General features: G+C 60.8%; 56 protein-coding genes, 1 tRNA gene and 1 pseudogene (1 of these 58 only partly in view). 16 read left to right on the top strand and 42 right to left on the bottom strand.

Features of this window, described 5'->3' with window-relative positions:
- Positions 1-125 precede the first annotated feature (125 nt).
- From thrC to ABF757_RS02800, 4 genes are read left to right on the top strand one after another with little or no spacing between them, the layout of a single operon-like run.
- Positions 126-1,529 carry a threonine synthase gene (thrC, locus tag ABF757_RS02815; RefSeq protein WP_415480832.1) on the top strand — a complete coding sequence of 468 codons (1,404 nt, stop codon included), beginning with the start codon at positions 126-128 and terminating at the stop codon, positions 1,527-1,529.
- A 60-nt stretch (positions 1,530-1,589) separates the two neighbouring features.
- Complete coding sequence (locus tag ABF757_RS02810; RefSeq protein WP_415480831.1) at positions 1,590-2,855, top strand: M16 family metallopeptidase; 1,266 nt, start codon at positions 1,590-1,592, stop codon at positions 2,853-2,855.
- Positions 2,852-4,192 (top strand): TldD/PmbA family protein, encoded by a 1,341-nt coding sequence (locus ABF757_RS02805; RefSeq protein WP_415480830.1) that lies wholly within the window; start codon positions 2,852-2,854, stop codon positions 4,190-4,192. Before ABF757_RS02810 ends, ABF757_RS02805 begins: the two co-directional genes overlap by 4 nt.
- Before the next feature lie 28 nt (positions 4,193-4,220).
- Positions 4,221-5,177, top strand: coding sequence for a Tim44 domain-containing protein (locus ABF757_RS02800; RefSeq protein WP_415480829.1), 957 nt, complete (start codon positions 4,221-4,223; stop codon positions 5,175-5,177).
- 170 nt (positions 5,178-5,347) lie between these two features.
- Here the strand turns inward: ABF757_RS02800 and ABF757_RS02795 are convergent, their stop codons facing one another.
- The 8 genes from ABF757_RS02795 to ABF757_RS02760 all read right to left on the bottom strand — a co-directional run bounded on the left by ABF757_RS02795 (position 5,348) and on the right by ABF757_RS02760 (position 13,228).
- Entirely contained in the window at positions 5,348-5,494 is a 147-nt protein-coding gene (locus ABF757_RS02795; RefSeq protein WP_415480828.1) for a hypothetical protein, read from the bottom strand.
- A gap of 11 nt (positions 5,495-5,505) precedes the next feature.
- Positions 5,506-6,471, bottom strand: coding sequence for a heme o synthase (locus tag ABF757_RS02790; RefSeq protein ID WP_025860878.1), 966 nt, complete (start codon positions 6,469-6,471; stop codon positions 5,506-5,508).
- Positions 6,468-7,781 (bottom strand): cbb3-type cytochrome c oxidase subunit I, encoded by a 1,314-nt coding sequence (locus tag ABF757_RS02785; protein ID WP_415480827.1) that lies wholly within the window; start codon positions 7,779-7,781, stop codon positions 6,468-6,470. The genes ABF757_RS02790 and ABF757_RS02785 overlap by 4 nt, the downstream gene beginning before the upstream one ends.
- 214 nt (positions 7,782-7,995) lie before the next feature.
- The gene (locus ABF757_RS02780) at positions 7,996-8,691 is read right to left on the bottom strand and encodes a class I SAM-dependent methyltransferase (protein WP_025860876.1); all 696 of its coding nucleotides are present in this window, start codon (positions 8,689-8,691) and stop codon (positions 7,996-7,998) included.
- A gap of 223 nt (positions 8,692-8,914) precedes the next feature.
- Positions 8,915-9,910 carry a glutathione synthase gene (gene gshB / locus ABF757_RS02775; protein ID WP_415480826.1) on the bottom strand — a complete coding sequence of 332 codons (996 nt, stop codon included), beginning with the start codon at positions 9,908-9,910 and terminating at the stop codon, positions 8,915-8,917.
- Positions 9,911-10,030: 120 nt separating this feature from the next.
- Complete coding sequence (locus tag ABF757_RS02770; protein WP_415480825.1) at positions 10,031-11,509, bottom strand: ArnT family glycosyltransferase; 1,479 nt, start codon at positions 11,507-11,509, stop codon at positions 10,031-10,033.
- Positions 11,510-11,531: 22 nt separating this feature from the next.
- A complete protein-coding gene (locus tag ABF757_RS02765; protein WP_415480838.1) occupies positions 11,532-12,656 on the bottom strand; it encodes a glycosyltransferase family 2 protein in 1,125 nt (374 codons plus the stop codon).
- 35 nt (positions 12,657-12,691) lie between these two features.
- The gene (locus ABF757_RS02760; protein WP_051543145.1) at positions 12,692-13,228 is read right to left on the bottom strand and encodes an Lrp/AsnC family transcriptional regulator; all 537 of its coding nucleotides are present in this window, start codon (positions 13,226-13,228) and stop codon (positions 12,692-12,694) included.
- Between the two features lie 184 nt (positions 13,229-13,412).
- On the opposite strand from ABF757_RS02760, the gene trxB reads away from it, so the two are divergent.
- From trxB to ABF757_RS02740, 4 genes are all read left to right on the top strand, one after another.
- Positions 13,413-14,360: a thioredoxin-disulfide reductase gene (trxB, locus tag ABF757_RS02755; protein WP_415480824.1), complete on the top strand. Its 948-nt coding sequence runs from the start codon at positions 13,413-13,415 to the stop codon at positions 14,358-14,360.
- Positions 14,361-14,478: 118 nt separating this feature from the next.
- Positions 14,479-15,366 (top strand): LysR family transcriptional regulator, encoded by an 888-nt coding sequence (locus ABF757_RS02750; protein WP_025860872.1) that lies wholly within the window; start codon positions 14,479-14,481, stop codon positions 15,364-15,366.
- 325 nt (positions 15,367-15,691) lie between these two features.
- A complete protein-coding gene (locus ABF757_RS02745) occupies positions 15,692-16,162 on the top strand; it encodes a Ros/MucR family transcriptional regulator (protein WP_415480823.1) in 471 nt (156 codons plus the stop codon).
- 157 nt (positions 16,163-16,319) lie between these two features.
- On the top strand, positions 16,320-16,613 hold the full coding sequence (locus ABF757_RS02740; RefSeq protein ID WP_025860869.1) for an integration host factor subunit beta: 294 nt from the start codon (positions 16,320-16,322) through the stop codon (positions 16,611-16,613).
- A gap of 6 nt (positions 16,614-16,619) precedes the next feature.
- Here the strand turns inward: ABF757_RS02740 and ABF757_RS02735 are convergent, their stop codons facing one another.
- Positions 16,620-17,906 carry a UdgX family uracil-DNA binding protein gene (locus ABF757_RS02735; RefSeq protein ID WP_415480822.1) on the bottom strand — a complete coding sequence of 429 codons (1,287 nt, stop codon included), beginning with the start codon at positions 17,904-17,906 and terminating at the stop codon, positions 16,620-16,622.
- Positions 17,903-19,465, bottom strand: coding sequence for a murein biosynthesis integral membrane protein MurJ (murJ, locus tag ABF757_RS02730; RefSeq protein ID WP_415480821.1), 1,563 nt, complete (start codon positions 19,463-19,465; stop codon positions 17,903-17,905). Before murJ ends, ABF757_RS02735 begins: the two co-directional genes overlap by 4 nt.
- A 199-nt stretch (positions 19,466-19,664) precedes the next feature.
- Here murJ and ABF757_RS02725 point away from each other — a divergent pair, with 199 nt between their 5' ends.
- Positions 19,665-20,783, top strand: a complete 1,119-nt coding sequence (locus tag ABF757_RS02725; protein ID WP_415480820.1) for an AI-2E family transporter — start codon at positions 19,665-19,667, stop codon at positions 20,781-20,783.
- A 38-nt stretch (positions 20,784-20,821) separates the two neighbouring features.
- Here the strand turns inward: ABF757_RS02725 and ABF757_RS02720 are convergent.
- The 7 genes and pseudogenes from ABF757_RS02720 to ABF757_RS02690 all read right to left on the bottom strand — a co-directional run bounded on the left by ABF757_RS02720 (position 20,822) and on the right by ABF757_RS02690 (position 25,115).
- Positions 20,822-20,895 (bottom strand) — tRNA-Pro (locus ABF757_RS02720).
- A gap of 321 nt (positions 20,896-21,216) precedes the next feature.
- A pseudogene (locus ABF757_RS02715) lies at positions 21,217-21,445 on the bottom strand (MerR family transcriptional regulator); the annotation flags it as partial.
- Positions 21,446-21,536: 91 nt separating this feature from the next.
- Positions 21,537-21,857 (bottom strand): integration host factor subunit alpha, encoded by a 321-nt coding sequence (locus ABF757_RS02710; RefSeq protein WP_025860864.1) that lies wholly within the window; start codon positions 21,855-21,857, stop codon positions 21,537-21,539.
- 90 nt (positions 21,858-21,947) lie between these two features.
- Entirely contained in the window at positions 21,948-22,913 is a 966-nt protein-coding gene (locus ABF757_RS02705) for a beta-ketoacyl-ACP synthase III (protein WP_415480819.1), read from the bottom strand.
- 82 nt (positions 22,914-22,995) lie between these two features.
- The gene (gene plsX / locus ABF757_RS02700; protein ID WP_415480818.1) at positions 22,996-24,102 is read right to left on the bottom strand and encodes a phosphate acyltransferase PlsX; all 1,107 of its coding nucleotides are present in this window, start codon (positions 24,100-24,102) and stop codon (positions 22,996-22,998) included.
- A gap of 80 nt (positions 24,103-24,182) precedes the next feature.
- Positions 24,183-24,386 (bottom strand): 50S ribosomal protein L32, encoded by a 204-nt coding sequence (gene rpmF, locus ABF757_RS02695; RefSeq protein ID WP_081773538.1) that lies wholly within the window; start codon positions 24,384-24,386, stop codon positions 24,183-24,185.
- A 174-nt stretch (positions 24,387-24,560) separates the two neighbouring features.
- Complete coding sequence (locus ABF757_RS02690; RefSeq protein ID WP_025860862.1) at positions 24,561-25,115, bottom strand: DUF177 domain-containing protein; 555 nt, start codon at positions 25,113-25,115, stop codon at positions 24,561-24,563.
- 272 nt (positions 25,116-25,387) lie between these two features.
- Between ABF757_RS02690 and ABF757_RS02685 the strand changes: the two genes are divergently transcribed.
- Positions 25,388-25,945, top strand: a complete 558-nt coding sequence (locus ABF757_RS02685) for an outer membrane protein assembly factor BamE (protein ID WP_025860859.1) — start codon at positions 25,388-25,390, stop codon at positions 25,943-25,945.
- 5 nt (positions 25,946-25,950) lie between these two features.
- Here ABF757_RS02685 and ABF757_RS02680 read toward each other — a convergent pair whose 3' ends face one another.
- Genes ABF757_RS02680 through def form a run of 5 tightly spaced genes read right to left on the bottom strand, consistent with a single transcriptional unit; the run spans position 25,951 to position 29,810 of the window.
- Complete coding sequence (locus ABF757_RS02680; protein WP_415480817.1) at positions 25,951-27,333, bottom strand: ATP-binding protein; 1,383 nt, start codon at positions 27,331-27,333, stop codon at positions 25,951-25,953.
- Positions 27,334-27,339: 6 nt separating this feature from the next.
- Entirely contained in the window at positions 27,340-28,071 is a 732-nt protein-coding gene (locus tag ABF757_RS02675) for a response regulator (RefSeq protein ID WP_051543138.1), read from the bottom strand.
- Positions 28,061-28,588: a MarR family winged helix-turn-helix transcriptional regulator gene (locus ABF757_RS02670; protein WP_415480816.1), complete on the bottom strand. Its 528-nt coding sequence runs from the start codon at positions 28,586-28,588 to the stop codon at positions 28,061-28,063. Before ABF757_RS02670 ends, ABF757_RS02675 begins: the two co-directional genes overlap by 11 nt.
- A gap of 14 nt (positions 28,589-28,602) precedes the next feature.
- Complete coding sequence (locus ABF757_RS02665; protein ID WP_415480815.1) at positions 28,603-29,283, bottom strand: rpsU-divergently transcribed protein; 681 nt, start codon at positions 29,281-29,283, stop codon at positions 28,603-28,605.
- Positions 29,280-29,810 (bottom strand): peptide deformylase, encoded by a 531-nt coding sequence (gene def, locus ABF757_RS02660; protein WP_415480814.1) that lies wholly within the window; start codon positions 29,808-29,810, stop codon positions 29,280-29,282. The genes ABF757_RS02665 and def overlap by 4 nt, the downstream gene beginning before the upstream one ends.
- A 224-nt stretch (positions 29,811-30,034) precedes the next feature.
- Here def and rpsU point away from each other — a divergent pair, with 224 nt between their 5' ends.
- Together rpsU and ABF757_RS02650 are read left to right on the top strand one after the other, a co-directional pair.
- On the top strand, positions 30,035-30,238 hold the full coding sequence (gene rpsU, locus ABF757_RS02655; protein WP_081773585.1) for a 30S ribosomal protein S21: 204 nt from the start codon (positions 30,035-30,037) through the stop codon (positions 30,236-30,238).
- 525 nt (positions 30,239-30,763) lie between these two features.
- Positions 30,764-31,699, top strand: coding sequence for an MBL fold metallo-hydrolase (locus ABF757_RS02650; RefSeq protein WP_415480813.1), 936 nt, complete (start codon positions 30,764-30,766; stop codon positions 31,697-31,699).
- A gap of 121 nt (positions 31,700-31,820) precedes the next feature.
- Here the strand turns inward: ABF757_RS02650 and leuB are convergent, their stop codons facing one another.
- From leuB to ubiA, 14 genes are all read right to left on the bottom strand, one after another.
- Complete coding sequence (gene leuB / locus ABF757_RS02645) at positions 31,821-32,942, bottom strand: 3-isopropylmalate dehydrogenase (protein WP_415480812.1); 1,122 nt, start codon at positions 32,940-32,942, stop codon at positions 31,821-31,823.
- 24 nt (positions 32,943-32,966) lie between these two features.
- On the bottom strand, positions 32,967-33,590 hold the full coding sequence (gene leuD / locus ABF757_RS02640; protein WP_415480811.1) for a 3-isopropylmalate dehydratase small subunit: 624 nt from the start codon (positions 33,588-33,590) through the stop codon (positions 32,967-32,969).
- Positions 33,590-34,993 (bottom strand): 3-isopropylmalate dehydratase large subunit, encoded by a 1,404-nt coding sequence (gene leuC, locus ABF757_RS02635; RefSeq protein WP_415480810.1) that lies wholly within the window; start codon positions 34,991-34,993, stop codon positions 33,590-33,592. The genes leuD and leuC overlap by 1 nt, the downstream gene beginning before the upstream one ends.
- A gap of 253 nt (positions 34,994-35,246) precedes the next feature.
- A complete protein-coding gene (gene rplS, locus ABF757_RS02630) occupies positions 35,247-35,630 on the bottom strand; it encodes a 50S ribosomal protein L19 (RefSeq protein WP_025861518.1) in 384 nt (127 codons plus the stop codon).
- Positions 35,631-35,652: 22 nt separating this feature from the next.
- Positions 35,653-36,396, bottom strand: a complete 744-nt coding sequence (trmD, locus tag ABF757_RS02625) for a tRNA (guanosine(37)-N1)-methyltransferase TrmD (RefSeq protein WP_415480809.1) — start codon at positions 36,394-36,396, stop codon at positions 35,653-35,655.
- Complete coding sequence (gene rimM / locus ABF757_RS02620) at positions 36,393-36,935, bottom strand: ribosome maturation factor RimM (protein WP_025861516.1); 543 nt, start codon at positions 36,933-36,935, stop codon at positions 36,393-36,395. The genes trmD and rimM overlap by 4 nt, the downstream gene beginning before the upstream one ends.
- 17 nt (positions 36,936-36,952) lie before the next feature.
- On the bottom strand, positions 36,953-37,303 hold the full coding sequence (gene rpsP / locus ABF757_RS02615) for a 30S ribosomal protein S16 (RefSeq protein ID WP_415480808.1): 351 nt from the start codon (positions 37,301-37,303) through the stop codon (positions 36,953-36,955).
- A gap of 62 nt (positions 37,304-37,365) precedes the next feature.
- On the bottom strand, positions 37,366-38,766 hold the full coding sequence (ffh, locus tag ABF757_RS02610) for a signal recognition particle protein (protein WP_415480837.1): 1,401 nt from the start codon (positions 38,764-38,766) through the stop codon (positions 37,366-37,368).
- 139 nt (positions 38,767-38,905) lie between these two features.
- Positions 38,906-39,643, bottom strand: a complete 738-nt coding sequence (locus tag ABF757_RS02605) for an ATP12 family chaperone protein (RefSeq protein WP_415480807.1) — start codon at positions 39,641-39,643, stop codon at positions 38,906-38,908.
- Positions 39,640-41,799 carry an AsmA family protein gene (locus ABF757_RS02600; protein ID WP_415480806.1) on the bottom strand — a complete coding sequence of 720 codons (2,160 nt, stop codon included), beginning with the start codon at positions 41,797-41,799 and terminating at the stop codon, positions 39,640-39,642. The genes ABF757_RS02605 and ABF757_RS02600 overlap by 4 nt, the downstream gene beginning before the upstream one ends.
- A 33-nt stretch (positions 41,800-41,832) precedes the next feature.
- Positions 41,833-42,813, bottom strand: coding sequence for an RluA family pseudouridine synthase (locus ABF757_RS02595; RefSeq protein WP_415480805.1), 981 nt, complete (start codon positions 42,811-42,813; stop codon positions 41,833-41,835).
- A gap of 10 nt (positions 42,814-42,823) precedes the next feature.
- Positions 42,824-44,194, bottom strand: a complete 1,371-nt coding sequence (locus ABF757_RS02590) for a replication-associated recombination protein A (protein ID WP_415480804.1) — start codon at positions 44,192-44,194, stop codon at positions 42,824-42,826.
- A gap of 128 nt (positions 44,195-44,322) precedes the next feature.
- On the bottom strand, positions 44,323-44,973 hold the full coding sequence (locus ABF757_RS02585; protein ID WP_415480836.1) for a LolA family protein: 651 nt from the start codon (positions 44,971-44,973) through the stop codon (positions 44,323-44,325).
- Positions 44,974-45,109: 136 nt separating this feature from the next.
- Positions 45,110-46,024, bottom strand: a complete 915-nt coding sequence (ubiA, locus tag ABF757_RS02580) for a 4-hydroxybenzoate octaprenyltransferase (RefSeq protein ID WP_415480803.1) — start codon at positions 46,022-46,024, stop codon at positions 45,110-45,112.
- 40 nt (positions 46,025-46,064) lie between these two features.
- Here ubiA and ABF757_RS02575 point away from each other — a divergent pair, with 40 nt between their 5' ends.
- Both ABF757_RS02575 and ABF757_RS02570 read left to right on the top strand, forming a co-directional pair.
- Complete coding sequence (locus ABF757_RS02575) at positions 46,065-46,874, top strand: 16S rRNA (uracil(1498)-N(3))-methyltransferase (protein ID WP_415480802.1); 810 nt, start codon at positions 46,065-46,067, stop codon at positions 46,872-46,874.
- A 69-nt stretch (positions 46,875-46,943) separates the two neighbouring features.
- Positions 46,944-48,374 carry a glutamate--cysteine ligase gene (locus ABF757_RS02570; RefSeq protein WP_415480801.1) on the top strand — a complete coding sequence of 477 codons (1,431 nt, stop codon included), beginning with the start codon at positions 46,944-46,946 and terminating at the stop codon, positions 48,372-48,374.
- A 79-nt stretch (positions 48,375-48,453) separates the two neighbouring features.
- Here the strand turns inward: ABF757_RS02570 and ABF757_RS02565 are convergent, their stop codons facing one another.
- The 6 genes from ABF757_RS02565 to ABF757_RS02540 form a co-directional block, all read right to left on the bottom strand.
- The gene (locus tag ABF757_RS02565) at positions 48,454-48,795 is read right to left on the bottom strand and encodes a zinc ribbon domain-containing protein YjdM (protein ID WP_415480835.1); all 342 of its coding nucleotides are present in this window, start codon (positions 48,793-48,795) and stop codon (positions 48,454-48,456) included.
- A 108-nt stretch (positions 48,796-48,903) separates the two neighbouring features.
- On the bottom strand, positions 48,904-50,304 hold the full coding sequence (locus ABF757_RS02560; RefSeq protein WP_415480800.1) for an MFS transporter: 1,401 nt from the start codon (positions 50,302-50,304) through the stop codon (positions 48,904-48,906).
- 133 nt (positions 50,305-50,437) lie between these two features.
- Complete coding sequence (gene der / locus ABF757_RS02555) at positions 50,438-51,844, bottom strand: ribosome biogenesis GTPase Der (RefSeq protein ID WP_025861259.1); 1,407 nt, start codon at positions 51,842-51,844, stop codon at positions 50,438-50,440.
- 13 nt (positions 51,845-51,857) lie between these two features.
- Positions 51,858-53,249: a PQQ-like beta-propeller repeat protein gene (locus ABF757_RS02550; protein WP_415480799.1), complete on the bottom strand. Its 1,392-nt coding sequence runs from the start codon at positions 53,247-53,249 to the stop codon at positions 51,858-51,860.
- Positions 53,250-53,253: 4 nt separating this feature from the next.
- Positions 53,254-53,955, bottom strand: coding sequence for a tetratricopeptide repeat protein (locus tag ABF757_RS02545; RefSeq protein WP_025861257.1), 702 nt, complete (start codon positions 53,953-53,955; stop codon positions 53,254-53,256).
- 240 nt (positions 53,956-54,195) lie between these two features.
- Positions 54,196-54,582 carry a hypothetical protein gene (locus ABF757_RS02540; protein ID WP_415480798.1) on the bottom strand — a complete coding sequence of 129 codons (387 nt, stop codon included), beginning with the start codon at positions 54,580-54,582 and terminating at the stop codon, positions 54,196-54,198.
- 180 nt (positions 54,583-54,762) lie between these two features.
- On the opposite strand from ABF757_RS02540, the gene ABF757_RS02535 reads away from it, so the two are divergent.
- Together ABF757_RS02535 and ABF757_RS02530 are read left to right on the top strand one after the other, a co-directional pair.
- Positions 54,763-55,668 carry a glycosyltransferase family 9 protein gene (locus ABF757_RS02535; RefSeq protein ID WP_415480797.1) on the top strand — a complete coding sequence of 302 codons (906 nt, stop codon included), beginning with the start codon at positions 54,763-54,765 and terminating at the stop codon, positions 55,666-55,668.
- Positions 55,665-56,465 carry the 5' portion of a glycosyltransferase gene (locus ABF757_RS02530; protein ID WP_415480796.1) on the top strand. 240 nt of this gene lie beyond the right edge of the window, so 801 of the gene's 1,041 nt are visible here — the first part of the coding sequence; the start codon lies at positions 55,665-55,667; its stop codon lies beyond the right edge, outside the window. Before ABF757_RS02535 ends, ABF757_RS02530 begins: the two co-directional genes overlap by 4 nt.

Below are 56,465 nucleotides of genomic sequence, written 5' to 3'. Positions count from 1 at the left end.
CCACAACGCCCCCCACCCACTAACCCCTGTCCATTTACCCCGCACCGCTCCACCCGGCGGCGGGCGGGACAAATGTTCCACAAGGCCACTTCGCGGCACACGCCATTCAGGATATACTCTCGTCCATGCGTTACATTTCGACCCGCGGGAATGCCCCCGCCCTTTCCTTCTCCGATGTGCTGCTCACCGGCCTGGCCGAGGATGGCGGGCTTTACCTGCCCGAGACATGGCCGGAATTTTCCCTTTCCGACTGGCAGGCCCTGCGCGGGCTGCCCTACCCTGAACTGGCCGCCCGTGTCATGGCGCCATTCACGGGGCCTGATATCAGCTTCGAAACCCTCAAGACCCTGTGCGAACGGGCCTATGCCGGTTTCAGCCACCCCGCCACCGTACCGCTCACACAGGTTGATGATGGCCTGTTTGTGCAGGAACTGTTCCACGGCCCCACGCTGGCTTTCAAGGACATGGCCATGCAGGTGCTCGGCCACCTGTTTGAACATGTTCTGACCCAGCGCAACGAGCGCGTGACCATTGTGGCCGCGACTTCGGGCGATACGGGCTCCGCCGCCATCGAGGCGTGCCGCGGGCGCGAACGCCTGTCCGTTGTCATCCTGCACCCCAAAGGCCGCACCTCGGAGGTGCAGCGCCGGCAGATGACCACCGTGCTGGAACCCAACGTGGCCAACCTCGCGGTGGAAGGCACGTTTGACGACTGTCAGGATCTGGTAAAGGCGCTGTTCGCGGACATGCCCTTCCGCCGGGAGATGAACCTTTCGGCCGTCAACTCCATCAACTGGGCGCGTATTGCCGCCCAGATTCCCTATTATGTCCATGCAGCCCTCGCCCTTGGCGCGCCGGAGCGCGAAGTCTCTTTTGCCGTGCCCACCGGCAATTTCGGTAACATTCTGGCCGCATGGGCGGCGCGCCGTATGGGCCTGCCCATCCGCCATCTGTGCGTGGGCTCAAACCGCAACGATATCCTGACGCGCTTCCTCAACGCCAACGACATGACCATCAAAGGCGTGGTGCCCAGCCTTTCGCCCTCAATGGATATTCAGGTCTCTTCCAACTTCGAGCGTCTTCTGTTCGAACTGCTTGGACGCGACGCAAAACACTGCGCTGAACTCATGACCGGTTTCCGCACCAGCGGGCATATGGATATTCCGGCCGAGGCATGGGAGCGCGCACGCACCCTGTTTTCCGGTCTGGCTCTGGATGACGCCCAGACCGAAGCGGCTATCCGTTCCGTGCACCAGCGCTCGGGCTATCTGGCGGACCCGCACAGCGTTATCGGTATCGAGGCTGGCAGGCGGTTCCGCCAGCCGGGTATTCCCATGGTGGCGGAAGCCACGGCCCATCCGGCCAAGTTCCCGGATGCCATGGTGGCTGCAACCGGTATCCACCCGGCCCTGCCGCCCCACATGGCCGACCTGTTCGAACGCCGCGAACGCTACCGCACCGTGCCCGCGACCCAAGATGCCATCAAGGATGCTGTCCGCGCCGCCCTTGCTGGCGGCAACACGGACTGACAGGCCGCTCCACCCCATCAGGCTGCCTGCCCGGCAGCCTTTCCTTTTTTCAGGACGAGAATGACAGACCCCATCAGACAGACCCGCTTGCCCTCCGGCCTGACCGTTATCACCGAGCGCATGGAGCACGTGGAAACGGTATCTTTCGGTGCGTATGTTTCTGCTGGCACACGCAACGAAACAGCCGAAGAGAACGGTGTCTCCCATTTTCTCGAGCATATGGCTTTCAAGGGCACGCATAGTCGCTCCGCCCTGCGCATTGCCGAGGAAATTGAAAATGTGGGGGGCCATATCAATGCCTATACCGCCCGCGAGCAGACGGTTTTCTATGTCAAACTACTCCGGGAAAACCTTAATCTGGGCATCGACATCATCGGCGATATTCTGACCCATTCCACGTTCGATGCCGCCGAACTCGAGCGCGAGCGCGGCGTGATCTTGCAGGAAATCGGTCAGGCCAACGATACGCCCGACGATATCGTGTTCGACCATTTTCAGGAAACGGCCTTCCCCGGCCAGCCCATGGGCCGCCCCACGCTCGGCACGGAAGAGCTGATCCGCTCCATGAGCCGCGAAACGCTCATGTCCTATATGGCCACGCATTACACGCCCGATAATATGGTGATTGCGGCAGCAGGCAATCTGGAACACGAGGCCGTGCTGGAGCAGGTGCAGCGCCACTTTGCAGACCTGCCCAATGCCACCCGCCCCGCCATGACCGCCGCCCGCTACCTTGGCGGCGAATACCGCGAAAGCCGTGAGCTGGATCAGGCCCATGTGCTGCTGGGTTTTCCGTGCTCGGGCTATCAGGGGGCCGATTACTACGCCACCATGCTGCTTTCCACCGTGCTGGGCGGCGGCATGTCCTCCAGACTGTTTCAGGAAATCCGCGAAAAACGCGGGCTGGTCTATTCGGTCTATTCCTTCAGCGCACCTTTTATCGATGGCGGGCTGTTCGGCATTTATGCCGGTACCGGCGAAAAGGAATGTGCAGAGCTGATTCCTGTCACCCTTGAAGAACTGCGCAAGGTGCAGTTCAGCGTGCAGGAAGAGGAACTGGCCCGCGCGCGCGCTCAGCTTAAGGCATCGCTGCTCATGTCGTTGGAAAGCACCGGTAGCCGCTGCGAGCAGATTGCCCGCCAGCTCCAGATTTTCGGCCGGATCATTCCCACGCAGGAAACCGTAAGCCGCATCGAAGCGGTCACCACGGATGATATCCGTGCGACAGCAGCGCGGATTTTTGCCGGAACACCTACGCTTGCAGCCCTTGGCCCCATTGGCCACATCCCCTCCCTCCAGAGCATTACGGAGAACCTGGCAGCATGACGGCCCAGACCCTGTCCCTGCTTTCCGGCCTGCTCCGCCATGCCAAACAGGCTGGAGCGGACGCGGCCGAAGCCATACATGTCAGCAGCATTTCTGTAGGCGCTGGCGTGCGCAATGGCGTGACCGAGGAACTGGAGCGCTCCGAAACCACGGATATGGGGCTCAGGGTCTTTATCGGCTGCAAGAGCGCCATTGTTTCCACCTCCACGGTGGAGCCCGCCCGGTTTGAGCAACTGGCGGCACAGGCTATGGCCATGGCCCGCGTCCTGCCCGATGACCGCTATGCCGGTCTGGCCCCGCAGGCCATGACCACGCCCTGCATAGACAACGCCCTTCAGCTTAACGACCCCTCGGAACCTGATACGGCCACCCTGCTGGCCCGCGCCCGGCTGGGCGAGGATGCGGCACTGGCCATAACAGGCGTTACGAACAGTGCCGGAGCCAGTGCTTCATGCGGCCGCACACAGGTTAGCTTTGCGACCACGGGGGGATTTTCAGGCCAGTATGCCCGCAGCAGCCATTCCAACTCTGTCTGTGTACTCGCAGGCAGTGGCGAAGGCATGCAGCGCGATTACGATCACCACGGCACGCTATGGCTACGCGACCTGACAGACGCCGCCGAACTAGGCCGCAACGCAGGTCAGAAGGCCGTCGCGCGCCTCAACCCCATCCGCCCGCGCACGGGCCGCATGCCGGTTGTTTTTCACCCACGGGTGGCGGGCAGCTTTCTGAACCACTTTGCAGGAGCCATCAACGGCACGGCCATTGCGCGTGGCACGTCCTTTCTCAAGGACAAGATGGATCAGGCCCTGTTCTCCAGCGAGATCAGCATTACCGACGACCCGACCCGCATCAAGGGCCTGCGCTCGCGCCCCTTCGATGGGGAAGGCCTGCGCATGGCACCACTCAGCCTCGTGCGCGATGGTGTCCTGTCCTCATGGCTGCTGGACAGCCGCAGTGCCCGCCAGCTTGGCCTTGAAACCAACGCCCGTGCAGGGCGCGGCACCTCTGGCCCGCCCTCACCGGGGGCAACCAACCTGTTTTTCGAACCCGGCACTCTTAGCCCGGCTGAACTCATGGCCGATATCAAGGAAGGCCTGTACATTACCGAGATGATGGGCTCGTCCATCAACGGGCTGACCGGCGATTACAGCCGGGGAGCATCGGGCTTCATGATCCGCGACGGGCAGATTGCCGAAGCCGTGGCCGAGTTCACTTTGGCCGGAAATCTGCTCGAAATCTTTGCCTCCATGACACTAGCGAACGATCTGGCCTTTCGTTTTGGCACCGACGCCCCCACATTAAGGGTGGAGACCCTGAATACCGCAGGGGCCTGACCTTATTTCGTCTGAGAGTATCCGATCCGTGAGCGTTCGTTTTTTTTCCTCCGCACTGGCTATGGTAATGACCGCGAGCCTTGCCATAGGCCCCCTTGCCTCCCATGCCGATGCACGGGCTGGCAGCGGCGGCTCCATGGGAAGCCGAGGCAGCCGGACATGGAGCGCACCGCCCAGGACCAGCACATCCCCTTATGAATCGGCACCGATGGAGCGTTCCATTACGCCGCGTATGGCACCGACCGCCCCCGGATACGGCGCCATGGGGGCTGCACCGTTTGCCCGCCAAGGCATGCCCTATCAGAACCGCCACCCGTTCCTGACCGGTTTTGCGGGCGGGTTCCTTGGAGCGGGGCTTTTCGGGCTGCTTTCGGGCCATGGTTTCATGGGGGGCGTGGGCGGCATGTTCAGCTTCCTTGGGATGCTGTTGCAGATCGGTCTGGTTGTCATGGTGGTTATGTGGCTCGTGCGCCGCTTTTCCGGTGCTGGTGGCAATGCTGGCCGCGGCATGGGCGCACAGGGGCCTGCCCGTCCGGTATCGCCGCCTTTTGGCGTGCAGCAGCAGGCTAACTCCTCTCCGGTGCAGATCACCCCTGCGGATTATCAGGCCTTCCAGCAGACCCTGCTGGATATCCAGACCGCATGGAACCAGCAGAACATCCCGGCCATGCAACAGATGGCCACGCCGGAGATGGTCTCTTACTTCAACGAGCAACTTGCTGCACTCGCCAGTCAGGGTGCGCGCAATGTCGTCTCGGACGTGCGCTTTCTGCAAGGTGATCTGGCCGAGGCATGGTCTGAAAACGGCATGAACTATGCCACGGTCGCCATGCGCTACAGCCTGATCGATCTGACCACCAACGCCATGGGGCAGGTTATCGACGGAAGCTCGACCGAGACTGTCACCATTACGGAACTATGGACCTTTATCCGCCCCGCACGTGGCGGGCGCTGGCTGCTTTCCGCCATACAGCAGACACGCTGAAACAGCATAGAGCGGGCCCATAAAACAAAAGGCCGGTGAAGCGGAAACGCTCACCGGCCTTTTTTTATTGCCTGTCGTTACCAGAGCCATGCGCTGGATACCCTGCTCTTATGAGAGGGTTATGGCTGGCGCGTTATGGATAGCTACCCCGCAAGAGGCAAAACAGTCTTTCAGGCCCGCAGCAGCCCAAGCCCGAACATCATGCCCACCAGAACAAGCATGAATGCCAGCATGCTTCTAACGCGCTGTGTCTGCCGACGCCTTGTTTCTATCTGCTCAGCCTGTGTGCTGATAACCGCTTGATCCATCTGGCTCATGAGAATGTCCTTTACCCAATCCAGTTCCAGCCGCGCAGGATATGATCCGCCAGCAGGCCACAGAACAGGAAGAAAAGATAAGCCAGAGAAAACCGGAACGAAATCCGGGCGGCCCTGTCACCTACAAGGCTGACACCCGTTGCATCCTGCTGTTCAAGCAGAACTCGCACGGCACAGCCAATAAAACCCAGCCCCAGCACAAGAGCCGTGGCCGTATAAAGCCAGCCGCTCAAACCCAACACCGATGGCACAAGCGAGACCGCCAGCAGCACCAGCGTATAGCCAAAAATCTGCCAGCGCGTATGCCGCCCACCGCGCACAACCGGCAGCATGGGAATACCCGCGCGCCCGTAATCCTTGCAGGCATAAAGCGAGAGCGACCAGAAATGTGGCGGTGTCCAGAAAAACACGATCCCGAACATGACCACCGGCATAACCGCCATATGACCCGTGGCCGCAGCCCAGCCGATCATGGGCGGGAACGCCCCCGCAGCCCCACCGATCACGATGTTCTGCGGTGTCGAGCGCTTGAGCCACATGGTGTAGATAACGGCATAGAAAAAGATCGAAAATGCCAGAATGGCAGCCGCCAGCGTGTTGGTAGCAATCCACATCAGACAAACGGACAGGCAGGACAGCCCAACGCCATAGGCCAGCGCCTCGTCCTGCGGAATACGTCCACCGGGAATGGGCCGGGTAATGGTGCGCTGCATAATGGCGTCAATATCGCGGTCGAACCACATATTGATGGCACCGGCCGCACCAGATGCCAGGCAGATGCAAAAAATGCTGATAGCCGCCACGAAAGGATTGAGGTGGCCCGGCGCCATGATCATTCCGGCGGCACCCGTAAACACCACCAAGGAGATAACGCGGGGTTTGAGCAGCATCAGCCAGTCGCGCGCCTGCGTGCCAACGCGCGCAGTATCAAAACGGACGCGGCGTGTCGTCCCCTCCGGCAGTGCTGCTTCGCTCATGCCCGCTCTCCCTTGCCCATACGGCTCTGAACAGGAACCAGTGCAGTCTCGCCCGTCTGCGTCAGTGCGCCGTAGCGCAGGCCAAGACCTGCCGCCAGAATGAAGCACAGAGCCGACAGACCAAACAGCGCACTACCAAGCACCTGCTGGCCGGGCACGAACACAAGGGCTGTGGCCACCACTGTCAGCACAAAATGCAGGCGTGCGAGCCGCCGGGGATACCAGAACCCGCCTGTCTGCCCCCGCCACAGGTAAAAGCCACCGCAGACGGCATAGAGCGCACCAAGTTGCAGGGCTGAGTGCAGGCCCGCACCATGCACAAGCTGGGCAACCCAGCCTACGGATACAACAACCAGAAACCCCATGCCCCACAGCAGCGGCACGCGGGGTGATACCCGGCTGCGCCACGTACCGGCCAGCCAAAGCCCGGCAAGGCTGACAGCCGAAAACGTGCACACAGCCAGCAGAATGGTGCCAACGCGCAGGGCGCTGGCCTGCTCCACGCCAGAGGCCAGATCAGCCTTGGCCCAGGCAACAATGCCGGTGCCTGCCGTCGCCGCCATGACAAGAGCAACAGGTTTTTCAGAAAAGCGGCCGATACGCGCGCTCATTTCGAAAACAACGCCAAAACCGGCCAGCAGAACCACCAGCCCGATCGGCCCGGCAAAGGATTCCACCCCTACGGTTGTGGAGGCAGACAGCAGGTGCAGTGAACCCAGCCCCTGCCGCACCAGATGAGCGGCAAAAACCGGCACAGCCAGCAACAACACGGAGGCAGACAGCATTTCCCCCCACACGAAGGGAGAGAAGGCGCTGCGCGTAACACTATCCGCACGGCTGTCAAAAATCGTAACCAGAAGCGCCATGCACGCCAGCAATGTGCCAGCACACCACAGCAGCGTGGCTGCGGTAGCCCCCCAGCCATGGGAGCCTGAACCCGACAGAGCGGCCCAGACCGTCAACACCATTCCTGCGGTAACCAGCCCCAGACCGGAGAGGTTCAGCCCATTAGCCAGCATACCGTCCCGCTGCAGGGCACCGGGTAGCCACAAAGTGCCGAATCCGCACACCATGGCAGGCACGACCACATAAAGCAGCATCAGAACAGGATGGGCCTGCTGTAGCGCCGCCCAGACAGAACCAGAAGGCAGCGCCCCCATGCCTGCGAAAGCGGAAATTCCACCACCCACCAGCGCCGCAATGATAGCCAGAGCCAGCCACCCGGCTCCAAGCCCAGCATCAACCCCCGAAAGAGAACGGGCTGTGCCGAGGTTTCCGGCATGCGGGTTCTGGTCATGGATAACGGTCATGGTCTTCCTGTTTCCATCATTTCATACGCGCATGGCAGGCTGGCGCGTTACGGTTTCAAAAACGAGAAACCTTCAATCGGGCTCTTTCTAGCGTGTTCCGCCGTGTGGAACGAGCCATTCAGCCCCGCGCACATCACGCCCCTGCCACGTCACAAACGCACATATGCGTGTACATCCGTGGCAGAACAGCGCGACAACTCGGAGCGTGCCGACATCAACCCGGCAGGTTTTCGAGCGTGACCAGCGTAAACAGACCCATGGGCGGGACAGGCTGGATGTAAGCGCGCGCCAGATCATCAGGCGGAAGCAGCGATTCCATAGCGAAATCAGGATGCCAGCCCAGCGAGCGCGAGGCCCGTGCCATGGCGTGTTCAACCGCGCCACGCACGCCGCCCGGCGCCAGAAAATGATTTACGAACAGGATATAGCCACCGGGGCGAACAACCCTTTTGAGTTCGCACAGCAGCTTGCGCGGATGCGGCACAACGGAGGCCACAAACATGGCGACGGCAATATCGAAGGAATTATCAGCAAAGCGCGTGGCTTCGGCATCCATTTCCAGCAGGTCGCGCACGGTGCCCAGATTGTCGCGCTGCACGCGCTCACGGGCCTTGGCCAGCATGTCGCTTGAAAGGTCGATACCGGTAATGGCTTTGTCCGCATTATAATGCGGCAGGGCAAGCCCGGTGCCAACACCAACTTCCAGCACATCCGTGCCGGGCAGACCATTCACCGCCTCGACCGCACGCAGGCGACCAAAGCGCGAAATTCCGCCAAAAGCCACGTCATAGACATTGGCCCAGCGACGATAGGCGAGTTTGACCGCTTCAGCATCAAGTGCTGAACGCGAAGGAGGAGGAACAGGCGCGCCTTCCCCGTCAGAGGGATACCCGTTCAGCATGTCGTGCATTTCCCCTGCCTGCCTGTTCGCCACTATTTCTTCAAGAGCCACTCTGCCTCTTCCTTCCCCGTTGCGGTTCGCGGCCTCTGGCCTGCGCCCGCACTGCTGCCCGCACCATGTTTCGGCTCAAGGCGTGGGCCTTTGTATCATTACCTATGCCGGACTATCGCCGGTTTTCGACATTCCGCCAAATATTTTGCCCGCAGAACGGACAAAATATCCACGCATACCCTCAGTGAGAGCCCAGACGCGCCTCAATGGCTTTCCATACGAGGGCTGCACCATTCACGCCATCAAAACGTTCGAGTTCCTGCAGTCCGGTGGGAGATGTCACGTTGATTTCGGTCAGATACTGCCCGATGACATCAATCCCCACAAAAATCAGGCCATGTTCTTTAAGGAACGGCCCGATTGCCTTGCAGATTTCCTGATCGCGCTCCGTCAGCCCCACCTGACGCGCCACGCCACCCACATGCATGTTCGAGCGATGGTCATCGCCTGAAGGCACGCGGTTGATCGCCCCGATGGGCTCTCCATCAACCAGAATGATACGCTTGTCCCCTGCCGTAACGGCGGGTTCGTAGCGCTGGATCATCAGCGGTTCCCGTGAGCGGGCAAAGTGCATTTCCAGCAGGGCATTCAGGTTTCCGTCATCTTCACGAATACGGAACACGCCGCTGCCACCATTGCCAAACAGGGGTTTGACGATGATATCGCGCCATTTGGCGCGGAAAGCCCGAATCTCCGCCACATCCCACGTAACCAGTGTAGGGGGCATCAGATCAGGGAAATGCGTGACCAGAATTTTTTCCGGGCAATCACGCACCCAGCGCGGATCATTGACCACCAGCGCCTGATCCGGGCCTGTGCCGTGCACATGGTCCAGCATATGGGTGGCGGTAATATAGGCCATGTCAAACGGCGGGTCCTGACGCATCAGCACCACGTCCATTTCGGACAACGAACGCCGCGCGGCTTCGCCAAAAGTCGCGTGATTGCCCTTTTCCCGCCGAACCGAGACAGGGCGCATGAGCGCACTAACCCGCGCAGGCCTGTGCTGGCCCGGCTGGGGCACGCCCTCGCCCAGAGCAAGGCTGCCGACTTCGTAAACAAACAGGGAGTACCCCCGTGCCTGGGCCTCCAGCATCAGGGCGAATGTAGAATCGCCCTCAATATTGATATGCTCCAGCGGGTCCATCTGAACCGCTACAAGCCGATGCGAGCCCATATCCTTACACTTCCTGTTACTTCTGACGCCGTGAAATATGGCAACATTCTGCCCGGTTTACCATCAACACGCAAACGCCCCCAAGACCTGAACGCACGCACCGCCCCAGATACACGCCATTCAATGACGCACGGGCAGGCTTGCGGCATCGCGCACAAAGGCCTGACCGGGGGCGCAACGCAGGCGCACGGGCAGCATGACATACCATTCAGCCACCATGCCCCTACGTGCACGGGCAACCGGCGCACTGGCCTCTCCCAGAACTTCGAACGCATGTGGGTCTGGCGCTTCTTTTTCCTGAGCCGGGCGGAGCAGCATACCCTGTAGGCCACAAACCGGTCGCGGGATGTCAAACACCGCCCAGCGCGGCTCGACCGCAACGGTTTCTGACCCGCGCGCATAAAACGCCACTTCGCCCGCAAGGTCGTAATTTTCCGTCATCAGCACCGGTGCGGGGCCGGAATGCCCCTCCGCGGCACGTATTTGTACCGTATGGATAAAGTCGCTCCATCCGCCCATCTGCCGTAAGGTTACATCCAACCGCACAGGCAGGCGCAGCGGAGCAAACACGGCCTGCACCATCACCACAAGGGTTAGAACGCCTCCAAGCCAGACAGCACTTTTCCACCAGCGAGGGCACCATACACCCGCAGCCAACGCACAGGCAGGATAGACCAGAACGGGCCAGTTTGCCTGAACGCGGGCCCCCAGTGCATGCTGAACAAACACAGCCAGCGGACACAAGATGGTACACAGCAGTAGGGCGGAAAAAGCATCGCTCCTGCGCCACAGCCGCGCACAGCCACCTACGAACAGGATAAACACAAGACCGGAGGCGAGCCCTACCTGCCCGCCCAGCAATTCGGACAGAAAAGTCAGCGCACGGACAGGCTGCCAGTCCAGCACACGCCCGCCCTGCCGCATAAAGCTGGCCCATGCGTGGTGCGCGTTCCACCAGACAACTGGCAGGGTGCAGGGCAACGCCACGCACGCCGCCAGCCAGGGCCACGGCGTGCGAAGCCATGCGCGCCCCGCATAGCTCCCAACCAGCCACAGCCCCACCCCGGCAACAGGCAAAACCATGGTGTATTTACTGGCAAAACCAAGCCCGGCAGCCAGCCCCGCGACCAGCCATAGCCACGCAGGCCCTCCCGCGCACAGCCAGCACAGACTCCAGAGCAGCAGCGTCACGAAAAAAATCAGAGGGGTGTCGGGCGTCATGATAATGGAGCCCAGCCCGATCGCCAGTGTGGCGTTCAGCAGCACGGCTACACGTGCTCCGACAGTCCAGTCGGGCCGTCCATCAGGACGGTGAAGCCACAGGGCTCCCGCATGAGCCAGCAGGAGCGAACCAAACGCCGTGAATAATGGCCCGAGCGCACGCAGGCCAAGCGGCGTATCCCCCGCCACCGCCATACCAAGCCTGATCCACAGCGCCACCATGGGCGGGTGATCAAAGTAGCTGGCAGCGGGGGCTAACGCCCAAAGTCTGTAATAAGCCTCGTCAGGGGTAAGCGGCACACAGGCCGCCACCATCAGCCGGAAGAGTGTGAGGGCCGCCAATGCTGCCAGCGCAGTCAGCCACCAGCGACGCTCCATACACGCCTCCGCGCTCAACCGGTTACGGTCTCCAGACGATTGTGGAAGACATGGCGTAATTCCAGACAGCCGCCATGATGGCACCTGCCACACTGGCCTCGGTAATCATACGCCCCTGATCATACAGCATCTGCGCAATACCGATATTGGCAATAGCACCTACAGAGCACACCAGCAGGAACAACAGCAGCCCCCGTACGGCGCGCGCGCCCTTGAGGCGCCTGTCCCGATAGGTAATGGTATTATCAAGGAAGAAATTAACAATCATGGCTACGACCGTGCCGACGCCCTGCGCCACCGAAAAGCCAGCCCCGGCCAGTAACGCCAACTGCATAATAACCAGATTGGTCAGCACACCGGCCAAGCCCACGCCGCAAAATGCAATAAAACGCAGCGGCAACAGACCATGGCACAATTTGTCCACCAGCAATGCGCCAAACTGGAGCATGACCACCACGTCCAGCTTGCTCTCGCCAGCAACACGCGCCCTGAAACCACAGGGAATTTCCTGCACCTTCAAAGGTTTGGGTGACGACAGGACCAGATCAAGCAGGATTTTGAAGCCCGTCGCGGCCAAAAACGGCGCAATTTGCACGAACCTGTCCTGCCTGATGGCAAAAAAACCGCTCATGGGGTCTGTCAGCCTTACAGGCAGAAAGCGCTGTGCAAGCCATATGCCACCATCGGACAAGGCATGCCGCCACGCATTGGCCAGCCCCTGATTACTGCCGCCTTCAACATGGCGACTGCCAACGGCCAGATCGCACCCGCCACCCGCCACGGCATCGATCAACGCGGGCAGACGGCTTTCATCGTGTTGGAGATCACCATCCATGACCGCCACAACCTGCGCGGAGGACGATAGTGCCCCCTCGATCACGGCCGAGGAAAGACCGCGCCGCCCTATCCGGCACAGCCCCCGCACCCGGCTGTCTTCCTGTGCGAGAGCGCGCACGACATCGCTTGTGCCATCGGGGGAGTTGTCATCGACAAAAATGACCTCCCAGCGCCGTCCCTCAAGAACCCTGCGCAGCATGTCCACCAGCGGCCGGACATTTGCACTTTCATTATAACAGGGCACGACGATGCTGACATCAGGCCCTTCATTCACTTCCGCCACTCCGGCTCCATGCGTCTCGTTATTCATCACGATAGGAGAAAGCATCGTGTCCGTGCTCTCATTCATGAGGACTGCTCCTCACTGTCATTTTTCAAAGGCACCCCCCACCGCTCCAGACTGGTGCGAATGGTCTGCAGGGTCTGCACCCGTATGACATGGGTGGCCTCGGTTAGCTGACGTGTCAGCAGGTTTTCATGGGCGGCATCGCGCGCGATCAGGCGCACCAGAAAATCGCCCCCACCGCGGATCATGTGGCATTCACGCACTTCCGGCCACTGGGCAAGATAGTCTTCAAACCCGCGTAGCACCGTTTCTTTCTGACTTTCCAAACCAATCAGCGCAAAAAACGTGATCGGCCAGCCAAGGGCCGCGGCATCCGGGTCTGCATGATAGCCGCGCACCACGCCGTCATCCTCCAGACGCCGGACACGGCGCAGGCAGGGCGGGGCTGATATGCCCACACGCCGCGCCAGCTCGACATTGGTGATACGCCCATCGTCCTGCAACTCGGCCACGATGCGAAGATCAACTGCGTCCAGATCCACCACCTTCAAACTCCGATCCCTCTTGCAGGACAAAATACCCGCAGAGCACGCCATACCGGCAACAGGCACCGTATATGACACGCTCGCCTTCCCTCGGCAAACCGCATCCTTGCACAGCTACAACCCCCTTGCTCTCCCGAGGCCGTGCGGTCATATCTGGGCCCATATCGCCCGGAACGCGCCGACAGCAACGGCACAGCCGGGCTTGGCCTTACCCGCTGGGGACGATGTAAATACCATGACCGAAACAATCACGACCGACCTGCTTGTCATCGGCGCTGGCCCCGCGGGCTATACAGCCGCCATTTACGCCGCCCGCGCCAACCTCTCTCCCGTGCTGGTAGCAGGCTTGCAGCCAGGCGGGCAGCTGACCATCACCACCGAGGTGGAAAACTACCCCGGCTTTGCCACGGCCATTCAGGGCCCTTGGCTGATGGAACAGATGGCCGAGCAGGCTCTCAATGTCGGCACGCGTATTGAATACGACATTATTACCGACGTGAAGCTGGATGGGGGCTCGCCTTTCCGTCTGGTGGGCGATTCCGGCACGGTCTATGTGGCGCGCTCCGTTATTGTCGCAACCGGCGCACAGGCCCGCTGGCTTGGCCTGCCGAATGAAAAACGCCTGCAGGGTGCTGGCGTTTCCGCCTGCGCCACATGCGATGGCTTTTTCTACCGGGGCCGCAGGGTTGTGGTTGTCGGTGGTGGCAACACCGCTGTGGAAGAGGCACTCTACCTCACCCACCATGCCGATCACGTAACCCTGATCCACCGCCGCGACACATTGCGGGCTGAAAAAATCCTGCAGGATCGGCTGTTCGCCAACCCGAAGGTGAGCGTTGTATGGAACAGCACGGTTGAAGACATTCTGGCCGAAGGCACACCGCCGACAGTCAACGCCATTGTTCTGCGCAATACACAGGACAATACGCAGACCACACTGCCGACCGATGGTGTGTTCATCGCCATTGGGCATTCTCCCACCACCGATATTTTCAAAGGCCAGCTCGAGCTAGATTCCGAAGGCTATATTGTAACGGTAGCCGGTGGCACCCGCACATCGGTCGATGGCGTATTCGCCGCAGGCGACGTGCAGGACAAGATATATCGTCAGGCCGTTACAGCAGCCGGCACAGGCTGCATGGCCGCACTGGATGCGGAACGTTTTCTTGGCGGACTAAATTAATAATTACTTCCCCATGGTCTCTTGACCATGGGGGGCAATTACTGCACGTAGGTATAAACCATAAAGCATAATTTCATGCTTTACATGAGTATCATTCAATATTGAGCAGGAGGCGTGCGTGGACTGGGACAAACTCAGGGTTTTCCATGCTGTGGCGGAAGCCGGTTCCTTTACCCACGCAGGAGACGTTCTCAACCTCAGCCAGTCCGCTGTATCCCGGCAGATTTCCGCGCTCGAAGATGTTCTTCAGGTTCCTCTTTTCCACCGTCATGCCAGAGGGCTGATCCTGACTGAACAGGGTGAGACCCTGCACAAGACGGTGCGGGAAGTATTTTCCAAACTGGAAATGACACAGACCCTGCTGACCGAAAGCAAGGAAAAAGCCGCCGGACGGCTGCGTGTCACCACCACAACCGGTTTTGGCAACTGCTGGCTGATGCCGCGCCTGCACAAGTTCATGCTGGCTAACCCGGAAATCGATATCTGCCTTATTCTGGAAGATAACGATCTGGACTTGGGCATGCGCGAAGCCGATGTGGCTGTACGCATGCATGCGCCGCGCCAGCCCGATCTGATCCAGCGGCATCTGGCAGATTTCCATCTGCCTATTTTCGCCTCCCCACACTATCTGGAAAAGAACGGCACACCCCAGAGCCTTGATGAAATCAAAAACCATCATCTGGTATTATTCGGTGAGCACCACCCCCCCGTCACACATGTGAACTGGCTGGCGCAGGCCTTGCAGAACACCGGCCATGCCGGGCTGCACAACACCCGGCTTGAGGTCAACAGCATGGCGGCTATGGCCTATGCCATTGCCGGAGGACTGGGCATAGGTTCCATTCCCACCTATGCCGCTGCAGCATTCCCTGACCTAGTTCAGATCCTGCCCGAAGTCGCCACCCCGACAGTCGATGCCTATTTTGTTTATCCGGAAGAACTGCGCAGTTCCAAACGCGTATCGGTATTCCGTGATTTCCTTATGAGCGAGCTGGGCATTCGTTAAAAGACGCTCAAAAAAAACAGACTAACGGGCAGAATGTTTCGCACTGGGTTCAGGCGAATCGTTCTGCCTTTTTTATAAAAAAAACTTCACACCAAAACAGAAGAATACTGTGTGTGAATAACACTCTTTCCATGCCTGTTCTTTAAATTTCAGAACTTACTCATTCCAGACACCTTGCGCGCACCATTTCTCTATTGCTCCAAAAGACCAAAGCACAAAGAAAAACGTACAAAGAACTCAAAAAAAGCGTATCTTCTCCATTCACAAACAAGAAATCATTCCCTATATTTGGAAAAGTAAATTCTTACTTTTCATTGGGCCAGCCATGACAGACACTTCAGACTACTCCCCCGTTCTAGAACTTGTATCAGAGATTGTGGCGGCATATGTTTCCAACAATCAGGTGGAAGCCACTGCTATTCCGGTCCTGATCAAAGATGTCTATCAGGCACTGAAAACCGCTGAACTGCCGCAGAGCGAGCCGGAAAAGCTCCAGCCTGCCGTGCCGGTCAAGCGTTCGGTTTTCCCTGACTACATCGTGTGCCTTGAAGACGGCAAAAAGCTTAAAATGCTCAAGCGCCACCTCCAGAGCGCCTACAACATGACGCCTGAGCAGTACCGTGAGCGCTGGGGCCTGCCCGCCGACTACCCGATGGTCGCCCCCAACTATGCCGAACGGCGCTCCACTCTCGCGCGTGAAATCGGCCTTGGCCGCAAGATTCATGCCGCTGGCGATGAAGATGAAGTGGGTGGCCGCGGCCGCCGCTCCAAGAAAAACGCCACGACCAGCGCGTAACAGGTTCCTCAGATCAACGAGGCTTGTAGCCCGGTGAAGCGTCTACCCCGCTTCACCGGGCTTTATTTATGTCTTGACGTAAGAACCCCATACGCAGGAGTGTTGAAAGCAAGTGGCCCTGCTATCTGGCCATATGATCAGATGGAAATGCACTACCATGACCAGATCTGAACTTATTGCTGTTCTTTTGCAGAAACATCCTCACCTGCAGGTCAGGGAGGCAACGCGTCTCGTCAATACGATCTTTGGTGGCATTGCCCGCAGTCTGGCCAATGGCCAGCGTGTGGAACTACGTGGGTTCGGGGCTTTTTCCGTCAAGGAACGAGACCCCCGTCTGGGCCGCAACCCCAAAACAGGGGAGCAGGTTCAGGTCAGCCGTAAATATGTGCCGTTTTTTAAAACCGGCAAGGAATTGCATCAGCGCCTGAACAGCCCGCATAAAAAGGAATAACGCGCCTTACTGCGGCTCCAGCAGCCCCTTATCGTGCAGATAGTCGCGGGCCAGCTTCAGGTCCGCTACAAATCTCTCGTATTCCTTCTGCCGCGTGGAATCGTCAGGCAGACGGAGCAGATAGGATGGATGCACCGTCACCAGCCCCGCAGTTGTTTCATCCAGCGGGATGATACGCGATCTTTCACGCGAAATTGTAACCGGTTTTTTCAGCACGCTTCGGGCTGCCGTAGCCCCCAGCATGACAACCAGAGCCGGGTTTAAAACCCGCCGCTCTGCCTCCAGCCAGACATGACACGCATGGATGGCTGTCTCGTCAGGCTTCTGATGCAGCCGCCTGCCATTGCGCCATGTAAAACCAAAATGCTTGACCGCATTGGTCACATAAATCTGCTCACGCACAAACCCAGCTTCCGCCAGTGCCTTGTCCAGCACCTGCCCCGCAGGCCCCACAAAGGGCATACCCGCCAGGTCTTCCTGATCGCCCGGCTGCTCACCCACCAGCATCAGTCGGAACAATCCTTGCCCACACCCAAACACGGTGCGTGTCGCGTTCTCCCATGACGGACAGGCACGGCAGTCCATGGCCAAAGCACCAAGAGCCGCCAGACTATCCGCCTGCTCAATATCCTTCAGCGCTGGCAGCAGAACCGTTTGCGGGTATCCCTGCCAGCACCCCTGCCCGGCTGGCTGCCAGACACTAGCCTGCACATGGGCAGCCTCATTCTCTCCGGGGCCGAAAAAAAGCCGCTGGCCATTCCACAAGGCGCGCCGGTAGGGAGTGCGTATCTCCCACAGCCGGGGATTACGCGCCTGACAGAAAGCAGCATTAGCCTCGATAATATAATGGGTAGGGCTATCGTGCAGGCAGGCCGTAGAACGGTCAGCCGAAAACGCGGAGAAACGCTCCCGAAAAGCCCGTGTTTCCTCACGCACGCTCTCGGCCAATACACGCAAGGCCGTGAGGTCAGGGTCGTGTTCGTCATTTAGGCCCAGCTCATGTCGGGCCAGCCGGTAGAGAATCCTGTAGCCAAGGGTAAAGCGCGTTTCATCCCGAGCCTGCATGGCTGCTTCCAGCATAGCCAGCAACGCCCGCGAAAGCGTCAACCGTTGGCCGGAAGCAGGCAACGCTGCGGAACTATCTTCTGTCTCTGGAACGGCTTCACCAAAAGCAGCCACACGCCAGTGCAGAGCTTCGGGGGGTGTATCCTGCGCGATATGCTGGCGCACGGCGTTCCGCCATCCCTGAAAATCAACCTGATGTGCGAGAACACTCTCAGCCAACGCGCTCACGCCCCCTTGGCACGCCCGCCACGCTTCTTCAGGCGTCCCGGCACGGAGGCAACCTGCTGCCAGTGCACGATGCCCATCAGGCACAGCAGGAAAAGATAGAGGGCACCGCCCCCTACCACCAGCAACCCCAGCCAGAACAGGCGGGATACGATATGCGCAGGAAACGGCAGCGCCCATGCCGCAGCACCAACACCAAATGCCATGCCCAGCGCAGCAAGCCCGACCAGCCCCATACGCGCCAGAAACGGACGCGGCACATGCAGCACCGCACGAATACGCAAAATAAGGGCCAGACTGGCAACATTGAGCCCTGCGGCCAGACTACTGGCCAAAGGTGGCCCCACATGGGCAAGAGGTTTCATGAAGGCAAGGTTGAGCAGCAGGTTGACCACCAGAATGCCAATACCAATAACCACTGGCGTGCGGGTGTCCCCCCGCGCAAAAAATGCCGGTGCCAGAACCTTGACCAGCACGAAAGCCGGCAGGCCAATGGCATAGGCCCGCAGCGACTGGGCCGACAGCATGGCGTCATGCTCGGTAAAGGAGCCATGACCAAACAGAACCACCATAATGGGGTCAGCCAGCACCAGAATACCGGCCACGGCAGGCAAGGTCAGCAGCAGCACATATTCGATCGAACGATTCTGCGCCGCATGCGCCCCGTCATGATCGCCTGCCGCGACATGGCGGGTCAGCACGGGCAGCAAGGTCGTGCCTGCAGCCGCCCCCAGCACACCCAGAGGCAACTGGTTGATGCGATCCGCAAAATACATGAGCGAAACACTGCCCGCAGGCAGCAACGTGCCAATAATGGTGTCGATTGTCAGGTTGATCTGCCCGACTCCGCTCCCTACCAGCCCCGGCACCATCCGCCGGAGCAGCACACGGATACGCGGTGTCAGACGGGGCCAGAGCGGCATGAGCCCGAAACGCGCCCGCTCGCAGGCCCATAGCAGCAGGCCAAGCTGCACCACTCCTGAAAACGTCACGCCCCATGCCGCAATAATCGCCACATTGGCGCTAAAGCACGCCCCCCCGAGAATGGCGGCAATACCAACAATGTTGAAAGCCAGATACGCAGCAGACGCCATGCCAAAACGATGCAGCCCGTTGAGCACCCCTGCCAGAAGTGCTGCCGCACAGATCATGACCAGATAGGGAAAGGTAATGCGGCTCAGCGTTACGGCCAGCGCGTAACGCTCTCCACTTTGCAGGAAACCCGGTGCGATCACCCGCAGCACGGAGGGCATGAAGCACTCCCCCAGCACGCACAGGAACACCAGCCACGCCAGCATGACCCCCAGCGTACGCCGTGCAAAAAGGCGCGCCTCGTCTGCCCCTTCTTCCACCAGAACGGAAGAGAAAAGCGGCACAAACGCTGCGTTGAACGCCCCTTCGCCGAATAACCGCCGGAACATGTTGGGCAAACGGCAGGCCACCTGATAGGCATCCTGCAAGGCCCCCGCCCCCATGAACGCTGCCAGAAGCTGATCGCGCACAAGTCCAAGAACGCGGCTGAGCATTGTCCAGCCGCCAACTGTCAGAAAATTTCTCAGCATGATGTCCCGAGCGATCCGTCAAGCCATGGCAAAAGCCCCGCGGCTCTGCCTGTCACAGCATACCGGCTGCGCGACTCATGAACAGTCTTAACAGATACGGCATAGGCATGCCGCTTACCTCGCTCTATTATCCAGAGTCAAAGGCGGCAGGCTCCATGGCCTGCCTTTCGCCCCAGAAGCCTGGAAAGAATACGCACATATGCCAGCACCGCCCGCCCAACACCCGGCCCCTATCACCCGTTGTCTGGGGCTGAAAGCCAGCCAGCGCTCAAAGCGGGGGCAGGAAATCGCGCGCGCAACACTGGCCACCTTTATCGCTGGTATGGCGCTTTACACCGTACATGGCTTTCTGCCCGCGCTGGCATGGGGCGGCGTTTTCGCCATTGCCACATGGCCGCTCTATACCCGTGCCTGCAGAACATGGCCCAATGCCGCAGGTGGAACAGTGCTGCCAGCCCTGTTTACGGCTGTCATGGCACTGATATTTGTTATACCCCTCACCCTGCTGACCCTTGAAGCCATTGGAGAGGCACAGAGCGCACTCCGCTGGCTCGATAGCGCTCGCGCTCATGGCGTGCCTGTGCCTGATGCCCTTGGCCACCTGCCATTTGGTCAGGTGGCTCTTACGCAATGGTGGCAGAGCCACCTGACCGACCCACGGAATATTTCTGGCATGCTGGGCGCGCTCGATAACCGTGGCATGGCCATAACCAAGGCGCTGGGTGCACAGATCGCACATCGCGGCACGCTGTTCTGCTTTTCCATCCTGACGCTGTTTTTTCTTTACAAGGATGGCCCTTCCGTCATCCGGCAATGCCGCGTTGCCTCCTGCCGGGCTTTTGGCAAACGGGGCGAGAGCATCGGGCGGCAGATGGTCGCCTCGGTTCATGGCACCGTGCAGGGCCTTGTGCTGGTTGGCATTGGCGAAGGTATTATTCTGGGGGTGGCCTATATGGTGGCAGGTGCGCCGCATCCGGCCCTTTTTGGTGTCATTACCGCTGTCGCAGCCATGATCCCGTTCTGCGCGCTGGTGGCCGTCGGTCTGGTTTCCCTGCTTATTCTGGCACAGGGGGCATCGGTTGCCTGTGTGGTTATTTTCGCGCTGGGTGCGACCGTTATTTTCATCGCAGACCACTTCATTCGCCCGGCTCTGATCGGTGGCAGCACAAAACTGCCCTTCCTGTGGGTTCTGCTGGGTATTCTGGGAGGGGCCGAAACATGGGGGCTCATCGGGCTTTTCATCGGCCCGGCCATTATGGCAGCGCTCAACCTGCTGTGGCGGCGCTGGACATACGGCAATAGCGAGGCAGCCCCTTAGAAGGGGCGACCTCGCCATACCAACTTTTCGGAAAAATATCGGGCAGGCGGGATTCGAACCCACGACCCCCAGTCCCCCAGACTGATGCGCTACCAGACTGCGCTACTGCCCGTTAAGTGTGGAGTGGTGTTTAGCAGGCGATCCCACCGGGCACAAGACCGTGTGAGACAATTTTTTGCTTAAACAACAAGTTTTTGGCGAATAGCCAGCAACTCCACCAGAATACCTTCCAGTTCGGCCCGCAGATGCGTATCGACAGCCTGCGACACGGCGGGGGCGACCACTTCTGGCTCGCGCAACACGACGAGTTCTTCTGTTTCGACAACGGCCACCACTTCCTCAAGCTCTTGAGGCTGCGAGAATTCCGTCTCATCCACCGTCGTGGGGGGCGTGTCATCTGCTTCTCTGACAGGCATGGGAACAACCATGCCACTATCCAGAAGACGCTGAACGCCTTTGACCGTGTAGCCCTGCGTATAGAGCAAATCAGCAATATGGCGCAGCAGTGCGATATCATCCTGCCGATAGTAACGGCGGCCACCAGCCCTTTTGACCGGACGCACCTGCTGGAACTGCGCTTCCCACAAGCGCAGGGTGTGCTGGGGTACGTGCAGTTCGTCGGCCACTTCGCTAATGGTTCTGAAAGCCTCCGGCGCTTTTTCCAGCCCGTCCAATCCCATATCCTCTTCCTCGGAACTCAGCCCCTCAACCAGATCGATACCCTCCTGCTGTGGGTTTCTGTATTCCGGGGAATCAGTCATCATCATAGCCTGCATATCCTTCTGGCGATTCATGATTGACCTCAGCTTTCAAAAGCTGACTGGACCGGAACACCAGCACGGAGCGCGGCAGGATTGGGACTTCCTCGCCCGTTTTCGGGTTTCGTCCCGCCCGTTTGCCCTTTTTACGCACGGCAAACGTGCCAAACCCGCTGATCTTGACGCTTTCGCCGCGTTCAAGAGCTTCCATGACTGTCTCCAGGACATCTTCCAGGAGTACAGACGACTCTTTGCGAGACAGACCTACCTGCTGATAGACCTGCTCTATCAAGGATGCACGCGTCACAGTTTCCATGAATCGGAGCGTAACCACGCCCGCAGGGCGCGTCAATTCATTCGCACGACAGCCGCATTTTTGTAGGGCGCAGGAAGCAATATCCGGCGGTTACATCCGTACCAGTGCGGAGCCCCATGTCAGCCCGCCACCCAGTGCCTCAAGCAGCACCAGATCGCCCTTGCCAATCCGTCCGTCACGCACGGCTTCATCAAGTGCGAGCGGAATGGAGGCGGCTGATGTATTGGCGTGCCGGTCAACCGTCACCACCACCCGCTCGGAAGGCAGGCCAAGCTTTTTGCCCACCCCTTCGATAATACGGATATTGGCCTGATGCGGCACCAGCCAGTCCACATCGGCATAGGACAGGCCCTGTGCGGCCAGTGCTTCATCAACCGCGGAAGACAGTTTGGACACGGCATGGCGGAAAACATCCCGCCCACTCATGACTAAATGCCCGCTTTTATCAGGCTGACCCACCGCACCATCGACATAGAGAAGATCGCCCAGCGTTCCATCGGAATGCAGATGCGTGGACAAAAGCCCCCGTCCCTCTTCCTCATCCGAGGCGGATAGCACCACGGCTCCGGCGCCATCGCCGAACAATACGCAAGTGCCCCGGTCAGACCAGTCGAGAATACGCGAATATACCTCGCTGCCAATCACCAGCACCTTGCGCGCCATACCAGCGCGGATATAGGCGTCAGCCGTGGCGAGTGCGAAAATAAAACCCGAGCAGGCTGCGGAAAGGTCGAAGCCAAAGCCCCGCGTCATGCCCAGCAGGGCCTGCACACGCACGGCTGTTGCCGGGAAAGCCTGATCAGGTGTGGCTGTGGCCAGAAAAATCGCGTCGATATCATCGGCAACCAGACCGGCATAATCGAGAGCAGCCTGTGCCGCACGGGCGGCCATGCTGGCGGCGGTATCATCCGGTCCAGCCATATGGCGACGGGTAATGCCGGTACGGGTTCTGATCCACTCATCCGAGGTGTCCAGCCGGGCCGCCAGTTCGTCATTGGTCACAACCCTGTCTGGCAGGTAGCTGCCAAACCCGATCAGAAGCGCGTGCTTCGTCATCGCCATTCTTTCATTATCCACCGCCGCAACGGACATACATCGCTGCTCACCACGACAGGCCAGTTCATGTCTATGCGTCTGTTCAGGAAACCGGAACCGCAACCTCGCGTTCTTCGGTTACCTTCTGCCCGGAAAGCAATGCCCCCATATGACTGAGGCGCTCACGGATACTGTCATTGAAACCGTGCGTGACCATATCCATGGCCACATCAACCGCAGCGGCAAACCCTTCAGCGTCCGTGCCGCCATGGGATTTCACCACCACACCATTCAGCCCGACAAACACCGCGCCATTATAGCGCCGTGGGTCAAGCCATTCCTTCATGCGCTCCAGACCGGGCCGGACAAGCATATAGCCAATTTTCGCCAGCACGCTGCTCTGGAACACCCGGCGCAACAGGGTGGTGGCCATTTTCAGCACACCTTCACCCGTCTTGAGCGCCACATTGCCGGTAAAACCATCGGTCACAACCACATCGGTCGTGCCTGCGGTAATATCATGGCCTTCTACAAAACCGTGGAACTGGGCAGCCAGCGGGCTTTCGCGCAGCGTTTCCGCCGCAACCCGCAGCTTTTCATCGCCCTTGAGTTCTTCCGAACCGATATTGAGCAGGCCGATTGTGGGAGCCGGGAGGCCCAGCACAGACTTGGCGAACGCTTCGCCCATGACGGCAAACTCGACCAGATTGCGCCAGTCGCATACGACATTGGCGCCCAGATCGAGCATGACCACATCACCCTTCACGGTCGGGCTGATAGCCGCCATGGCAGGGCGGGAAATACCCGGCAGGGTTTTAACCACAATCTTGGCCAGAGCCAGCATGGCCCCGCTGTTGCCAGCGGAAACCACACCCTGCGCACGCCCGCTGGCCACAGCATCCATAGCCAGACGCATGGAAGACTGCCGCTGCCGCAGGGCCTGCGTGGGTTTCATGTCCATGGGGATGGACACATCGGTATGCCACACGGTGCACACCGCGGCTGCACGCGGATAACGGGCCAGCAGCGGTTGCAGCCGGGCCTCGTCTCCGATCAGCAGCACGCGCAGATCACGGTGACGCTCCGCAGCAATGGCAAGCCCGGCAACAACGACCTCGGGAGCCCCATCGCCTCCCATTCCATCCACAGCGAGGCTGAACGCCCCGGAGGGATCGGAAGGAAAACTGCCTGGAATCTCGGTCTTGTTCATACGTGCTTCTCTGCCATGCCGCAGATGCCTTACTCCCGTATCCGCACGCCTGAGCGTACGCTCAATACCCGCCTGAAAAATCAGGCGCGCACGGCAACCTTAAGTGCCTTGCCAGCGGCAACCACTTCACGACCATCGTAATGACCGCAATGGCTGCATACGTGGTGCGGGCGCTTCAGCTCACCGCAGTTGGAGCATTCAGCGAATGCCTCGGCGCTGAGCGCTTGGTGGCTGCGACGCATACCACGACGAGAAGGCGAAGTTTTTCTTTTGGGTACAGCCATGAGCCTGAGCCCCTTCCTGCAAAGACAAGTTAATAAATGCCCGGCTCGCGTTCCTGCGCCCTACCAGACAACACCATTCGGTTCATCACCAGACTGAGCCGGGGCCTCTAGCAGACGGAGGGGTTTTTCGCAAGTAATGCAAAAAGAAAACCCCCGTCTTTCTTTACGCCCCCTTCAGGCTTTTCCCCCGCTCCAGCGCGACAACGCCGCGAAAGGATGGGGTTTATGCTCACCATCATCGCGCGGTGCAGGTTCTTCCGCGCTGTCTTCATCCAAGACGAGACCGGGCGGCAGATCGATATCCGGCGCATGGGGGTAAGGCTCCAGATCAAGCGCAAACTGCTCGACCACAGCCTCTCCCAGATCAATTTCCTGACCGTCATAGGGAATTTCATCCACCGCATCCATGTCGGGCAGATCAGACTCCACAAAATGTTCGGCCGGGACGAAACGAACCACAAAAGAGCCCGCAATCATATCCTCAAAAGCTTCAAGGCTGACAACACAGGTCTGCGTGAAACGCGCCGCCACAGCCCCCTGCGCTTCAACCACGCCGCGCCCCTGTTCACGCAAATGGTAACGGCAGCGCAGCATGTCAATCCGGGGCAGTTTGAGGCGGGCCGCCACAGCGCGGCATTCTGCCTCTGTCGCCTCCACCGTGATTTCCGTGCCGTTCACACCGATTCGGCGCACGGCCAGAGGGCGAGAAAATTCAGGCCTGTCTTTCATGGAAACCTCCAGCAGATGGCACAATGGCTCTGTTCAGTCGCGTGCCTGCGGGCCACGCCCGCGCCATGGCACACGGCCTACCCTATCATATCGTCCTGCAACAGGGGAGTAATGCCTTGCCAGAAGGCGGAAATACACTTCTGATTCCCATTCAGGAATTGACGCACCGCAGCGGTTGAGGCATCCGAAACAGGAGATGAAGCCCGGCCTGATCAAGCCAGCCCATGGCCTGAAACAGCGGGAGACAGAAACGCAGGGAACGCCTGAACGTCATGACACTGACACGCCGCAACCGGATGACGCGCCTGCACGGTGCCTGCACTGCCCTTGTGGCGGTGCTGGCCCTTTCCGGCTGTGCGGTGTTTTCACCCACGCCCATTCCCCGTGGCTCCTTGGTTGAGGCGGATGACTACAACCAGCTCATCCCCGGTTCCAGCACGCGTGCGGACGCGCTGGATCTAATGGGCACCCCCACGACCAAAGGCGCTTTTGACGACAATACCTGGATTTATATTTCCATGACCACGCATCTGGTTCCCATGGATTATCCAGGCGTTCTTAAGCAGGATGTGGTGGTGCTGAAATTCACACAGGCCGGCACCCTGCAAAGTGTCCGCGCTCTTGACCGCAAGGATGCCATTCACGTGGCCATGGTCTCCAAGATCACGCCCACCCCCGGCACCAAGATCAACGTATTCCAGCAAATTCTGGGCAATGTCGGCCGCTACAACCCCATGCAGAACATGATGGGCTCCGGCTCGGCTGGTGGTATGATGGGCGGCTACAACAACCAGGGCCCCGGCCACTTCGGTTCCGGCAACTCGCTCTGAACCTTCTAGCGCGGCAGGGTAACCCTGACGCGCAGCCCGCCCTGCGGCGAATCTTCCAGCGTCAATTCTCCGCCATGTGCACGCACAATATCGCGTGAGATGGTCAGTCCGAGCCCCGTGCCGTTAACCTGACTGCTTTCAAACGCGGTCAGCACGCGCTCGCGCCGGTCCGGTTCGATCCCCGGCCCATTATCGTCCACCAGAAACACCACCCTTTCCGGCGTAGCCCTGACAGTCAGGCTCACGCAGGCACCATGGCGGCTGGCATTGTCGATCAGGTTGGTCAGGGTGCGGCGCATGGCGTCAGGCCGCATGGACGCCACAAGCCCCTGCGGCACTTCCAGCCTGACCTCGCGCCCGCCCGCACGGGCCGCGGCCGCCACAATTTCTTTCAGGAACGGCCGCAGCGGCACATCCTCAACCTTTTCCATCCCTTCGCCACGCACGAAAGCGAGGTAGGTGCCGATCAGATTTTCCATCTCCACCACATCGCCCACCATGTCATCGATATCCTGCCGGATATCCTCGGCACGCACGATGCCAGACTGCGGCAACATGGCCAGCGAAAGCCGCAGGCGGGTCAAAGGGGTGCGCAGGTCATGAGAAACCCCGGCCAAAACCCGCGTCCTTTGCGCTACAAAGCGGTGTATGCGCGCCTGCATGCGATTGAACGCCACGGCAACCCTACGCACCTCCTGCGCGCCTGTAGGGCGTATCATGCCGACATCACGCCCCAGCCCGAACTGCTCGGCTGCATGGCCCAGCATGCGGATGGCCCGCACCTGCCGGTTCATGAACAGACTGGCAAGCATGAACAAAAGCAGCGTGCTGCCCACCGTCCAAGCCACAAACAGCCAGATCTGCCCCATATCCAGCCGCTTGCGCGGCGCATCCACCAGCAGCACGCCATCAGGCAGTTGTATGAAGATACGAACCTTGCGCGGGTCACGATTCCAGGAAATGAAAAATGGATAGCTTATGGATGAGCCCAGATCGCGCACCAGATCATCATCCATCGGCCCCAGAACATGCGTGGAGCCAAAACGGTCCAGCTTCATGCCCGGCTGCCACTGCTCACGCAGTTGTAGGTGCGACCACGCCTGCGCAACAAACCACGCCTTGTCCTCGGGGGTTTTGAGCCGCTCAAGCGCATTGAGTGACAGCACCACTTCCGATGCCACGCTGTCTGTCAGGCGGCGGGATACGACCTTGAGAAAATTACCGTAAAACAGTTCAAGTGCGATTCCCTGCGTGGCAAGCAGCGGAAACAGCACGATCAGCAGCGAACGCCCGAGAAACGAGCGGGGCAGAAAACGCCGTATGATTCTTTCCACCCTGCGCCCTCCCTGTTCCACCAGCGCCCGCCACAGGCGTGCTCCCCAGCTCATCTGCGCTTACAGCCCCGGCTTCAGGACATAACCGCGCCCTCTGACCGTCTGAAGAAAACGAGGCTCCTTGGGGTCTGTTTCAATACACCGGCGCAGGCGGGTGACCTGCACATCCACCGCGCGTTCGCCTATTTCGAGCATATCCAGCGCGGTAGCGATTTCCTCACGCGTGAATACCTCCCCCGGCCTGCGTGAGAGCACAGCCAGCAAAGCAGCCTCCCCCCCGGTCAGGTGAATATTGCCATCCGGCCCCTGCAACAGCAGGCGCTCAAGATCAAACTCCTTGTCGCCCAGACGGACAATCCGTGGCGTGCCCGGTGTTTGGGCAGGCTGGTGCCGCCGCAAATGCGCCTTGAGCCGCAGCAGCAGTTCACGCGGTTCGAACGGCTTGCCCAGATAATCATCCGCCCCGGCTTCCAGCCCGGTAATCCGGTCTTCCGGCTCGCCACGGGCAGTCAGTAGGATAATAGGCATGTCCAGTCCTTCGGCCCGCAGGCTGCGGGTAAAGTCCAGCCCATCCTGTCCGGGCATATTCACATCCAGCACGATCGCATCAGGCTGGATTCCATTGAGGGTCTGCCGCGCTTCCGCCGCGTGGGCCGCAACACTGATACGAAAGCCATTTTCGAACAGATAGCGATGCAAAAGGCGTCGCAGCCTCGGGTCATCATCCACCACCAGAACATGCGATACGGCTTCTTCTTCCACCGGCTGTACTCCTGTCGCCTTACCCGCCATGCTGGCGCCCGACGTCTATCTTGCCTTCATCTGCCAGAACGCTCCGACTGTGCTCGGACAGCATGCCCCGCATGACCCGCCCGAACCCTTCAACCGCAGCGCCCCCTGCCTCCCGGTAAGCGGCCATCAGCTTCTGCCGCACCACGGCAAACAGCCGCGCTTCTGCATCCTGCCCAGCTTGTGTGAGAAATAGCAGCCGCAGCCGCCTGTCTTCCCTGCCCCGTCGGATTTCCAGATACTGGCGCTCTTCCAGTTCATGCAGGGTTCGGCCGAGGCTCTGCTTTGTAACACCCAGGATATCCTGCACCCGGCTTACGGGCATGCCGGGACTGAACGCCAGCACCTGCATGACACGATATTGTGCCCTGCCCAGCCCGTCTTCTTCCAGCATGGGGGCCACAGCCTCCGCCATGTCCCGTTGCGCCAGAAACATGAGAGCCTGCGCAAAACGCAGCCGCTCCTCGCGCAGGAAGAGCAGGTCCGCACCGGCTGCGGCACGCGAAGGCAGAGCCGCCATGTGCGCTGGGCCGCCTAGCCGGCTGCCTGCGGCCGGATAAGCCCCATCAAGCCCATCACCCGCCCCACGACCAACCCACGGGCCTGCCCCAGACGCCGCACACAGGCCAGCCGCCTGTCCACGAACGCGGCAAGCGCGGCCTCATCCGGCACGCCCGCCAGCCAGTAAAGGAAAGTAGCCCCGTAAACCTGCGCCAGCGTCAACCGCTTGGTCAGATAAGTAGCCCCGGAGGATTCGTCCCGCGCGGCCATCCAGATCGCGTTGACCGTACGCATCCACCCTCGCCGGAACGCCGCCTGCCCGCCCCCGACAAGCTGCGCCGAAACGCCACGGGAGGCAGCGCGCCGCATTGCCTCATCCAAAGGCAGGCGATAGAGCAGCGCCTCACGCACACGCAGGCTCAGCCGCGGTTCGGGCGTATCCTGCATATGGGCCAGCATGTCGCGGTCACACAGGTCTGACCAGGCTTCCACAAGCTCCGCCTCACCACCGGGGAACAGCAACTCCGCCTGCGCGCCTGCCACATCCCGCAGAACAGACAAGCCCCAGCCACGTTCACCCGCCACGGCGGCCAGAGCACGCAAGGCCGCATCTCGCGCCGGATCGCGCGGCATGGCCTGCGGCATAACCCCGGTGGCAAGCGCCGTAGCCGCCAGTGAGACAGCCTGCTTCAGATTTGCTGGCCGCATGCTCATGCTTTTCCCCCATACCGCACCATTTCGGCATCAAAGCCCATCCGGCTCAGATCCGTCATCCGCATGGGATAGAGGATTCCATCGAGATGATCCATTTCATGCTGCATGACATGCGCTCGAAACCCTGTTGCCACGCCTTCAACCGCCTGCCCGTTTTCATCCAGCCCACGATAACGCACCGCTTTATAACGCGGCACCTCGCCCCGCAGCCCCGGCAGCGACAGACAGCCTTCCATGCGAAGCTGCGTTTCATCGCCAAACGGTTCCAGTTCTGGGTTGATGATCACCTGCACCGGCAAGGCCGGGTCATCCGGCCCTTCACTACGGGTCTGGGGAACGGAATACAGAAAAAGCCTGTACGAAACATAAACCTGCGGAGCCGCCAGCCCTACGCCGCCACTCTGCTCCAGCGTTTCGCGCATATCCGATATCAGCCGGCGGATTTCGGGAGCGTGCACATCGTCAATGCCCTGTGCCTTGGCCAGCAAAACAGGGTGGCCCATACGGGCTATCGCAAGAACTGCCATCGCTTTTATTGTTCCTTCATGCGTCACGCGGCATTTTTTTTGCTTGAAACACGTTTCCGTGCGCATCGAAAGCGCAAGAACAAATTGTATCTTCGATTCAAACAGTGTTATAGAGACCGCCAACAGGGGAATCGGTTCGCCCTCGCGGCGAGGCGGTGCCTATTCCAATTTGGCTTCCAAAAAGCCGGGCGACCGGATTTTTCTGAACAGGGGTTAGTGACCAAGTGCACGTTCTAGTCCGTGACAACAATGTCGATCAGGCTCTCAAAGCGCTCAAGAAAAAAATGCAGCGCGAAGGCATTTTCCGTGAAATGAAACTCCGTCGGCATTACGAAAAGCCGTCTGAGCGCAAAGCGCGTGAAGGTGCGGAAGCCGTGCGTCGCGCCCGCAAGATGGAACGCAAGCGCCTGGAACGCGAAGGCTTCTAAGCCTTCCTCCCCTTCAGGACGAAAGAGGTCGATCCCGCACGGATCGGCCTTTTTTTTGGCCATTTTGTCAGCCAGAATACTAACCTCGCCAGAACCTCAAGTGTTTCCGGTGTGCAAGGCGGTGAAACCACTCATCCGCACTGAAGAGTCGTGTCACCCCTTTATCGGTGATAAGGCTAATAAGCTCCTTCAATCCGAAGGGCGCCATATACTCCCTGTCCATTCGAAAAATGTGGCAACCGCACCTCTCTGCCATGCGGGTAAAATCTGGCAAAACAGGCTTGCCCACTCACCACAGCGCCTGAACCCAATCCAACATGTTGAGGTCACGCCATGAAATCCTTGGGTCAACGTGCTCACGGCTTGCGTCTGGAACGCATGCAGGCATCGCCCCAGTGGCAAGACGGCGGTTTCCGCAATGTCTTTCCCATCGCGCCGGGCCTGCGCGATTCTTCGGTGCCGTTTCCTGGTCTCACTGATTTTCTGTTCGGGGGTGAACGGCGCGTTCCCTCAAAGCCACTCCCAATGCTTGATCCTCGGGAGAACTGGCGGCACCCACCGCATAGTGGCCTGCGTGCGACATGGCTTGGCCACTCGACAGTGCTGATAGAAATCGGCGGTTTGCGCCTTCTGACCGACCCGGTCTGGGGAACGCGGGCTTCGCCCTTGTCATGGGCTGGCCCTAAACGCTTCCAGCCCGTGCCGCTCTCTATCCAGAACCTTCCGCCAATTGATGCGGTTCTGATCTCTCATGACCACTACGATCACCTCGACTATCCGACAATCCGTGCGCTCAACCGGCTGAACCTGCCGTTTATTACCTCCTTGGGCGTGGGAGCCCATCTACAGGCATGGGGCGTGCCGAGCGAGCGCATTATCGAGCTTGACTGGTGGCAGGACTATCATCTTCCCGGCAGCGAGGTCTGCGTTACCGCAGCGCCCTCACAGCATTTTTCCGGTCGCAATTTCAAAGACCGCAATGCCACGCTCTGGTCTTCTCTGGTCATTCGCAGCCCGCGCCATAGCGTGTTTTTCAGTGGCGATACCGGCCTGACAAGCGAGTACCAGACTATTCGTGACCGGCTGGGTCCGTTCGATCTGATAATGCTGGAAATCGGCGCCTTTCACCCTGCCTGGGGCGACATGCACCTTGGCCCTGAAAACGCAATGAAGGCTCATAGCCTGTTAGGGGGCGGAGCGCTGCTACCCATACACTGGGCTACTTTCCGCCTGTCCACACATACATGGGATCAACCGGCAGAGGTATTGTACACTCTAGCCGAACGGAACGACGTGCCGTTGCTCATGCCCATTCTTGGACAAGCAATCGAACCGACACATCAAGAAAAACCCGACACATGGTGGCGGCGTGTCGAGACCCAAGGTGCACCCCTTACGGGGTTACGACAGGACACGCCTCCCAAGAACCTGCTGCATACCCAGCAATGGCCGCTTGATTGACCTTGTACCTGCATCAGATTTGATGAGCGGGATACAATCAAAAAGGGGCGCCCGGTACGAGCGCCCCTTTTCAATATGAAGCCCCGCCTTCCCCCATAGGTGGAAAGACAGGGCCTGCTTCTTATTTCTGCAGCTTGTCCAGCTCGCGCACAATGGCCTCGCCCATAACAGCCGTGCCAACGCGCGCCATGCCTTCGGACATGATATCCGCCGTGCGCAGGCCACTGGCCAGCACATTGGCCACTGCCTGCTCGATCATGTCCGCTTCCGCCAGCATATCGAGCGAATAGCGCAGCAGCATGGCCAGCGACAGGATCTGCGCGATGGGGTTGGCAACACCCTGCCCGGCAATATCAGGCGCGCTACCATGAATGGGTTCATACAGGGCCGGACGCTTGCCGTTTTCCTGCACGGACCCCAGCGTAGCGGAAGGCAGCATGCCAAGGCTGCCTGTCAGCATGGATGCCAGATCGGACAGCAGATCGCCAAACAGGTTGCCCGTTACCAGAACATCAAACTGGCGGGGGTTACGGACAAGCTGCATGGCGCAGTTATCCGCCAGCATGTGGCTCAGTTCCACATCCTTAAAAGCGCGGGCATGCACATCCGTTACGACTTCCTTCCACAGAAGGCCGCTTTCCATGACGTTGCATTTTTCAACCGAGCAAACCCGGTTCGAACGCTTGCGGGCCAGATCAAAAGCCACACGCGCAACGCGTTCGATTTCGCCCGTGGTATACACCTCGGTATTGATACCCCGGCGGCTACCATCCGCCAGAGTTTCAATCCCGCGGGGCTCGCCAAAATAGATGCCGCCCACGGTCTCGCGCACGATCATGATATCAAGACCGCGCACCACATCTGGGCGGAGGGTGCTGGCATCCACCAGCGCATCGAACACCTTGGCCGGGCGGAGGTTAGCAAACAGGCCTAGTTCCTGCCGCAGCTTGAGAATGGCAACTTCAGGCCGCTTATCAAAACCGACATGCGTCCATTTCGGGTCGCCCACGGAGCCAAACAGCACCGCATCCGATGCCCAGGCTTTTTCGATCACTTCATCACGGATCGGCACGCCATATTCGGCCAGAGATGCACCGCCAACCAGATCATAGGTCAGGTCGAACGTGACGTTGCGGTTCTTTTCCAGCCAGGCAAGAACCCGGCTCGCTTCCTGCATGATCTCCGGGCCAACACCATCGCCCGGCAGGACAAGAAGTTTAACGGGGGGCTTCTGCTCGCTCATGACGCGCTCCGAAAAAAGAAAAAATCAGTCGATATGAATGGAGGGCATCCAGGATTTTTCCTGGTTCTCGCGGTTTTCATACCGGGTGATACCCTGCTCGTGCTGGAGGGTCTGGCCGATATCATCCAGCCCTTCAAGCAGCAGATGCTTGCGGAAAGGGTCCATTTCAAACGCCACTTCCTCACCATCCGGCCGGATCACGACCTGTCGGGCCAGATCGACCGTCAGACGGGCGTTTTCCCCCATGGATGCATCATCCATCAGGCGTTCGCACACGTCACGCGGCAGGCTGATGGGCAGAATGCCGTTCTTGAAACAGTTGTTGAAGAAGATGTCAGCAAAGGACGGCGCGATCACGCAGCGTATGCCAAAATCCAGCAGGGCCCACGGCGCGTGCTCACGCGAAGAACCACAACCGAGATTGTCGAAGGTAATCAGAATTTCCGCTTTGCGCCACGGATCGCGGTTCAGAACGAAATCAGGATTTTCCGACCCGTCCTCACGGTAGCGCATGGCATCAAAAGCGTGCCGCCCAAGCCCCGTGCGCTGCGTGGTTTTGAGAAACCGCGCGGGAATGATCTTGTCCGTATCGATATTCGCTTCCGGCAGGGCAGCGGCAATGGCGGAGAGTGTGGTAAATTTTTCCATCAGACCAGTTCCCTCACATCCGTCAGGCATCCCGTAACGGCCGCGGCCGCAGCCATTGCGGGCGAAAGCAGGTGCGTGCGCCCACCCGGCCCCTGTCGGCCTTCGAAATTACGATTGGATGTGGACGCACAACGCTGCCCCGGTGTCAGACGGTCGGGGTTCATGCCCAGACACATCGAGCAACCCGCCTCGCGCCATTCAAAACCAGCATCAAGAAAGACCTTGTCCAGCCCTTCTTCCTCCGCCTGACGCTTCACATTGCCCGAACCGGGCACAATCATGGCGCGCACACCTTGCGCTACCTTGCGCCCCTCGGCCACTTGTGCAGCGGCGCGCAGGTCTTCAATCCGGCTATTGGTGCATGATCCGATAAACACGACATCGACCGGCGTGCCTGAGATAGCCTGACCCGCCTGCAACCCCATATAGTCCAACATGCGCTGCATCTGCGTGCGGCGGGCTTCGTCGGGTTCCTGTGCCGGGTCGGGCACGGTGCCGCTGATTGGCAGCACCGTTTCGGGGCTGGTGCCCCATGTCAGGGTCGGGCTGATATCCTCGGCCCGCAGGGTCACTTCCTTGTCGAAATGCGCACCCTCATCGGTCGACAGCGTTTTCCAGTATGCAACGGCGCGATCGAAATCCTCACCCTTGGGGGCGAAAGGACGGCCACGCACATATTCGAATGTCGTCTCGTCCGGTGCAACCAGCCCAGCCCGTGCGCCCGCTTCGATCGACATGTTGCACAGCGTCATGCGGCCAGCCATGTCCAGCCCGCGTATGGCCGAACCCGCGAACTCAATCACATGGCCCGTGCCGCCTGCCGTGCCGATATGCCCGATGATTGCCAGCATGATGTCCTTGGCGGAAACACCATGGCCGGGCACACCCTCCACGATCACGCGCATGTTCTTGGCCGGTCTTTGCAGAATGGTCTGCGTGGCCATGACATGCTCGACTTCAGACGTGCCGATGCCAAATGCCAGAGAGCCCATGGCGCCATGGGTGGAGGTATGGGAGTCACCACACACGATGGTCATGCCCGGCAAGGAAATGCCCTGCTCCGGCCCAACCACATGAACGATCCCCTGATTGGCCGACAGCAGCGGGAAATACGGTACCCCGAATTCCTTCACGTTGCGTTCGAGCGTTTCAATCTGGTTCCGGCTTTCCGGCTCTTCAATCGGCTGGGTGCGGTCCGAGGTGGGAACGTTATGGTCCACCACGGCAATCGTCCGCTCGGGATGACGCAACCGCCGACCGGCCAGACGCAGCCCCTCGAACGCCTGAGGGCTGGTGACCTCATGCACAAGATGGCGGTCTATATAAAGGATGGAGGTGCCATCGGGCAGAGTTTCCACGACATGATCATCCCAGATCTTGTCGAACAACGTGCGCGGCGCCATGGCCACCTCCTTCTTATCCAGCCCTGTCCATGCCGTGGGTCAGAACGGCGGGGCGGTGTGCTTGATACATAATCGGCAAGAGCAAAACAGCCCCCGCACCAGACCCTGTTACACAGGCACCAATGATACCCGTATGCGCACGAAAACCCGGCCAGCTTTTTGCGCCAACCGGGCCAGCAGACTGCATGCAGCCTGTTCGCGCGCGAGCCATGGCGGCGTTATGGCCGCCATGGCTGTTCAGCCCGTTACCGGATCAACCGGCGACCGGAGCAACCACTTCACGCGGGCGCTCGGCAATACGGGCGGACTTGCCGCTACGGCCACGCAGGTAATACAGCTTCGCGCGACGCACCTTACCACGACGCACAACCTTGATTTCGGCCACGGTGGGGGCATAGAGCGGGAACACACGCTCCACACCTTCACCATTGGAAATCTTGCGCACGGTGAAGTTGCTGTTCAGGCCCTTGTTGGAACGGGCAATCACAACGCCTTCAAACGCCTGCAGACGCACGCGCTCGCCTTCCTTAACCTGCACGGACACGCGCACGGTATCGCCTGCTTCGAATTCCGGAACAGGGCGTTCCGCTGTCAGCCGCGCGATTTCCGCAGCTTCGTACTGCTGAATGATATTCATCTCGGTATCCTTCCTCAAACCCCTACTGGCCTGTCTGTGCGGCCCCGCCCACAGCTACAGCCCTGTTTGTTTCCTTGCGGGCCAGCCAGGCGGACCATAAATCCGGCCTTCTTTCCCGCGTTGTTTCTTCCGCCTGCCCACGCCGCCAGGCCGCAATGGCGGCATGGTTACCTGAAAGCAGGATTTCCGGCACACCACGCCCTTCCCATTCAGCGGGACGGGTATAGTGCGGATATTCCAGCAGCCCTTCGGAAAAACTTTCCTCCACGCCGCTTTCCTCGCTCCCCATCACGCCGGGCAGCAGGCGCACGCACGCATCCAGCAGAACCAGCGCTGCGGTTTCTCCACCGGAGAGAACATAATCCCCGATGGAAACCTCCTCAACGCCACGTGCCTGCAACACGCGCTCGTCCACCCCTTCAAACCGTCCGCACAGCAGCATAACCCCCGGACCCTGCGCATAACGGCGCACCGTCTGCTGGGTCAGAGGCCTGCCACGTGGTGTCAGATAAACCACGGGCACGTCTGCTACCACATCCGCTGCCCTAAGGGCGGCATCTGCCACATCCGGTCGAATGACCATGCCCGCGCCACCGCCAAACGGCGTATCGTCCACAGCCCGATGCCGCCCCAGCCCATGCTGGCGCAAATCCTCGGTCCGGCACGACCACACCCCTGCTTCCAGTGCCCGCCCCGCAAGGGAGAGCCCCAGAGGCCCCGGAAACATTTCCGGGAATAGCGTCAGCACCGTGGCATGCCATGTCATGCCGATACCCCAGCCTGCACCGGACGCCCCACACCCCGGCCTTCCTCCCCCGCGACATCAGTCGGGCGGATTACGCTCAGAGTGCGCTGCTTCAGGTCAACCTGTGGCACGCAGGCCTTTGTAAAGGGCACAAGCACGCCGCCTGCCAGCTCAAGACTGGCACCGGCACCGTAGTCATGCACCATTGCTACCCGCCCCAGAGAAAGACCGTTTTCGAATGCTTCCATACCGATCAGGTCAGCATGGTAGAATTCTTCTTCCTCCGGCTCGGGCAGAGCATCACGCGGCACATAAAGCCGCATGTTTACCATGGCCTGCGCCTGCGTACGGTCAGCCAGAGGCCGACCCTGCGCGTCTATCAGTTCCGCCACACCTTCTCCACCGCGCCAACGCACTGACCAGCGACGGCCCTGCGCATCAAGCAGTGCCTCATACTGTTCGAGCGAAGTGGGGTCCTGCGCATAGGAGCGCACGTGCACAAGGCCGCGCACTCCATGCGGTTTCCCCACAACACCGATCAGGATGAGATCAGGAGACATGGCGGTTCAGACAGGCTTCAGGCTGCGGCTTCGGCTGCTTTGGCGGCAGCGGCGGCACGTTCCTGAGCACGCTTCTTGGGAGCGGCCTTCTTGGGCTGCTCACGGAAAACGGGCTTTTCAGCCAGACCAGCGTTACCCAAGAAGCGGGCAACACGGTCCGTGGGCTGCGCGCCCTGAGAAAGCCAGTGCGTGATGCGCTCACCAACCAGACGCACGCGCTCGGCGTGGTCGGACGGCAGCATGGGGTTATAGGCCCCTACCTTTTCAATGAAACGGCCATCGCGCGGGCTGCGGCTGTCGGCCACAACAATGTGATAGTAGGGGCGCTTCTTTGCACCCGCACGGGCGAGACGAATTTTAAGACTCATTCGGACTTACTCCAGACCCAAAAACAAAAACCCGAAAACATAACCGACGGAAACAGCCCGCATCAGCGGAAGGGAGGCATGCCGGGTCCACCCGACGGGCCTCCGCCCATTCCCTTAGGCATGAGCGCAGACATTCCCTGGCGCATGAGACCTTTCACACCCAGTTTATTAAAGCGCTTCATCATGGAGGACATCATATCGAACTGCTTGAGCAGCTTGTTGACATCCTGAACCGTTGTCCCTGACCCGGCGGCAATACGCTTCTTGCGTGATGCCTTAATGATGGAGGGCGCACGACGCTCCCCCTTGGTCATGGACGAAATAATAGCAAGGTGCCGCTTGAGGATGGACTGATCCAGATCTTTGTCGCCAATGGCGTCCTTGATCTTGCCCATACCCGGCAGCATGCCGAGAATACCCGAAATGGACCCCAGCTTGTTGATCTGGCGGATCTGGGAGGCATAGTCGTCCAGATCGAACTTGCCAGCCATCATCCGCTTGGCGAGGCGTTCCCCTTCCTCATGATCGAGGGTATCGGCGGCTTTTTCCACCAGCCCGGCAATATCGCCAAGACCGAGGATACGGCCAGCGACACGTTCAGGGTGGAATTCCTCCAGCGCATCGAGCTTTTCGCCCGAACCGGTCAGCTTGATTGGCGCGCCGGTAATGGCCTTCATGGACAGAGCGGCACCGCCACGGGCATCGCCATCCATACGGGTCATGACAACGCCGCTGACACCCACCGCCTCGTTAAAGGACTTGGCGGTGTTGACCGCGTCCTGCCCGGTCATGGCATCCACCACCAGCAGGGTTTCCGCTGGCGTTACCACATCACGGATCTGGCGGACTTCGTCCATCAGGGCTTCGTCAATGGACAGGCGGCCCGCCGTATCCAGAATGACGACATCATACCCTTCGCGCCGGCCTGTTTCCATGGCGCGGCGGGCGATTTCAACCGGTGTCTGCCCCGCTACAATCGGCAGAGAAACCACACCGGCCTGCGTGGCAAGCTGGGCAAGCTGCAACTGTGCCGCCGGGCGCTGGGTATCCAGCGAGGCCAGCAGCACTTTCTTGCGGTCCCGCTCATGCAGGCGCAGGGCCAGCTTGCCGGACGTGGTGGTTTTACCAGAACCCTGCAAACCCACCATCAGCACCGGCACCGGCGGCACAGCACTAAGGTTGAGCGGCACGGCTCCCGCGCCACCAAGGGCATCGATCAGGGCATCGTTAACGATTTTCGCAACAGCCTGACCGGGCGAAATGCTGTCCAGCACCTCATGCCCGATGGCGCGCTCACGCACCTTGTTGACGAAGTCCTTTACGACAGGCAGCGCAACGTCTGCATCCAGCATGGCCAGACGGACTTCGCGCATTGCCTCCATCACGTCGGCTTCGGACAGCGCGCCACGTTTTGCGAGCCCGTCAAAAACCCCGGAAAGCCTGCCTGAAAGCGCTTCGAACACCAGTACTATACCCCATAACAAAACGCGCCACTGCGCGAACACTCGCGAGGTGGCGGTTCTTTGTGTGAGACGGGGTTAGGCCATCACCTCCCCCCTGTCAAGATATTTACAGGCCGGGCCTAAACCGCCCCGCCATCCTTCACCCCTGACGGAACAGAACCAGAAAGCGCGCAGCGTGTTCCACTTCATCCTGCATGGCCGCCATCCGGTCCGTTACCTCGGGGTCTTCACCCCAGACAGCCATCTGCGCACGCTCGTCCAGCGTGGCGCAAGCCGCCAGCGCCGCAGGAGACGCCGCCTCGCGCAGCAGAGCCAGCCCCAGCACGAGACTACCCAGAGCAGGAGCAGCAACCCCCAGCACCGCCAGTTCGGCATCCGAACAGGCTGCCAGAGCGCCCCTCAAGGCCTCCACCGCCTGCTCCGACTGGGCCACGGGCATAACGCCCAGCGTCACCTCAAGCCGCGCGCCCGTTTCCCGGGCCAGCCAGTTCAGCCATGGATCCCATTCCGTACGCTGCCGCTCGGCCAGCGCAGGGTTTGCGGCATCGCGGTAGCATAGCAGGTCACTGCCCGCATAAGCCAGCAAGCTGGCGCGCACACCTTCACGCGCTCCCGGAATACGCTCGAGCATGGAGCCAGCAATGCCCGTTAGCGGCAGTTCCGCCGGGGTAAAGCTACCATCCGCCGTCTGGCCCGCCGCCCGCCATTCCGCAGCCAACGCCTCGGCCAGCGCGCGCGAGGGCACGCAAAGCGGCATTCTGCCCGGCAACCTGACACCCCGGCCATCAAGCTGCACGGCATAGCCATCTGCCTCCTGCACGACATCCACCTGTTTCCAGAAACGCTTACGTGCGGATGACTGCTGCGGCGCGCTCATCGGAACAGCCCCAGACCCTGCAGAAGGTTCATGATCTTTTCTCCCTTACCGCTCTTTTTTGGTGGTGCTGCTGGCCCGGCAACACCCTCCCGCACGGCGGACAGCAGAGCCGGGCAAGAATCCGCGCTGCCATCATCACCACCGATTGTCACACCATAACGCCCGCCTGCATCCGTATCCAGCGCGGGAAGTGGTGCGGACACCGTTCCACCCACCCGTATGCGCGAGGCGGCGGAAGCGGCACCAAGCTGGATACGGGGGGAAAGATGCAGGTCCAGCGCGCCGGAACCCATGGCAACACTGCCATTACCATCAAGCTGGACAAAATCGCTTTGCAGACCCAGCGGATTGATATGCGCAACATCATCGCCAAACTGCATATGCGCACCAAAGCAGCGCACCGGCATCCAGCCATTCAGGCGTGGAGCCTGCGGGCCCAGCAGCGCCTTGATAAGCGTTGCGCTAACCCCGCCATCCACCACGGAAGCACCAATATGCCCAACCAAGGTCTGCCGTCTGGTTGCCGTGTCACGACCCTGAGCCGAAACAGACCCTACAAGCAACAGATTGCCCCGCATATCCTGCGGCAGGCCAAGCCATGTCTGCACGGCGGAAAGCGGCAGCATGACCGGGTTGAGTTGCACCGCAAAATGGGGCCCGTCTGCCGCAGGCGTAATATCCACCCGGGCCGCCTGCGCAATACCACTACCCTGCGCTGCCAGCGGCGCGAGGCTGAACTGGCCCGCCTGCGCGACAACATGCGCCACCACCCCACTCCAGCCCGTGCCCTGCCATGTCAGGCTGCGGGCACTGACATCACCCACACCTGACACAGCAGCCAGAACCTGTTCAGCATCCCGCGCGGCCAGCAGCCTGAGCGTATCCGGGCTATCCACATGCGCGTTTACGCGCACACCCTGCAGGGCAGGCAAAGCGGCATCGGGGGCAAGATCTTCAAGCTCGCCCTGCATATCCAGAGCAGAATGTCCAACACCAGCCACACCGCTGACATGCAGATGCGCCGCCCCCTGCTCCAGCGACAGATCAACCGGCAGTTCCTGTGGCCGCACACTCCAGCCGCCCAGCACACCAGCCGAACCCGCGATGGAAACCGGCTGTCCGCCAACCTGCCCCACAAGATGCAGGGCCACGGGGTCTGCCGGGCTATTCGCATCCACGCTCAGGCTTGTCAGGGAGGCCCCTTGCAGCCAGCGCCCTATATCCAGCGCCCCAATACGGGCGTGCAGCCGCTGGATACCGGGCTGATCGCCCTTTCCATCCAACGCCAGATCGACCGAGACATTCTGGCCCGCAGGCAAATCCGCATGGGGGAAAAACACATTGAGGTCCGCAAGCTGGGCAAGCGACCCGCCCACCGTCAGGCGATACCCCCAGCCAGCGCCCCCCGACGCGCCCGAAGGAGACAGCGCACCATCCAGATGCGCCATACCGGCGTCACGCCCATCCACCTTCAGGGCAAGACGCAGCGCCAGAGGCAGCGGGGCCTCGCCCATGGAAAGCAGCGGGCCGGTCTGCCCGGTCAGGACAAAATGGCCGTGACCCTTTTCACCTTCCACGTTCCAGTCAGTCATTGCGCCATCCAGCCCGGTCAGGCGTGCCTGACTGAGCTTAAGCGCCCCGGTAAGATGAGCCTGTTCATCGTCCCAACTGATATCGGCCTGCGTGAGCGTGCAGTCCGACAGGCCGAAATTCCAGTGCAACTGCCCCTGCGTCGGGCCGGATGCAGCCTGAGTATCATCGCCCTGATCCTGCGTCACGGCCTGCGCCGCAGCGCTATCGGGCAGGTGATGCAGCCGCACATGGGGCTGCACGATACTGACCGAGCGAAAGATTACCCTGTGCGAAAACAGCGGCAGCAAAGAGAGGCGCGCACGCACCTGCCCGATAGCTAGCACATCCTCCCCCAGCCCTCCGGCCCCTGAAAGGGTTACGTCACGCGCCTCCACCCAAGGGTATGGCAGTATCCAGACATGCAGGGCACCAATATGGAGGCTACGCCCGGTTTTGATCTGCACGGCATCCACCAGCCGGGTGCGCAGCCAGTCCGCATCCTGTGTGGCGGATACGATGCTGCCACCGCCCACCAGCAGAACCGCTGCTCCGGCCAGCAGGCCGATTTTCCGTTTCAGACCCATCAGTGCCTCTCCGTTACTGGTACCTGGCCAGCCTTAACCGCCCCGCCGCACGGGTGCCGGGGTGCTACCCGCCGTAAACCCCAGATCGCGGAAGGTGCCGCGCATATGGGCGGGCAGTTCCGCCGTAACCGTCAGCCTGCCCCCAGCCGGGTGCGGAATTTCGAGCATGCGTGCATGCAGGTGAAGCTGGTCGGTAAAACCGGAAGGATGTGCCGTCTCGCCACCATATTTGGGATCCCCCAGAATAGGCGTGCCGAGTGATTCGCAATGCACGCGCAACTGGTGAGTACGCCCCGTCAACGGCGAGAGCTCGAGCCATGAGAACCGGCGCCCCGCCGAATCCAGAACCTGATAGGCCGAACGTGCCGACTGGGCATCCTTGTCCGTACGGTCAGCGGCAACGGTAATCGCCCCCGGCCCCACACCAAGGCGCGCCAGCGGCTGGTCGATCTCGCCCGATTGCGGGTCCGGCCTGCCTACCACTACGGCCCAGTAAACCTTGTGCACGTCACGCCCCCGGAAAGACGCCGCCAGCCGCGCCGCCACACCGGGGGTGCGCGCCAGCAACAGCAGGCCCGACGTGTCACGGTCAATCCGGTGCACAAGGCGCGGGCGTGGGTCATCCCCTTCGCGCAGGCCGTCGAGCATCATATCGACATGCTTGGTAATGCCCGGACCGCCCTGCACCGGCAGCCCCGCAGGCTTGTTCAGCACGATAACCTGCGCATCCTGATAGATAACCATGCCCCGGATTTCGCGCACCAGACGCTCATCAAGCGGGCGCGGCACATCGCGCGCGGGTTTGGCCGCCATGGGAATAGGCGGCACGCGCACGCTCTGCCCGGGCTCAAGCCGGGTTGAGGCCTCAACCCGGCGGCCATCCACCCGGATCTGCCCCGTGCGGCACAGTTTCTGCAGCCCGCCCTGTGTCAGGTGCGGGTAATGACGGCGGAAATAACGGTCAAGGCGGATACCGGCCTCATCTTCCGTTACGCTCAAAGTGACAACGCTCATGCTGCGATATTCACGACTGGCGCCGTTCGCGCAAGCGTGACCATGCTTCAAGCCTGTGGCGGACATCCCTTTCATACCCCCTGTCGGTGGGAACATAGAAGGTCTGCCGCCGCATACCCTGTGGGAAATAGTCCTGACCTGAAAAGCCTTCTTCGCTATCGTGGTCGTATTCATACCCCTTGCCGTAGCCAATATCCTGCATGAGCCGCGTAGGGGCGTTGAGAATATGGGCCGGGGGCATCAGGCTGCCGGTTGCGCGTGCTGCACGACGCGCCACGTTATAGGCCTTGTAGGCGGCGTTGGATTTGGGAGCGGTTGCCAGATGCACCACAAGCTGCGCCAGAGCCAACTCCCCCTCCGGCGAGCCCAGACGCTCATATGTCTCCCACGCCGAAACCGCCAGTGGCAGGGCATGCGGATCAGCCATCCCCACATCCTCGGTGGCAAAGCGTGTGAGCCTGCGCGCCAGATAACGCGGGTCCTCTCCGCCTTCGAGCATACGGGCAAACCAGTACAGCGCTGCATCGGGGTCTGAACCGCGCAGAGACTTATGCAGCGCGGAAATCAGATTGTAATGCTCTTCGCGGTCCCGGTCATACAGGATGGCGCGGCGCGCGAGCAGTCTGGCAAGCGCCTTGGAATCCAGCACCGCTCCGTCCCTGAGGCTGAGAATCTGCTCCACCATGTTCAGCAGGTAACGACCATCACCATCCGCCATGGCGCGCAGGGTGGCGCGGGCATCTTCCGTCAGGGGCAGGGTCACGTTTTCGGCCTGCTCGGCACGGGCCAGCAGGGCTTCCATTGCCGCATCATCCAGCCGGTTCAGCACCATCACCTGACAGCGCGACAGCAGGGCGGAGTTGAGGGCGAAGGACGGATTTTCCGTGGTCGCTCCCACCAGAACCACCGTGCCATCTTCCACTACCGGCAGAAAGCCATCCTGCTGGGCGCGGTTGAAACGGTGGATTTCGTCCACGAACAGCAGCGTGGCGCCTCCGGTCTCGGCCCGCCTGCGGGCTGTCTCAAACGCTTTTTTAAGATCGGCCACACCGGAGAACACGGCGGAAAGCTGCACAAAGGTGAGCCCCGCAGCCTTGGCCAGCAACCGGGCAATGGTGGTTTTACCCACACCCGGCCCGCCCCACAGGATCAGGCTGGCTAGCGAACCGCGCTCAAGCATGCGGCTGAGTGCGCCCTCCGGCCCAAGCAGATGCCCCTGCCCCACCACATCCGCCAGGGTGGCCGGGCGCAACCGGTCGGCCAGAGGCTGTGTGAGGGCTGAAGCGGTAGACTCGGCTCCAACCGCGCCTTTTTCCTGCGGCGGCGCGTCGGCACCGAAAAGGTCATCTCCCGCCAAAGGGGTATCGCGCCGTGCCGCCATGGCTGAAGATCCTGCTGCCTCTAAAGTTCAATCCAGACATACCATGCCAGCCGATACAGGCATGGGCCTCGCCCCTTCTATATCACAATGCGGGGCCGGCTTTTCCAGTGCTCTTACGGCCTAAGCGCCTAGTCCGGCTGCTGTGGCAGCACGAACAGGCTGTCTGCCAGCGTCAATCCCGAGCGGATATCCGACAGGGTTACACGGGTCTGGCGCGCCTGCGCATCGGTCACGCTCCATGCCACAAGGGCCAGCGGCTTTTCGCGGAAAACCAGCGTCAGGCTACCATCACCAGGGGCGGAGGTGCGCACCAGTGTCACCTGCACCAACCCGCTATCGCGGATGAAATCCGTAACCGTCACATCACCCGACAGGCTGATATGCTCACGCAGCAGCAGCCCCAGCGGCGTGCGGTCGATAGGGATAACCGTTGTCTGGTCAAGCTGGTTGTCCCGGAACACGACCTTGCCATCTGCCGCCACCAGCAGCAGTGGAGAGGGCGCATCATAGGCCAGACGCATCCGCCCCGGTCGCCTCATCCATACCGTGCCTGTTTCGGTCTTGCCCGTGGAATCAACCTGACGGATCCGCGCCTGAAAGGTGCTCTGGCGGTTCAGTTCCTGCTCGATTTTATCCAGCAGTGCCTTGTCCTGCGGTGACAGCACAACACTGACCGGGCCGGAAGGAGCCGCCATGGCTGGGCTGTCTACGGTTGAAACCGCAATACTACCCTCATCGGCCCCGGCCGCCAGTGCGGGCGTGCCGCTGGCGGCCAGCAGGGCGCACAGGCCGACCGACAGAAGCCAGCTCTGCCGCGTTGTGGGCAAGGCAGGAGCACGGGCGGAAAGAAAAGAAAATATGTCCACGCGGTTCGCTTCCTTACCGTCTGTCTTAAAGCCGTTTCAACTGGCAGCCTTATGCACGCCACAGCCCTGCAAGCAGGGCAAGAGCGACCGCCAGACCGATTTCCCGGTTCGCACGGAACTGGCGCAGGCACAAGACCGGATCCGCCGGGTTAACCCGCAGCGCCTGATACCCCAGCAGACAGGCAGGCAGCAGCAGCACAGGCCAGAACAGCCCACCCAGACCGGCCAGAAAACCCGCAACGCCCAGCAACAGCACCATGCCCGCATAACAGGCGGCAATAAAGCTGCGGGCATGCCCTACCATAAGCCGGGAGGTGGATTTGACGCCAATGCGGGCATCATCCTCCATATCCTGAAAGCCGTAGATCGTATCAAAACCAAGCTGCCACAGAATGGTGGCCCCATACAGGGCGGCCTGTGCCCATGAGAGAGAACCCGCCGCCGCCGCATAGCCCATGGGCGCGCCAAACCCGAAGGTAAAGCCCATGACAAGCTGCGGCCACCATGTCAGCCGCTTGGCCAGCGGGTAAAACGCCACCAGCGCGAGAGAAGACACCCCCAGCACCCAGCTCAGCGGATTGAGCTGCACCAGAACGGCCAGCCCCGCCAAGAGCAGAAACGCCAGAAACGCCACAGCCTGTTTCATGCCCAGCGCACCACAGGCCAGCGGCCGCCCCGCCGTGCGGCTGACCTGACGGTCGATATCGCGGTCCCACATATCGTTGACCACGCACCCTGCCGCCCTCATGACCAGACTGCCGATACCAAACAGCACGATCAGCCGCAGCCGCTGCACTGGTGCCAACTCTGCATTCTGTGGCAGCAGAATACCCCATATGCCCGGCAGCCAGAGCAGCCATGTGCCAACCGGCCTGTCCAGCCGCGCCAGCAGGGCATAAGGGCGCATGCCGCGCGGCAGACGGGAAATCCACCCTGTAGCCCGTATATCGGTATGCTGGTTCATGGCTGATACGGCATGAAAGCCCCTTTCGGCTGGCGTGTGAATGCTGCCCCCCCTCTATGCCATAAAGAGCCAGCATGCCATAAGCATGCGGATCATGACCGGCTTTACCCAGCTTCCGCGTCTTTACACGCCTCCTGAAGTCCTGCCCCCCGGCGGGCAGGAGGCGCTGTGCCCGATGCCTGCCGAACAGGCGCGCTATCTGGGCACGGTTCTGCGCCGCACGGCAGGCGATACGGTGCGCCTGTTCAATGCGCAGGCAGGCGAGTGGCTGGCCAGTATAGCCGATATCCGCAAGGACAAGGGGCACTTCCGCCTTGAGCGCCCTCTGCGCCCGGCCCTTGCACAACCCACACTTATTCTGGCCTTCGCACTCCTCAAGCGCGATGCCACCGATCTCGTGCTACGCATGGGCACGGAACTGGGTGTGACGCAGTTTCTGCCGGTCATAACCGAACGCACCAACAGCCACCGCGTCAATCTGGAGCGACTGCACGCCATCGCCACCGAGGCGGCCGAACAGTGCGAGCGGCTGGATATACCCGCTGTTAACGCGCCAGCGCCCCTTGCCTCGCTCATCGGGTCATGGCCTGCGGATCATACGCTGTTTGTCGCCATGGAGCGCATGAACGCGGCCCCTGCCCGCACTCTGGCAGAGGCACGCGAGGCCGATGGCCTACTGATCGGCCCCGAAGGCGGCTGGAGCGAGGCCGAAAGCCAGATGCTGGCAAAACGCGCCTTTGTCGCCCCCATATCGCTCGGTTCTCTGGTACTACGAGCCGATACCGCGGTTGCCGCCGGGCTGGCCCTCATGGGGGGTGGCTTGCGCTCGGGAACCGTTTTGTCACAATAACGTGTCAGTCATGCCTTGCGCGTCCTGCTGCGGGGCTTTTTCTTATGCAGGCAATTTTAGGGAACTCTCATGTCCAACCCCGGCGCGGCAGACGAAACCCCCATCCGCTCAGTCAGTGCTCTGGCCGAACTCCTCGCGCAGGGCTGCAAACCGCGTGAGGCGTGGCGCATTGGCACCGAGCACGAGAAATTTGGCTTTATCCGCCCTGAAACGGCGGCCAGCGAGTCTTCTCCCTATCCCGGCCTGTCTGCCTATGCCACGCCCCCCTATGCCCCCGAAGGCATTGAGGCACTGCTCAAGTCGCTACAGAAATCCGAGCCCGATGACTGGACCTCGGTTCTGGATGGCTCGCACATTATCGGGCTGAAAGGCCGGGGCGAACTGGCAGGTGCCGCCATTTCGCTTGAGCCTGCGGGACAGTTCGAGCTTTCGGGCGCGCCGCTGCGCTCCTTGCACGAAACCGCGCGGGAACTGCGCGCGCACCTGGACAGCACCCGCCCGCTGGCACGCAAGCTGGGCCTTGGCTTTGCCCCGCTCGGCTTTCACCCCACCGCCACCCGCGCCGAAATGCCATGGATGCCCAAGTCGCGCTACGCGATCATGCGCGACTACATGCCCAAGGTCGGCAGCATGGGGCTGGACATGATGCAGCGCACCTGCACCGTGCAGGTCAACCTCGATTTCGGCTCCGAGCAGGACATGATCCGCAAGATGCGTGTGTCCATGGCGTTGCAGCCCGTTGCCACGGCCCTGTTCGCCAACTCGCCTTTCAAGGAAGGCAAGCCGAACAATTTCCTGTCCAACCGCGCGCAGGTCTGGACAGATACCGACAATGCCCGCTCCGGCATGCCCGCCTGTGTGTTTGAATCCGATTTCGGCTTTGAGCGCTATGTGGAATGGGTGCTGGACGTACCGATGTATTTCGTCATGCGTGATGGCAAGATGCACAACGTGGCGGGCCGCTCCTTCCGTGCGTGGCTCAATGGCGACAGGCAGGACGGTCTTGAAGACTTCCGCCCCACCATGGGCGATTTTGAAGACCACCTGACAACCGCCTTCCCCGATGTGCGGCTCAAGCAGTTCCTTGAAATGCGCGGGGCCGATGCTGGCTCCCCCGATATGATGCAGGCACTCTCCGCCCTGTGGACAGGACTGCTCTATGACGACGCCTCCCTTGAAGCCGCATGGGAGCTGGTTCGTTCCTACCCGTGGGAAGACTATGTAAAGCTGCGTAGCCTTGTGCCGATGATGGGGCTTGATACGCCTTGGGGCGAAGGCACCGTGCGCGATCTTGCTGCCCAGATGATCGCCATTGCCATGGACGGTCTGCAAAGCCGTGACATCGTGGATGAGGAAAGTCAGGCAACGGAGTGGATTTACCTAGCTCCGCTGACAGCACTCGTGGCCGGGGCTCCCACGCAGGCCGAGCACTGGCTGGAACGCTATTACGGCGCGTGGCAGGGCGATACGAGCCGCATTTTCCTAGAAAGCGAAATCTAACCTCAAAAAAAAGCCCGGCTACCTGCCGGGCTTTTTCATAACTATCCATGCACAGGCAAACCCCGCATGGACAGGGCTTTCAGGCTTTTTTCACGAACTCGGATTTCAGGTTCATTTCACCCAGTCCCGTAATCCGGCAAGCGATGTTGTGGCCACCGCCGCCATCCACCAGACGAATGCCGCGCACCTTGGTACCGCCCTTGATAACCTGCGATGCCCCCTTGATTTTGAGGTCCTTGATAACCGTCACGCTATCACCATCCGCCAGAACCGTGCCGTTGGCATCTTTTACGACGGCCTGAGCCTCGTCCTCTGCCTGATCGACGGGCGCATTCGCGCTCCATTCATGCCCGCATTCGGGGCAGACCCACAGCCCTCCGTCCTCATAAGGATGTTCGGACGAGCAATGTGGGCAGTGCATTTCCATGATGAAAACAAGCCTTCTTTCTAAAGAGAAAGAAACACCCTACAGGAACGCGGCCTGCCGGAAAATCCCTGCCCCGTATCTGAATGAGCCCTTACCCGCAGTTCAGGCCGATACCCTGACCAAAAGACGGCTGGCGCTAATCAAGGCTGCTGTCAGCGCCACACAGGCGGCCATTAGCAAGCAGTCATGGGTTGCGGAGGTTGTGAACAGGCCAAAAAATGCCGCCACCCCCATAGCCCCAACTGTCTGCCCCGCCTGCCGCGCCACCTGCACCATGCCACTGGCCCCACCAGCGCGCAGGGCGGGAGCCGATACCATCATGGCGCGATTGTTCGGAGGCTGGAAAAAACCAAACCCCCAGCCCGCAATCGCTGTTCGCCACACAATATCCCACACAGCCGGGTGGGCTGGCAGTTGCCAGAGCAACAGAAAGCCACAGGCCGTAATGCTGAGCCCGATGGAAGACAGCACACCGGCCTCATACCGATCCGCCACACGGCGGATTACCGGGGCGGAAAGCAGAATACCAATCGGCCATGGTGTAATGAGCAGCCCTGTCTGGGCCGAAGACAGACCCAACGTATCATGCAGCATGAACGGCATGGAAACGATATAGAAATTCGATGCCACAAAACCGGCAAAACCACTGATAAACGCCAGCGTAAAAGCAGGAGTGCACAGCAGGTCCACCGGTAGGATGGGATGTGGCACATGCCGCTCACGCCGTGCCAGCACTACCCCTGCGGCAAGCCCGGCCACCAGCAGCAGGCAGGAGAGCAACACCCCCTGCTGGTGCGCCAATGAATCCCCGCCCATAACGCACAGGCCAAATGCCAGCATGCACAAAAGACTGCCGGTTCTGTCAGGCATGGCATCGGTGCGGGGGGTATCCGGCAAGGCAAATGCCGCAACACCTAGCGCCAGCGCGCCCATAGGCAGATTGATCCAGAACAGCCATGGCCATGAACCCATGGTCAGGATAACAGCCGCAGCCGTTGGCCCCATGGCAACGCCCAGCGCCACCACTACACCATTAAGGGCAACCCCTCGCCCGATTTCCGCATGGGGATAGATAAAACGCACCAGAGCAATATTCACGCTCATGATGCACGCACCGCCAATGCCCTGCAAAACCCGCGCCATGGCCAGAAAAGGCAGGTTGGTGGCCACCGCGCACAGCAGCGAGGCCAGCATGAACAGCACAATGCCCGCCCGGCATAGTCGGGCAAAACCCACACGGCTACCCAGTGCTGCCAGCGGCAGCAGCGTAACCAGACTGGCCATCTGATAGGCATTAACCACCCAGATAGACGCGGAAGATGAGGCATGCAGGTCGCGCGCTATATCGGGCAACGCCACATTGGCAATGGCGTAATCCAGCAGAGCGAGGAAAACCGACAGCGCCACAGCGAGCATAGCCCAGCCACGAGCCGCACCGTACAGACCACTGGAGCCTGAAGCCGCACCGGGTTGGGCGGGTGTCGCCACGTCCTGCGTATTCATGCCTGATTTCGCCTCCTGCGTTGCGTGCCCGCATAACCAGAGCCCGCGTCAGGCTTTTCCTGCGCGCCGTATGGTCTGATCAGGGCGGAACAGGGTCAGGCGGTTAAAAAAAACCTGACCCCGCCGGAACGGCTCAGCGATCCGCGTAAGGGTTTTTAGTGCCTCGGGTCTGCAGGCGGATAGGCACGCCCGGCAGGTCGAAGGTCTCACGCAGGCCATTGACCAGATACCGCTTGTAATCCTCAGGCATCTGCTCGGCCCGTGTGCCGAAAATGACAAAAGTAGGAGGCCGCGCCTTGACCTGCGTCATATAACGCAGCTTCAGCCTCTTGCCGTTAACGAGCGGCGGCTGGTGGCGTTCCTGCATATCCTCAAACCAGCGGTTAAGCTCGCCTGTGGGAATGCGTGCGTTCCACACGGTCCACGCCTCCCGCACTGCGGGCAGCAGCTTATGCACGGCTACACCAGTCAGGGCCGAGAATGTGACCACCGGCACGCCACGCATCTGCGCCAGCGAAATGCTCAACCGATCCAGAATGGCCTTGCGGGTTTCCGCCCTGTCTTCCACCGCGTCCCATTTATTGAGGGCGAGAACACAGGCCCGTCCCTCACGCTCGATCAGCCGTGCGATCTGGAGATCCTGTTCCTGCACACCCAGCGTGGCATCCAGCACGAGAATGGCCACTTCCGCCATTTTCAGTGCCTCGATGGAAGCCGAGACGGACATTTTCTCCAGCGTTTCGTCAATACGGGCCTTTTTGCGCAGGCCCGCCGTATCGACGATCTCGAACGTGTCGTCCCCATCATGCAGGGTCACGGCGATGGAATCGCGTGTCAGCCCCGGTTCGGGGCCGGTAATCATACGCTCCTCACCCAGCAGGGTATTGAGCAGCGTGGACTTGCCCGCATTAGGCCGCCCCACAATCGCTACGCGCATCGGCCCCGGCGGGCGGGCATCTGCCTCAGCGTCCGGGTCTTCTGGCAGTTCCTCTTCCTCCGGTTCGCTGCTGGCGAACTGGGGCAGGCGCTCGGCAATTTCCCACATCAGGTCTGTCACGCCTTCGCCGTGCTCGGCGGACAGCGCTACAGGCTCACCCAGACCAAGGGCATAGGCTTCCAGCGCAGAGGCCGTGCCCTGCCGCCCTTCGGCCTTGTTGGCCAGCAGCAGCACCGGCCGGTTCTGGCGGCGTATCCACTGGGCGAAGTGTTCATCCGCCGGGGTAATGCCTGCACGCGCATCGATGCAGAACAGAACCAGATCCGCCTCATGCACCGCACTTTCGGACGAGGCACGCATACGACCGAACAGGCTGTCCGGGGCGGCTTCTTCCAGCCCGGCGGTGTCGATCAGGCGTATATGCCGCCCGCGCACCAGAGCCACCCCTTCCTTACGGTCACGGGTCACACCGGGCGTATCCGCCACCAGCGCCTGCCTGCGGCCTACCAGGCGGTTGAAAAGGGTCGATTTACCCACATTAGGCCGCCCCGCGATAACCACCACCGGCAGGTCTCCGGTAGGCAGCGGCGCCGGGGGGCGCATGGGTTTGTAGCGATCAGCCATAGGAACGCAGATATCCTTCATTCGTGGCGATCAACATCTGGCCGTCCACTATAATCGGCGCCATGCAGGCCGGGCTGTCCATGGCATCCACTGAAATAATCCGGCCGGTTGCCGGATCAACCCGCACCATACCGTTTTCGGGCAGGGTGCTCAGACATACAAGCTGGCCACCCGCCAGAACCGGGCCAAACCAGGTGACGATATCCTTATCCGTATCCAGCTTGCGGAAACGGCGGAACTGCGTGATCCAGCGCACATGGCCGGACAGCCGATCCAGACAGGCAAGCTGCTGGTCGAGCGAAAGCACGAACAGCCAGTCACCCACGATCAGGATATTGTTCAGGCTGGCAACCGAGCGCTCCCACACGCGCCGCCCGGTGCGGATATCCACCGCCGCCAGAACCTGCGCCATGCTGACCGCATACACCACGCTACCCACGATAACGGGCAGGCCGCGCACACAGGACAGATTAAGCGTGCTGGCCTGACTGTTCACGTTGCCAAGCATTTCAGACCAGACAACCTCGCCACTTTCCGCACGGAACGCAACAAGATCACCCCCGCCGAAACCAGCCACCACCACGCCATTGGCAAAAGCCGGAGCCGGCTGGCCAAAGACCGTGGTTTCGACCGTTGTGGCCGCATAGCTCCAGAGCTGGCGGCCTGTCGCGGCATCCAGCGCAAAAAACCGTTCGTCTATGGTCCCGAAGAACACACGCCCTTCGGCAATGGTGGGGGCGGAACGACCGGGTGTGCCGATATCGGTACGCCACTTGACCTTGCCAGTGGCAACATTCACCGCCAGCGCCTGAGACACGCCATCAACAATATAGAGCGTATCGCCATCGACACCCAGACCACCGCCCAGATTGCTGGACTGAAGCTTTTTGGGCCGCGGGTTGAATGTCCATTCATGGCGCATGCCGGGCCATGAAAACGCCCGGATAACACCCTGCGCATCCATCATGAACAGGCGGCCATCATGCACGATGGGCTGGGACTGAATAATACCCCGCCCGAGCGAGCCCAGCGCTGCCCATGCCAGCAGGCTCGGTTCGGAAATACCGGCCCCGATGCTCCTGCGCCAGCGGGCATGCAGCCCACCCCATGCGTAATTGCTGCTGGTATGTTCAGGCACGCGGCCATTGATCGGCCATTCCGACACAGTGATGGGGGCCGGCATGGTAATGGCGGTCTTGTCTTCCTTGTCCACCACCAGCGCCTCGCCGGAGGACAGGATATCCGTCCTGTGGCCAACCAGCGGCACTTTCTTGTCGTCATCATCGCAGCCTGTGAGAACAGGAGCGATGGCACCAGCCACCAGCAGGCCGCGGCGAGTCAATCCATTACGGTGGGGCTGGCCCGGCATTGTTTTGCTGCTCATGCTCTTATCCTGCTGACGGGTCGAGGGCCTGCATCATGTCCTGCGCGCGGCTCCGCACGCCTCCGGGCAGATCAGGCTGGGCCATTAGGGCCGCAAATTTCCGGCGCGCATCGTCAATATGCCCTTCACGCACATCCAGCAGGGCCAGTGCCTCGGTGGCCAGACCGTACCAAGGCTGATCCTTGCCGGACAGAACGGACAGGCGCGAGCGCAGTTCCGCCGGATTTGCGGTGTCGAGCTGCTGGCGGCACCACAGGAGCGAGGCCAGATCACGCAGCAGGCGCGGCGCGTTTTCATCGGCCTGCACGCTATCCCATGCAGCAAGAGCTGCTTTTGTATCGCCCCGTGCCGCCTGCATGCCCGCTTCCTGCAGGCGGGCCATGACAGCCACACCATCAGGAGCCTGCTTAGCGAGTTCGCGCAGGGTATCGAGCCCCGTCTGCGCCGTCTTGCTCAGGGCAACAGGGGCCGTTGCACCATCCATCGGGGCTGGGAGATTGCTTGTCTGGTTCAGGGCGGTCAGATACGCGCCTGTCGCTTTCTGGCGCTCAACCTTGAGTTGGTTCACATGCCATGCCCAGCCGCCGCCAGCAGCAGCCACGGCCACAACCGCCGCCGCAGCCAGCCCGGCATATCGCCACGCTACACGACGCAGACGCTCGGCCCGCAGAGCGTCATCCACTTCCCTGAAAAGATCCTCTGACACGTTCCGGCCTGTCCTGTTTCCTGAATCCGCGCTGTCGCTTCGCGCAGTACTCGCCTGATACCCGCATATCTGCCCCAGCCAGCGACATCACACAAGGCGCAAAGCCCCATGCGCGGCAAAGCAGCCCACGCTCCGCCATGCCAATAGGGGCTTTCCACCCAAGGTCAGAGCTGTTTTGCCCCGGCCATGCTTTCAGCCCAAAAGGCAGATCAGGGGCACAGGCCGGGGCGTTTTTTTTCGTTACTGCGCGGCTTTCTGCAGGCGCGCGCTGCCTGCCTTGAGCGTTGCGGTCAGTTTTTCAAAATTGCCGGCAATCCGCTTCTGCACAGCAGAACTACTGTCATGCACGAACGAGATGCGGTCCTTTGCATCCTCGCTGATGGCGGTTTCTTCATGCAGGGCCGAACGCACAACGCAACTGTTATAGGCGCGGGCTTCCTTCTGGTAAGCGCTCACCTTATCCACGGAGGCGTTGTAACGCTCCACGGTGGAAACATCTACGGCGGGGGCTGTTGGCTCATCGCCGCAGTTCTGCGGCACCCATACATGCCCGGCGGCCTGAGCGGGGGCCACACCCCAGCCACAGGCCAGAACCACGCCAGCAAGCAGAGCAGTCTTTTTTTTCATGATCCCGTTTTCTCCACACATGATCGGAGGCTTTTCCAAAGCCATACAAGGCCCCCTGCCAGCACGTGCCGCCGAGACCGAACCCGATTTTTCTCTTCTGGCACAGGCCGGGCAAAAGTCCAGAGACCCCCATGCGCGAACGCTTGGACAAGGCCCGCAACCCGGTATAAACCTGTTGTGATGCACATGCTTTTCATTACGGCCACACGGCTGGGCGATGCGGTAATTTCGACCGGCATTTTGGCCGAACTGCTGCGCCGCCACCCGGGCGCGCGCGTGACCATCGCCTGTGGGCCGGTGCCCGCCGAACTGTTCAGCCATGTTCCGGGACTCGAACGCATCCTGATCATGGAAAAGCACCAGTATGACCTGCACTGGCTGAAGCTATGGAAAGACTGCGTAAGCCAGCGCTGGGACATAACGGTGGACCTACGCGGTTCCGCCACCACCCTGCTCCTGCGCTCGGGCCGACGCCTGATCATGCGTGGCGGCAGACGCCCCGGCCGCAGGATTGAACATCTGGCCGCCCTGCTGGGGCAGTCTCCTCCCCCCCTACCCACCATCTGGTGCAGCGAGGTGGAACGCGCGCAGGCTCAAGCACTCATCCCCACCACACCGCCGATTATTGCGCTTGGCCCCACAGCAAACTGGACAGGCAAAATCTGGCCGGTGGAGCGCCATATTGCTCTCTGGCAGGCCATCAGCACAGCATATCCGCAAGCACGCCCCGCCATTTTCTACGGCCCCGGCGCACAGGAAGCCGCCCTTGCCCGCCCCCTGCTGGACGCACTACCCCACGCACTGGACATGGGCGGACGCTTTGCCTTGACCCAGACCGCCGCACTGCTCGCCCGCTGCGCCCTGTATGTGGGCAACGATTCCGGTCTGATGCACATGGCCGCTGCTGCTGGCACCCCCACGCTGGGGCTTTTCGGGCCTTCGCGCGCTTCGGAATACGCACCCGCAGGCCCGCAGGCGCACTGGGTCGCGGCCCCCGGCCCGGAGGGGGAAGCTCCGATTGCAGGACTGAACGTGGAAACAGTCGCCAGCGCCGCACTGGCCCTGCTGAAGGAGCCTACGGCATGACAACAGACACAGAATTACCCCGCGTCGCCCATGTCATGGCAGGAGCCGCCGCCGGGGGGGCCGAACTGTTTTTCGAACGTCTGTGCATAGCGCAGGCCGCGCAGGGGCTGCCGGTTTTACCCGTCATCCGCCGCAATGCCGAGCGCGCCGCGCGCCTGCGCAACGGAGGGGCAGAGCCGCTGCAACTCCCCTTCGGCGGGCGGCTCGACCTGCGCACAGGCCCGCGCCTGCGCCGCGCCCTACAGGCTTTTGCACCGCGCATTACCGTTGCGTGGATGAACCGCGCCGCCCAGTTTACCCCCAAGGGCGACTGGGTGCTGGCCGGACGGCTGGGAGGGTATTACGACCTCGCTTATTATCGCCGCTGCACGCATCTGATCGGCAATACACGCGGGCTGAAAACATGGATGATCGAACAGGGCTGGGACGAAAAGCGGGTGCACTACCTGCCGAATTTCGCCACTGATCTGGCGCATACACCCGCTATCTGGCCTGAGGGGCTGCCTGAAGGAGCCCCGTTTCTACTGGCCCTTGGCCGCCTGCATACCAACAAGGCTTTCGATGTCCTGATCCGCAGCCTGCGGCATGTGCCCCGTATTCCGCTTGTTATCGCGGGGGAAGGCCCCGAACGGGCGGCGCTGGAAGAACTGGCCCGCCGCGAGGGTGTTCATGAACGCGTGTTCATGCCCGGCTGGGCGGCTGATCCGGGCGGGCTGATCCGGGCCTGCACGGCATTGGTCTGCCCCTCACGGCACGAGCCACTGGGCAATGTGGTGATCGAGGGTTTTTCAGCCACA

The sequence above is a fragment of the Acetobacter papayae genome (assembly GCF_047721125.1).
Lineage (GTDB): Bacteria > Pseudomonadota > Alphaproteobacteria > Acetobacterales > Acetobacteraceae > Acetobacter > Acetobacter papayae.
This window is presented reverse-complemented; position numbering and strand designations above follow the sequence as displayed.

What these genes read in the sequence shown, in the direction of transcription:
- thrC (WP_415480832.1), top strand. Translation starts at nt 126, where the DNA reads ATGCGTTACATTTCGACCCGCGGGAATGCCCCCGCCCTTTCCTTCTCC.
- ABF757_RS02810 (WP_415480831.1), top strand. Translation starts at nt 1,590, where the DNA reads ATGACAGACCCCATCAGACAGACCCGCTTGCCCTCCGGCCTGACCGTT.
- ABF757_RS02805 (WP_415480830.1), top strand. Translation starts at nt 2,852, where the DNA reads ATGACGGCCCAGACCCTGTCCCTGCTTTCCGGCCTGCTCCGCCATGCC.
- ABF757_RS02795 (WP_415480828.1), bottom strand. Translation starts at nt 5,494, where the DNA reads ATGAGCCAGATGGATCAAGCGGTTATCAGCACACAGGCTGAGCAGATA.
- ABF757_RS02790 (WP_025860878.1), bottom strand. Translation starts at nt 6,471, where the DNA reads ATGAGCGAAGCAGCACTGCCGGAGGGGACGACACGCCGCGTCCGTTTT.
- ABF757_RS02785 (WP_415480827.1), bottom strand. Translation starts at nt 7,781, where the DNA reads ATGACCGTTATCCATGACCAGAACCCGCATGCCGGAAACCTCGGCACA.
- ABF757_RS02780 (WP_025860876.1), bottom strand. Translation starts at nt 8,691, where the DNA reads ATGCACGACATGCTGAACGGGTATCCCTCTGACGGGGAAGGCGCGCCT.
- gshB (WP_415480826.1), bottom strand. Translation starts at nt 9,910, where the DNA reads ATGGGCTCGCATCGGCTTGTAGCGGTTCAGATGGACCCGCTGGAGCAT.
- ABF757_RS02770 (WP_415480825.1), bottom strand. Translation starts at nt 11,509, where the DNA reads ATGGAGCGTCGCTGGTGGCTGACTGCGCTGGCAGCATTGGCGGCCCTC.
- ABF757_RS02765 (WP_415480838.1), bottom strand. Translation starts at nt 12,656, where the DNA reads ATGAATAACGAGACGCATGGAGCCGGAGTGGCGGAAGTGAATGAAGGG.
- ABF757_RS02760 (WP_051543145.1), bottom strand. Translation starts at nt 13,228, where the DNA reads ATGGCGTGCTCTGCGGGTATTTTGTCCTGCAAGAGGGATCGGAGTTTG.
- trxB (WP_415480824.1), top strand. Translation starts at nt 13,413, where the DNA reads ATGACCGAAACAATCACGACCGACCTGCTTGTCATCGGCGCTGGCCCC.
- ABF757_RS02745 (WP_415480823.1), top strand. Translation starts at nt 15,692, where the DNA reads ATGACAGACACTTCAGACTACTCCCCCGTTCTAGAACTTGTATCAGAG.
- ABF757_RS02740 (WP_025860869.1), top strand. Translation starts at nt 16,320, where the DNA reads ATGACCAGATCTGAACTTATTGCTGTTCTTTTGCAGAAACATCCTCAC.
- murJ (WP_415480821.1), bottom strand. Translation starts at nt 19,465, where the DNA reads ATGCTGAGAAATTTTCTGACAGTTGGCGGCTGGACAATGCTCAGCCGC.
- ABF757_RS02725 (WP_415480820.1), top strand. Translation starts at nt 19,665, where the DNA reads ATGCCAGCACCGCCCGCCCAACACCCGGCCCCTATCACCCGTTGTCTG.
- ABF757_RS02710 (WP_025860864.1), bottom strand. Translation starts at nt 21,857, where the DNA reads ATGGAAACTGTGACGCGTGCATCCTTGATAGAGCAGGTCTATCAGCAG.
- ABF757_RS02705 (WP_415480819.1), bottom strand. Translation starts at nt 22,913, where the DNA reads ATGACGAAGCACGCGCTTCTGATCGGGTTTGGCAGCTACCTGCCAGAC.
- plsX (WP_415480818.1), bottom strand. Translation starts at nt 24,102, where the DNA reads ATGAACAAGACCGAGATTCCAGGCAGTTTTCCTTCCGATCCCTCCGGG.
- rpmF (WP_081773538.1), bottom strand. Translation starts at nt 24,386, where the DNA reads ATGGCTGTACCCAAAAGAAAAACTTCGCCTTCTCGTCGTGGTATGCGT.
- ABF757_RS02690 (WP_025860862.1), bottom strand. Translation starts at nt 25,115, where the DNA reads ATGAAAGACAGGCCTGAATTTTCTCGCCCTCTGGCCGTGCGCCGAATC.
- ABF757_RS02685 (WP_025860859.1), top strand. Translation starts at nt 25,388, where the DNA reads ATGACACTGACACGCCGCAACCGGATGACGCGCCTGCACGGTGCCTGC.
- ABF757_RS02680 (WP_415480817.1), bottom strand. Translation starts at nt 27,333, where the DNA reads ATGAGCTGGGGAGCACGCCTGTGGCGGGCGCTGGTGGAACAGGGAGGG.
- ABF757_RS02675 (WP_051543138.1), bottom strand. Translation starts at nt 28,071, where the DNA reads ATGGCGGGTAAGGCGACAGGAGTACAGCCGGTGGAAGAAGAAGCCGTA.
- ABF757_RS02670 (WP_415480816.1), bottom strand. Translation starts at nt 28,588, where the DNA reads ATGGCGGCTCTGCCTTCGCGTGCCGCAGCCGGTGCGGACCTGCTCTTC.
- ABF757_RS02665 (WP_415480815.1), bottom strand. Translation starts at nt 29,283, where the DNA reads ATGAGCATGCGGCCAGCAAATCTGAAGCAGGCTGTCTCACTGGCGGCT.
- def (WP_415480814.1), bottom strand. Translation starts at nt 29,810, where the DNA reads ATGGCAGTTCTTGCGATAGCCCGTATGGGCCACCCTGTTTTGCTGGCC.
- ABF757_RS02650 (WP_415480813.1), top strand. Translation starts at nt 30,764, where the DNA reads ATGCTTGATCCTCGGGAGAACTGGCGGCACCCACCGCATAGTGGCCTG.
- leuB (WP_415480812.1), bottom strand. Translation starts at nt 32,942, where the DNA reads ATGAGCGAGCAGAAGCCCCCCGTTAAACTTCTTGTCCTGCCGGGCGAT.
- leuD (WP_415480811.1), bottom strand. Translation starts at nt 33,590, where the DNA reads ATGGAAAAATTTACCACACTCTCCGCCATTGCCGCTGCCCTGCCGGAA.
- leuC (WP_415480810.1), bottom strand. Translation starts at nt 34,993, where the DNA reads ATGGCGCCGCGCACGTTGTTCGACAAGATCTGGGATGATCATGTCGTG.
- rplS (WP_025861518.1), bottom strand. Translation starts at nt 35,630, where the DNA reads ATGAATATCATTCAGCAGTACGAAGCTGCGGAAATCGCGCGGCTGACA.
- trmD (WP_415480809.1), bottom strand. Translation starts at nt 36,396, where the DNA reads ATGACATGGCATGCCACGGTGCTGACGCTATTCCCGGAAATGTTTCCG.
- rimM (WP_025861516.1), bottom strand. Translation starts at nt 36,935, where the DNA reads ATGTCTCCTGATCTCATCCTGATCGGTGTTGTGGGGAAACCGCATGGA.
- rpsP (WP_415480808.1), bottom strand. Translation starts at nt 37,303, where the DNA reads ATGAGTCTTAAAATTCGTCTCGCCCGTGCGGGTGCAAAGAAGCGCCCC.
- ABF757_RS02605 (WP_415480807.1), bottom strand. Translation starts at nt 39,643, where the DNA reads ATGAGCGCGCCGCAGCAGTCATCCGCACGTAAGCGTTTCTGGAAACAG.
- ABF757_RS02600 (WP_415480806.1), bottom strand. Translation starts at nt 41,799, where the DNA reads ATGGGTCTGAAACGGAAAATCGGCCTGCTGGCCGGAGCAGCGGTTCTG.
- ABF757_RS02595 (WP_415480805.1), bottom strand. Translation starts at nt 42,813, where the DNA reads ATGAGCGTTGTCACTTTGAGCGTAACGGAAGATGAGGCCGGTATCCGC.
- ABF757_RS02590 (WP_415480804.1), bottom strand. Translation starts at nt 44,194, where the DNA reads ATGGCGGCACGGCGCGATACCCCTTTGGCGGGAGATGACCTTTTCGGT.
- ubiA (WP_415480803.1), bottom strand. Translation starts at nt 46,024, where the DNA reads ATGAACCAGCATACCGATATACGGGCTACAGGGTGGATTTCCCGTCTG.
- ABF757_RS02575 (WP_415480802.1), top strand. Translation starts at nt 46,065, where the DNA reads ATGCTGCCCCCCCTCTATGCCATAAAGAGCCAGCATGCCATAAGCATG.
- ABF757_RS02570 (WP_415480801.1), top strand. Translation starts at nt 46,944, where the DNA reads ATGTCCAACCCCGGCGCGGCAGACGAAACCCCCATCCGCTCAGTCAGT.
- ABF757_RS02565 (WP_415480835.1), bottom strand. Translation starts at nt 48,795, where the DNA reads ATGCACTGCCCACATTGCTCGTCCGAACATCCTTATGAGGACGGAGGG.
- ABF757_RS02560 (WP_415480800.1), bottom strand. Translation starts at nt 50,304, where the DNA reads ATGAATACGCAGGACGTGGCGACACCCGCCCAACCCGGTGCGGCTTCA.
- der (WP_025861259.1), bottom strand. Translation starts at nt 51,844, where the DNA reads ATGCGCCCCCCGGCGCCGCTGCCTACCGGAGACCTGCCGGTGGTGGTT.
- ABF757_RS02550 (WP_415480799.1), bottom strand. Translation starts at nt 53,249, where the DNA reads ATGAGCAGCAAAACAATGCCGGGCCAGCCCCACCGTAATGGATTGACT.
- ABF757_RS02540 (WP_415480798.1), bottom strand. Translation starts at nt 54,582, where the DNA reads ATGAAAAAAAAGACTGCTCTGCTTGCTGGCGTGGTTCTGGCCTGTGGC.
- ABF757_RS02535 (WP_415480797.1), top strand. Translation starts at nt 54,763, where the DNA reads ATGCACATGCTTTTCATTACGGCCACACGGCTGGGCGATGCGGTAATT.